Annotated in this window: 54 protein-coding genes (2 of these 54 running past the window's edge); 25 read left to right on the plus strand and 29 right to left on the minus strand. The window is 68.1% G+C overall.

The window, feature by feature from the left end:
- Both KZ810_RS06135 and KZ810_RS06140 read right to left on the minus strand, forming a co-directional pair.
- On the minus strand, window positions 1–976 hold the start of the coding sequence (locus KZ810_RS06135; protein ID WP_219768106.1) for a penicillin-binding protein 1A. The gene continues 1,541 nt to the left of window position 1, outside the view; the window shows 976 of its 2,517 coding nt (coding positions 1–976); it begins with the start codon at window positions 974–976; the stop codon falls past the left edge of the window.
- Between the two features lie 88 nt (window positions 977–1,064).
- On the minus strand, window positions 1,065–2,315 hold the full coding sequence (locus KZ810_RS06140; RefSeq protein ID WP_258044496.1) for an N-acetylmuramoyl-L-alanine amidase: 1,251 nt from the start codon (window positions 2,313–2,315) through the stop codon (window positions 1,065–1,067).
- Window positions 2,316–2,788: 473 nt separating this feature from the next.
- Here KZ810_RS06140 and KZ810_RS06145 point away from each other — a divergent pair, with 473 nt between their 5' ends.
- The 3 genes from KZ810_RS06145 (at window position 2,789) to KZ810_RS06155 (ending at window position 7,782) form a co-directional block, all read left to right on the plus strand.
- Window positions 2,789–5,563: an Rne/Rng family ribonuclease gene (locus tag KZ810_RS06145; RefSeq protein ID WP_308461512.1), complete on the plus strand. Its 2,775-nt coding sequence runs from the start codon at window positions 2,789–2,791 to the stop codon at window positions 5,561–5,563.
- A gap of 195 nt (window positions 5,564–5,758) precedes the next feature.
- Window positions 5,759–7,066, plus strand: a complete 1,308-nt coding sequence (locus KZ810_RS06150; protein WP_258044603.1) for a M48 family metalloprotease — start codon at window positions 5,759–5,761, stop codon at window positions 7,064–7,066.
- On the plus strand, window positions 7,063–7,782 hold the full coding sequence (locus tag KZ810_RS06155) for a DsbA family protein (protein WP_219768108.1): 720 nt from the start codon (window positions 7,063–7,065) through the stop codon (window positions 7,780–7,782). The genes KZ810_RS06150 and KZ810_RS06155 overlap by 4 nt, the downstream gene beginning before the upstream one ends.
- A 74-nt stretch (window positions 7,783–7,856) precedes the next feature.
- Here the strand turns inward: KZ810_RS06155 and KZ810_RS06160 are convergent, their stop codons facing one another.
- The 14 genes from KZ810_RS06160 to KZ810_RS06225 all read right to left on the minus strand — a co-directional run bounded on the left by KZ810_RS06160 (window position 7,857) and on the right by KZ810_RS06225 (window position 21,498).
- The gene (locus KZ810_RS06160) at window positions 7,857–8,156 is read right to left on the minus strand and encodes a GCN5-related N-acetyltransferase (RefSeq protein ID WP_219768109.1); all 300 of its coding nucleotides are present in this window, start codon (window positions 8,154–8,156) and stop codon (window positions 7,857–7,859) included.
- Window positions 8,153–8,359, minus strand: coding sequence for a TOBE domain-containing protein (locus KZ810_RS06165; protein ID WP_219768389.1), 207 nt, complete (start codon window positions 8,357–8,359; stop codon window positions 8,153–8,155). Before KZ810_RS06165 ends, KZ810_RS06160 begins: the two co-directional genes overlap by 4 nt.
- A gap of 102 nt (window positions 8,360–8,461) precedes the next feature.
- The gene (locus KZ810_RS06170) at window positions 8,462–8,692 is read right to left on the minus strand and encodes a hypothetical protein (protein ID WP_219768110.1); all 231 of its coding nucleotides are present in this window, start codon (window positions 8,690–8,692) and stop codon (window positions 8,462–8,464) included.
- 148 nt (window positions 8,693–8,840) lie between these two features.
- Complete coding sequence (lpdA, locus tag KZ810_RS06175; protein ID WP_219768111.1) at window positions 8,841–10,232, minus strand: dihydrolipoyl dehydrogenase; 1,392 nt, start codon at window positions 10,230–10,232, stop codon at window positions 8,841–8,843.
- Window positions 10,233–10,343: 111 nt separating this feature from the next.
- Window positions 10,344–11,636, minus strand: a complete 1,293-nt coding sequence (gene odhB, locus KZ810_RS06180; RefSeq protein ID WP_219768112.1) for a 2-oxoglutarate dehydrogenase complex dihydrolipoyllysine-residue succinyltransferase — start codon at window positions 11,634–11,636, stop codon at window positions 10,344–10,346.
- A gap of 26 nt (window positions 11,637–11,662) precedes the next feature.
- Entirely contained in the window at window positions 11,663–14,629 is a 2,967-nt protein-coding gene (locus KZ810_RS06185; RefSeq protein ID WP_219768113.1) for a 2-oxoglutarate dehydrogenase E1 component, read from the minus strand.
- A 137-nt stretch (window positions 14,630–14,766) separates the two neighbouring features.
- Entirely contained in the window at window positions 14,767–15,651 is an 885-nt protein-coding gene (gene sucD, locus KZ810_RS06190) for a succinate--CoA ligase subunit alpha (RefSeq protein ID WP_219768114.1), read from the minus strand.
- On the minus strand, window positions 15,648–16,178 hold the full coding sequence (locus KZ810_RS06195) for a hypothetical protein (protein ID WP_219768115.1): 531 nt from the start codon (window positions 16,176–16,178) through the stop codon (window positions 15,648–15,650). The genes sucD and KZ810_RS06195 overlap by 4 nt, the downstream gene beginning before the upstream one ends.
- Window positions 16,179–16,180: 2 nt before the next feature.
- Window positions 16,181–17,143 (minus strand): malate dehydrogenase, encoded by a 963-nt coding sequence (mdh, locus tag KZ810_RS06200; RefSeq protein ID WP_174191859.1) that lies wholly within the window; start codon window positions 17,141–17,143, stop codon window positions 16,181–16,183.
- Window positions 17,144–17,265: 122 nt separating this feature from the next.
- On the minus strand, window positions 17,266–18,360 hold the full coding sequence (gene zapE / locus KZ810_RS06205) for a cell division protein ZapE (RefSeq protein WP_219768116.1): 1,095 nt from the start codon (window positions 18,358–18,360) through the stop codon (window positions 17,266–17,268).
- Complete coding sequence (locus KZ810_RS06210) at window positions 18,360–18,833, minus strand: PaaI family thioesterase (RefSeq protein WP_219768117.1); 474 nt, start codon at window positions 18,831–18,833, stop codon at window positions 18,360–18,362. The genes zapE and KZ810_RS06210 overlap by 1 nt, the downstream gene beginning before the upstream one ends.
- A gap of 90 nt (window positions 18,834–18,923) precedes the next feature.
- The gene (locus tag KZ810_RS06215) at window positions 18,924–19,706 is read right to left on the minus strand and encodes a succinate dehydrogenase iron-sulfur subunit (protein WP_298812803.1); all 783 of its coding nucleotides are present in this window, start codon (window positions 19,704–19,706) and stop codon (window positions 18,924–18,926) included.
- Window positions 19,707–19,891: 185 nt separating this feature from the next.
- Window positions 19,892–20,485 (minus strand): ATP-dependent Clp protease proteolytic subunit, encoded by a 594-nt coding sequence (locus KZ810_RS06220; RefSeq protein ID WP_219768118.1) that lies wholly within the window; start codon window positions 20,483–20,485, stop codon window positions 19,892–19,894.
- 47 nt (window positions 20,486–20,532) lie between these two features.
- The gene (locus KZ810_RS06225; protein WP_219768119.1) at window positions 20,533–21,498 is read right to left on the minus strand and encodes a C13 family peptidase; all 966 of its coding nucleotides are present in this window, start codon (window positions 21,496–21,498) and stop codon (window positions 20,533–20,535) included.
- A 119-nt stretch (window positions 21,499–21,617) separates the two neighbouring features.
- Here KZ810_RS06225 and KZ810_RS06230 point away from each other — a divergent pair, with 119 nt between their 5' ends.
- Complete coding sequence (locus KZ810_RS06230) at window positions 21,618–22,628, plus strand: SDR family oxidoreductase (RefSeq protein WP_219768120.1); 1,011 nt, start codon at window positions 21,618–21,620, stop codon at window positions 22,626–22,628.
- A 192-nt stretch (window positions 22,629–22,820) separates the two neighbouring features.
- Here the strand turns inward: KZ810_RS06230 and sdhA are convergent, their stop codons facing one another.
- The 3 genes from sdhA to sdhC are packed head-to-tail and all read right to left on the minus strand — an operon-like array spanning window position 22,821 to window position 25,431.
- The gene (gene sdhA, locus KZ810_RS06235) at window positions 22,821–24,620 is read right to left on the minus strand and encodes a succinate dehydrogenase flavoprotein subunit (protein ID WP_219768121.1); all 1,800 of its coding nucleotides are present in this window, start codon (window positions 24,618–24,620) and stop codon (window positions 22,821–22,823) included.
- Window positions 24,620–24,997: a succinate dehydrogenase, hydrophobic membrane anchor protein gene (gene sdhD / locus KZ810_RS06240; protein WP_219768122.1), complete on the minus strand. Its 378-nt coding sequence runs from the start codon at window positions 24,995–24,997 to the stop codon at window positions 24,620–24,622. The genes sdhA and sdhD overlap by 1 nt, the downstream gene beginning before the upstream one ends.
- Window positions 24,997–25,431 (minus strand): succinate dehydrogenase, cytochrome b556 subunit, encoded by a 435-nt coding sequence (gene sdhC / locus KZ810_RS06245; RefSeq protein WP_219768123.1) that lies wholly within the window; start codon window positions 25,429–25,431, stop codon window positions 24,997–24,999. The genes sdhD and sdhC overlap by 1 nt, the downstream gene beginning before the upstream one ends.
- A gap of 832 nt (window positions 25,432–26,263) precedes the next feature.
- Here sdhC and KZ810_RS17465 point away from each other — a divergent pair.
- The 4 genes from KZ810_RS17465 to KZ810_RS06265 are packed head-to-tail and all read left to right on the plus strand — an operon-like array spanning window position 26,264 to window position 29,981.
- On the plus strand, window positions 26,264–26,926 hold the full coding sequence (locus KZ810_RS17465; RefSeq protein ID WP_444547601.1) for a methyl-accepting chemotaxis protein: 663 nt from the start codon (window positions 26,264–26,266) through the stop codon (window positions 26,924–26,926).
- A gap of 11 nt (window positions 26,927–26,937) precedes the next feature.
- Window positions 26,938–28,284, plus strand: coding sequence for a methyl-accepting chemotaxis protein (locus tag KZ810_RS06255; RefSeq protein WP_219768125.1), 1,347 nt, complete (start codon window positions 26,938–26,940; stop codon window positions 28,282–28,284).
- 52 nt (window positions 28,285–28,336) lie between these two features.
- Window positions 28,337–29,035, plus strand: coding sequence for an SDR family NAD(P)-dependent oxidoreductase (locus KZ810_RS06260; protein ID WP_219768126.1), 699 nt, complete (start codon window positions 28,337–28,339; stop codon window positions 29,033–29,035).
- Window positions 29,025–29,981, plus strand: a complete 957-nt coding sequence (locus KZ810_RS06265; protein WP_219768127.1) for a 50S ribosomal protein L11 methyltransferase — start codon at window positions 29,025–29,027, stop codon at window positions 29,979–29,981. The genes KZ810_RS06260 and KZ810_RS06265 overlap by 11 nt, the downstream gene beginning before the upstream one ends.
- A gap of 25 nt (window positions 29,982–30,006) precedes the next feature.
- Here the strand turns inward: KZ810_RS06265 and KZ810_RS06270 are convergent, their stop codons facing one another.
- The 3 genes from KZ810_RS06270 to KZ810_RS06280 all read right to left on the minus strand — a co-directional run bounded on the left by KZ810_RS06270 (window position 30,007) and on the right by KZ810_RS06280 (window position 32,193).
- Window positions 30,007–30,609, minus strand: a complete 603-nt coding sequence (locus tag KZ810_RS06270) for a DedA family protein (RefSeq protein ID WP_219768128.1) — start codon at window positions 30,607–30,609, stop codon at window positions 30,007–30,009.
- Window positions 30,610–30,655: 46 nt separating this feature from the next.
- Window positions 30,656–31,621: a glutathione synthase gene (gene gshB, locus KZ810_RS06275; RefSeq protein ID WP_219768129.1), complete on the minus strand. Its 966-nt coding sequence runs from the start codon at window positions 31,619–31,621 to the stop codon at window positions 30,656–30,658.
- Between the two features lie 191 nt (window positions 31,622–31,812).
- Window positions 31,813–32,193 (minus strand): YraN family protein, encoded by a 381-nt coding sequence (locus tag KZ810_RS06280; RefSeq protein WP_219768130.1) that lies wholly within the window; start codon window positions 32,191–32,193, stop codon window positions 31,813–31,815.
- A 130-nt stretch (window positions 32,194–32,323) separates the two neighbouring features.
- On the opposite strand from KZ810_RS06280, the gene KZ810_RS06285 reads away from it, so the two are divergent.
- On the plus strand, window positions 32,324–34,087 hold the full coding sequence (locus tag KZ810_RS06285; protein WP_219768131.1) for a methyl-accepting chemotaxis protein: 1,764 nt from the start codon (window positions 32,324–32,326) through the stop codon (window positions 34,085–34,087).
- Window positions 34,088–34,103: 16 nt separating this feature from the next.
- Here KZ810_RS06285 and rsmI read toward each other — a convergent pair whose 3' ends face one another.
- Window positions 34,104–34,958 (minus strand): 16S rRNA (cytidine(1402)-2'-O)-methyltransferase, encoded by an 855-nt coding sequence (gene rsmI, locus KZ810_RS06290; protein ID WP_219768132.1) that lies wholly within the window; start codon window positions 34,956–34,958, stop codon window positions 34,104–34,106.
- Between rsmI and KZ810_RS06295 the strand changes: the two genes are divergently transcribed.
- Window positions 34,957–36,162, plus strand: coding sequence for a penicillin-binding protein activator (locus KZ810_RS06295; RefSeq protein ID WP_219768133.1), 1,206 nt, complete (start codon window positions 34,957–34,959; stop codon window positions 36,160–36,162). The genes rsmI and KZ810_RS06295 overlap by 2 nt on opposite strands.
- Before the next feature lie 19 nt (window positions 36,163–36,181).
- Here the strand turns inward: KZ810_RS06295 and hemW are convergent, their stop codons facing one another.
- Window positions 36,182–37,372 carry a radical SAM family heme chaperone HemW gene (hemW, locus tag KZ810_RS06300; protein WP_219768134.1) on the minus strand — a complete coding sequence of 397 codons (1,191 nt, stop codon included), beginning with the start codon at window positions 37,370–37,372 and terminating at the stop codon, window positions 36,182–36,184.
- A gap of 20 nt (window positions 37,373–37,392) precedes the next feature.
- Between hemW and KZ810_RS06305 the strand changes: the two genes are divergently transcribed.
- From KZ810_RS06305 to KZ810_RS06315, 3 genes are all read left to right on the plus strand, one after another.
- A complete protein-coding gene (locus KZ810_RS06305; protein ID WP_308461502.1) occupies window positions 37,393–37,950 on the plus strand; it encodes a CAP domain-containing protein in 558 nt (185 codons plus the stop codon).
- A 69-nt stretch (window positions 37,951–38,019) separates the two neighbouring features.
- Window positions 38,020–39,507 carry an aminotransferase class I/II-fold pyridoxal phosphate-dependent enzyme gene (locus KZ810_RS06310; protein ID WP_219768136.1) on the plus strand — a complete coding sequence of 496 codons (1,488 nt, stop codon included), beginning with the start codon at window positions 38,020–38,022 and terminating at the stop codon, window positions 39,505–39,507.
- 512 nt (window positions 39,508–40,019) lie between these two features.
- A complete protein-coding gene (locus KZ810_RS06315; RefSeq protein ID WP_258044500.1) occupies window positions 40,020–40,799 on the plus strand; it encodes a CE1 family esterase in 780 nt (259 codons plus the stop codon).
- A 50-nt stretch (window positions 40,800–40,849) separates the two neighbouring features.
- On the opposite strand, the gene rdgB is transcribed toward KZ810_RS06315, so the two are convergent.
- Window positions 40,850–41,476, minus strand: coding sequence for an RdgB/HAM1 family non-canonical purine NTP pyrophosphatase (gene rdgB / locus KZ810_RS06320; protein WP_219768138.1), 627 nt, complete (start codon window positions 41,474–41,476; stop codon window positions 40,850–40,852).
- A complete protein-coding gene (gene rph / locus KZ810_RS06325) occupies window positions 41,473–42,186 on the minus strand; it encodes a ribonuclease PH (RefSeq protein WP_219768139.1) in 714 nt (237 codons plus the stop codon). Before rph ends, rdgB begins: the two co-directional genes overlap by 4 nt.
- Window positions 42,187–42,331: 145 nt before the next feature.
- Between rph and KZ810_RS06330 the strand changes: the two genes are divergently transcribed.
- The 8 genes from KZ810_RS06330 to KZ810_RS06365 all read left to right on the plus strand — a co-directional run bounded on the left by KZ810_RS06330 (window position 42,332) and on the right by KZ810_RS06365 (window position 50,053).
- Window positions 42,332–42,856 carry a DUF6438 domain-containing protein gene (locus KZ810_RS06330; RefSeq protein WP_219768140.1) on the plus strand — a complete coding sequence of 175 codons (525 nt, stop codon included), beginning with the start codon at window positions 42,332–42,334 and terminating at the stop codon, window positions 42,854–42,856.
- Window positions 42,857–42,927: 71 nt separating this feature from the next.
- Complete coding sequence (hrcA, locus tag KZ810_RS06335; protein ID WP_219768141.1) at window positions 42,928–43,971, plus strand: heat-inducible transcriptional repressor HrcA; 1,044 nt, start codon at window positions 42,928–42,930, stop codon at window positions 43,969–43,971.
- A gap of 48 nt (window positions 43,972–44,019) precedes the next feature.
- On the plus strand, window positions 44,020–44,565 hold the full coding sequence (gene grpE, locus KZ810_RS06340) for a nucleotide exchange factor GrpE (protein ID WP_219768142.1): 546 nt from the start codon (window positions 44,020–44,022) through the stop codon (window positions 44,563–44,565).
- A gap of 108 nt (window positions 44,566–44,673) precedes the next feature.
- Window positions 44,674–45,897 (plus strand): threonine synthase, encoded by a 1,224-nt coding sequence (locus KZ810_RS06345; RefSeq protein WP_219768143.1) that lies wholly within the window; start codon window positions 44,674–44,676, stop codon window positions 45,895–45,897.
- 82 nt (window positions 45,898–45,979) lie between these two features.
- Window positions 45,980–47,782 carry an aspartyl protease family protein gene (locus tag KZ810_RS06350; protein WP_308461503.1) on the plus strand — a complete coding sequence of 601 codons (1,803 nt, stop codon included), beginning with the start codon at window positions 45,980–45,982 and terminating at the stop codon, window positions 47,780–47,782.
- A 292-nt stretch (window positions 47,783–48,074) separates the two neighbouring features.
- The gene (locus tag KZ810_RS06355) at window positions 48,075–49,196 is read left to right on the plus strand and encodes a PAS domain-containing protein (protein ID WP_258044501.1); all 1,122 of its coding nucleotides are present in this window, start codon (window positions 48,075–48,077) and stop codon (window positions 49,194–49,196) included.
- The gene (locus KZ810_RS06360; protein ID WP_219768146.1) at window positions 49,193–49,645 is read left to right on the plus strand and encodes a response regulator; all 453 of its coding nucleotides are present in this window, start codon (window positions 49,193–49,195) and stop codon (window positions 49,643–49,645) included. Before KZ810_RS06355 ends, KZ810_RS06360 begins: the two co-directional genes overlap by 4 nt.
- Before the next feature lie 114 nt (window positions 49,646–49,759).
- Window positions 49,760–50,053 (plus strand): CsbD family protein, encoded by a 294-nt coding sequence (locus KZ810_RS06365; RefSeq protein WP_219768147.1) that lies wholly within the window; start codon window positions 49,760–49,762, stop codon window positions 50,051–50,053.
- A gap of 45 nt (window positions 50,054–50,098) precedes the next feature.
- Here KZ810_RS06365 and KZ810_RS06370 read toward each other — a convergent pair whose 3' ends face one another.
- Together KZ810_RS06370 and KZ810_RS06375 are read right to left on the minus strand one after the other, a co-directional pair.
- Window positions 50,099–50,650 carry a PRC-barrel domain containing protein gene (locus KZ810_RS06370; RefSeq protein WP_219768148.1) on the minus strand — a complete coding sequence of 184 codons (552 nt, stop codon included), beginning with the start codon at window positions 50,648–50,650 and terminating at the stop codon, window positions 50,099–50,101.
- A gap of 9 nt (window positions 50,651–50,659) precedes the next feature.
- Window positions 50,660–52,480, minus strand: coding sequence for a YhjD/YihY/BrkB family envelope integrity protein (locus tag KZ810_RS06375; RefSeq protein WP_219768149.1), 1,821 nt, complete (start codon window positions 52,478–52,480; stop codon window positions 50,660–50,662).
- A 196-nt stretch (window positions 52,481–52,676) separates the two neighbouring features.
- Here KZ810_RS06375 and KZ810_RS06380 point away from each other — a divergent pair, with 196 nt between their 5' ends.
- The 3 genes from KZ810_RS06380 (at window position 52,677) to KZ810_RS06390 (ending at window position 53,514) form a co-directional block, all read left to right on the plus strand.
- Window positions 52,677–52,970 (plus strand): hypothetical protein, encoded by a 294-nt coding sequence (locus KZ810_RS06380; protein WP_219768150.1) that lies wholly within the window; start codon window positions 52,677–52,679, stop codon window positions 52,968–52,970.
- Between the two features lie 63 nt (window positions 52,971–53,033).
- Window positions 53,034–53,306, plus strand: coding sequence for a DUF1488 family protein (locus tag KZ810_RS06385; protein WP_219768151.1), 273 nt, complete (start codon window positions 53,034–53,036; stop codon window positions 53,304–53,306).
- Window positions 53,307–53,349: 43 nt separating this feature from the next.
- Entirely contained in the window at window positions 53,350–53,514 is a 165-nt protein-coding gene (locus KZ810_RS06390) for a hypothetical protein (protein ID WP_219768152.1), read from the plus strand.
- Between the two features lie 54 nt (window positions 53,515–53,568).
- Here KZ810_RS06390 and KZ810_RS06395 read toward each other — a convergent pair whose 3' ends face one another.
- On the minus strand, window positions 53,569–53,757 hold the full coding sequence (locus KZ810_RS06395) for a hypothetical protein (RefSeq protein ID WP_219768153.1): 189 nt from the start codon (window positions 53,755–53,757) through the stop codon (window positions 53,569–53,571).
- 338 nt (window positions 53,758–54,095) lie between these two features.
- Between KZ810_RS06395 and KZ810_RS06400 the strand changes: the two genes are divergently transcribed.
- Window positions 54,096–56,231: the 5' portion of a DUF3772 domain-containing protein gene (locus KZ810_RS06400; protein ID WP_219768154.1), read on the plus strand. Its footprint extends 297 nt past the window's final position; only the first 2,136 of its 2,433 coding nucleotides appear in the window; the start codon lies at window positions 54,096–54,098; its stop codon lies off the right edge, out of view.

Raw genomic sequence — 56,231 nt, forward strand, 5'->3', positions numbered from 1 at the left:
CGAGCGAGGTGCGAACCCACAGCCCGCCCGAATAGACGCTGTACGGCCCCGCCTCGGCATTCTCGCCGAACTTGTCGATCAACTGGCGGCGTACTTCCTCGACGAAATAGCCCCCGACGCGCTCGAACTTGGGCGTGCGGCGGCGGATCGCGCCGATCGGCTCGGCGTTCGCAGCGCGCGCCTGCGCGGCCGTGATGAAGCCGTTGCGCGCCATCTCGCGCAGCACATAATTGCGCCGCTCGAGCGCGCGTTCGGTGTTGCGGAACGGATCGTAGTTCGCGGGCCCCTTGGGCAGGATCGCCAGATACGCCAGTTGCGCGAGCGAGAGCTCGGGCAATTCCTTATCGAAATACGCGTGGCTCGCCGCCTCGACGCCGTAGGCGTTCCGCCCGAGGAAAATCTGGTTGAGGTACAATTCCAGAATCTGCTGCTTGGTCAGCGTCTGCTCGATGCGATAGGCGAGGATCGCCTCGCGGACCTTGCGCGTCGGGGAATATTCGTTGCCGATCAGCAAGTTTTTCGCGACCTGCTGCGTGATCGTCGATCCGCCGCGCGCGCGTTGCCCGGTGCCGAACTTGCTCGCGTAATCGACCACCGCCCCCGCCAGGCCGGGGAAATCGACGCCGTGATGCTCGAAGAACGTCTTGTCCTCCGCGGCCAGGAACGCGCGGATGAGCAGCGGGGGATATTCGGCGAACGAGAGCTGGACGCGCCGTTCGCGCGCGTAGGAATAGATCGGCGCGCCATCGATCCCGCGTACGTTGGTCGGCAGCGGCGGCTCGTACGCCTTCAACTTTTCGACCGAGGGCAGATCCCGCGCGAAGATCAGCCAAAACGCGCCGATCGCGACGAGCATCAGCGCGACCAGCGCCGCGAACCAGCGCACCAGCCGTCGGCGCCACAATCCGCCGACCGCGCCGCCGACCCGGCCGGCGCCCTGATCGTCTGTCGTCTTTTCCGAAGGGGAAGAAGCCATATGGTCCGCGCGTTTAGCACGTTCCGCGCCGCGCGAAAGCGCCGCTGCCCAGCGGGTCGATCAGCGCGCGTGCTGCGACGGGTGTGCGTCAGCGCAGCGCGAGGCGGCGTGCGAAGTAGATTTCCACCGCGCGGCGGACGCTTTCGGCCACGTTCGCGCGCCCTTCGTTGCTCGCGAGAAAGGCCGAGTCGCTCGCGTTCGAAATATAGCCCGCCTCCAGCAGGATCGACGGCGTGTCGGGCGCCTTCAGCACCATCAGCGATGCCATGCGGTGGAAATTGGGCTTGATCGCCATCAACGGCTGCGCCTCGCGCCCCAGCAATCGTGCGAAACCCGCCGACGCGTTCATCGTCTCGCGCTGCGTCAGGTCGATCAGGATCGACGACACGTCGGGATTGCGGTCGAGATCGACGCCGTTGATGATGTCGACCTTGTTCTCGCGCGCGGCGAGACGCGCGGCTTCCTTGTCGCTCGCGACCTCGGACAAGGTGTAGGCGGTCGCGCCCGACGCCTCGGTCGACAGCGCGCTGTCGCAGTGGATCGAGATGAATAGGTCGGCCTTCAGCTTGCGCGCGACGCCATAGCGCTCGCGCAGCACGAGGAAGCGGTCGTCGTCGCGGGTCAGTGCGACGCGGACGCGGCCCGATTTCAACAGCGCGTCGCGGACCGCCAGCGCCATCTTAAGCGTCAGATCCTTCTCGCGCAATTCGCCGTCGGGGGAGATCGAGCCTGGGTCGTGCCCGCCGTGGCCCGCATCGATGACGACCAGCGGCCGGCTGGCGTCGCCGCGGATCCGCGGCATCGGCAGCGCGCCCCGCGCCGCGGGCACCGCCTGCGACACGGTATAGGCGGCGGTGCGCGCCATCGGCTCAGCGCGGCCGGTCCAGCTGAGCGGCGCGTGCGTGCTCGCGGCGGCGAATTGCTGCGCCGCGACCGGGCGCAGCCGCAGGCGCAGCTCGCGCCCGTTGTCGCCGAAGCCGCCGCGCTCCACGATCATCGGTTCGGCGAGGTCGAGCACGACGCGCGCGCCGTCCGCCCCGCGCACGCCCTGGCGGACCGAGGTGATCACCCCGTCACGGTCGCGGTCGCCATTGCCGGAGCCCGGCCGCGCGCCGTCGATATCGACCGCGATCCGCTGCGGCTCGGCGAGAAGGAAGCTGGACGCGGCGGCGACCGCGTCGTCGAAGCGGATGACGACCGTGTCGTCGGACACGTCGATCCGTTCGACGGTGGCAGCCCAGCCGGGTGTTCCGGCAAACACGCCCAACAATAACGCGAGCACGATCGACACGCGGCCGCCATGCCGCGAAAGTCGATCACCCGTCCAGCGAAAAGCCATGTTACGCAACCCTTTGACTAGGACTGCCGGTGTAGGCGGCGGGTCTCAAATACGGGTTGCGTTTCGGGGTTAACGGGCCGTTCGGGACGATTTGCCGGCAAGATGCTGCCGCCTGGCCTGCAAGAACCGGCAGTTGATGCCTCGCTTAACCAATGCTAGCAGTCGTCTGACCGGAGTAGTGCACGCGCACGTGAAGCTTCGGTGACACTGTCCGACCGGCCTTCTGCCGGTGCCGGGCCATCAGGTTGACGTCCGCATGTTGCATCCCGCCCGTTCGCTGTTCCGCCCGGCCTCTGCCGGCGGAGCGGGCGCGGCGTTTCCCGGCCATCAGGCGTCCGGGGCTGCACGGTGGACGAAGGCATTTTCTGCAACATCGTGCGCGCCCGGCAAGCTGCGGCGCGCGACCCCTTATCGCGCGGGCGCACCGCTAGCCGGACGGCCCAGCGCGCGGAGAACAATCAATGACCACGCGTATGCTGATCGACGCACGCCACCGGGAGGAGACCCGGGTCGCCGTCGTCAAGGGTAACCGGATCGAGGAATTCGATTTCGAAAGTGCCGAGCGCAAGCAGCTCAAGGGCAACATCTATCTCGCCAAGGTGACGCGCGTCGAGCCGTCGCTCCAGGCCGCGTTCGTCGATTATGGCGGCAACCGCCACGGCTTCCTCGCCTTTTCCGAAATCCACCCCGATTACTACCAGATCCCGAAGGAGGACCGCGACGCGCTGCTCCGCGAAGAAGCCGAGCACGCCGCCGAGGAAGCCAAGCTGCGCGCCGAACTCGACGCCGAGGACGCGGGCTTCGACGAGGACGACGACGCGCACGGCGACGACGATGCGCACGACGGCGACGACCGGCACGACGACGATCACGGCGACGACGACGACGCGCACGACGATCACGTCGACGAGGCGGGCGGCGACGACGCCGGCGAGGGTCCGGGGGGCCGCCGCCGCAAGGGCCGCCGCTCGAACGGCGATGATCAGGTCGAGGCGCTGCGCCAGCGCCGCATGAACCTGCGCCGCCGCTACAAGATCCAGGACGTGATCCGCCGCCGTCAGGTGCTGCTGATCCAGGTTGTCAAGGAAGAGCGCGGCAACAAGGGCGCGGCGCTGACGACCTATCTGAGCCTTGCCGGGCGTTACTGCGTGCTCATGCCCAACACGTCGCACGGCGGCGGGATCAGTCGCAAGATTTCGAACGCGGGCGATCGCAAGCGGTTGAAGGCGATCATGGCGGACCTCGAGCTGCCGTCGTCGATGGGCTGCATCGTGCGCACCGCGGGACTCCAGCGCACCAAGACCGAGATCAAGCGCGACTTCGACTATCTCGCACGGCTGTGGGACGAGATCCGCGACAAGACGCTGACCTCGTCGGCGCCCGCGCTCGTCTACGGCGACAGCGACCTGATGAAGCGCGCGATCCGCGACATCTACAACAAGGACATCGACGAGGTGATCGTCGAGGGTGACGAAGGTTATCGTCAGGCGAAGGACTTCATGCGCCTGTTGATGCCGACGCACGCGCGCAAGGTGAAGCATTACAGCGACCCGATCCCGCTGTACCAGCGCGCCGGCGTCGAGGATCAGCTCGCCGCGATGTACCATCCCGTGGTGCAGCTGAAGTCGGGCGGGTACCTCGTCATCAACCCGACCGAGGCGCTCGTCTCGATCGACATCAACTCGGGCCGCTCGACGCGCGAGCACAATATCGAGCAGACCGCGACCGCGACCAACCTCGAGGCGGCGCAGGAGATCGCGCGGCAGCTGCGTCTGCGCGACATGGCGGGTCTGGTCGTCATCGACTTCATCGACATGGATCACGGATCGAACGTCCGTAAGGTCGAGAAGGCGATGAAGGAGGCGCTCAAGAACGATCGCGCGCGCATCCAGGTCGGCCGCATCTCGTCGTTCGGTCTGATGGAAATGAGCCGCCAGCGTCTGCGGACCGGCGTGCTCGAGGCATCGACCCGCCAGTGCCCGCATTGCGAGGGCACGGGTCTGGTGCGCACCGCATCGTCGGCGGGTCTCTCTGCGCTGCGCCTGATCGAGGACGAGGCGGCGCGCGGGCGCGGCTCGCACCTCACCTTGCGTTGCAGCCAGGAAGCAGCGTTCTACGTCCTCAACCGCAAGCGCGGCGACATCGCTGAGATCGAGGATCGCTACGGCGTCCAGGTCGACATCCTCGCCGACGGTGAGGAGGAGGGCGCGCGCATGTCGGTCGAGGCCGCCGGTCCGCCGCCCGCCTACGCGCCCAAGTTCGACGCGCCGATGATCGAGGTCGAGGAAGACATCGAGGACGAGTACGAAGTCGAGGAAGAGGAAGCGGTCGAGGACGCGCCCGCCGAGCGCGAGGAGCGCGAGCGAGACGCGGGCGATCGTGACGGTGGCCGCCGCCGCCGCCGTCGTCGCGGTCGCCGCAATCGCGGCCGTGGCGAGGGCGATGAGGCGCACGGTGACGACGCCGAGACAGCCGACACCGACGAGCCGAGCGACGCGGTCGAGGGTGACGAGTCAGAGACCGTCGAAGCGGCGGTCGGTGGCGAGACGGGTGACGAGGCGCCTACCAGCAATGGTCGCCGCCGCCGTCGCAACCGCCGCGGTCGCCGCCGCGACGGTCAGGGCGCAATTGCCGCTGACGCCGTCGGCGAGACCTCGGTCGACGATGACACCGCGGTTGACACCGGGGCGGACGACGCACCCGAGGTCGAGCAGGACGCGGTCGTCGACGCCGAGCCCGCGGTCGCTGAACCCACGGCCGGGGAACCCGTCGCCGACGAGCTCGCACCCGAACCAGCCGCGAAGCCCAAGACCCGCCGTCGCCCGCGCGCGCGCGCCGCGGAAGCAGCCGAGGCTCCGGCCGTCGCCGACGCCGAACCGGTGGTCGAGGAAGCGCCCGCCGCGACCGAGGCACCCGCCAAGCCGAAGCGCACCCGGCGCAAGAAGTCGGATGCGCCCACCGTCGACGCGGGGGATGCCGCGCCGGTCACGAGCGGCCTACCGGCACCCGACACCGCCGAGGTGGAGGCTGCACCCGCCAAGCCCAAGCGGACGCGGCGCAAGAAGGCCGATGCAGCGCCTGCTGAACCAACCGACGCCGCGCCGGTAGCAGCCGAGCCGGTCGAGATCGCCGCGGAAGACGCACCGGCGACCGCCGATGCCGATGCCGCGAGCGACGCAGCCAGTGAGCCCGCCGAGGCCGAGAATGCGCCGCGCCGCGGCTGGTGGCAGCGTACCTTCGGCAACTGATCGCGACGCCGTCGCCCGGACGCTTCAGCGGTGGTTCACCGCCACCGCCGCAAGTGTCCGGGCGATGCGCTGCTATGATCCCGCGCCGTTCGGCGCTACGGTGACGCTTATGCGTCACCCCTCGTCCCCGGCATCGACCCGCGCGAGCGCTGCGCGGTGATCCGCCGCGTCATCGCGCTGGTCGCGGGTGCCGCGATGCTCGCCGCCGTCCCGGTCCAGGCGCAGTCGCTGCTGCGCGATGCCGAGACGGAAGCGCTGTTCCACGACATGTCCGCGCCGATCGTGACCGCGGCGGGCCTGCGTCCCAACGACGTCCAGTTTGCTTTGGTCAACGATGGGTCGATCAACGCCTTCGTCGTCGGCGGGCAGACGGTCTACATCCACTCGGGGCTGATCGAGGCCGCGGATAATGTGAACCAGGTTCAGGGCGTCATCGCGCACGAGCTCGGGCACATCGCAGACGGTCATGTCGCCAACGCTGACGCGGGGCAGAAGCCCGCGATGGCGATGTATCTGCTCTCGATGGTGCTCGGCCTCGCGACTGCGGCGGCGGGCGGCGGCGCGGCGGGTATGGGCGTGATGGCGGCGGGGCAGCAAGCCGCTATGGGCCATTATCTCGCCTTCACGCGGACGCAGGAGGCGACCGCGGACGCGAGCGCGGTCAAATATCTGAAGACCGCCGGCATCTCGGCAAAGGGTATGCTTACCTTCTTCAAGACGTTGCAGCAGCAGGAATATCGCTACGGGCTCGGCAACATCGACCCGTTCATGCAGTCGCACCCGCTGTCGGGCACGCGCATCGCGACGCTGGAAGGCGACGTGAAGGAATCGCCCTACTTCAACAAGCCGATCGACGCGCAATTGCAGGAGCGGTTCCGCCGCGTGAAGGCCAAGCTGCTCGGCTACGTCGCCGATCCCAAGCGGACGCTCAACGAATATCCCGACACCGATCAGTCGATCTACGCGCATTATGCGCGCGCCTACGCCTATCACAAGGCTGGCTATCCCGATCGCGCCGACGCGGAGGCCGCCGCGCTGATCAAGGCAAAACCCGACGACCCTTATTTCCAGGAGATCGTCGGGCAGATCATGCTCGAGGCAGGGCGGCCGAAGGACGCGCTGGTCCCCTTACGCGCCGCCTTCGAGGGGACGCGCAGCAACCCACTGATCGGCACCACCTACGGCCACGCGCTGATCGCGACCGAGAACCCGGCGAATTACGACGAGGCGAAGCGCGTGCTGCGCGTTGCGGTCCAGCGCGACGACGAGAATCTGTTCGCGTGGTTCCAGCTTGGCACCGTCTACGAACGCACTGGCGACGAGGCGCGCGCGGCACTCGCAGGGGCGGAGCAGGCGAGCCTGACCGGGGATACGCGAACCGCGGCGGTGCGTGCGCGCATGGCGATGGCGGGTCTGCCGAAAAATACGCCCGACTGGATCAGGGCACAGGACATTTCGATGACGTCGCAGGACGTGATCGACAAGGGCAAGAAGCGCAAATGAACCGGGCGACATTGTTGGGCATGGTGGCGCTCGGCGCGGCATTCGGCGCGGGTGGCATGTTCCTCGCCGACCGCGTCGCGCCGGGGGATCTGGGCAGCGCGGACAAGGCGCGCGTCGAGCGCGTTGTGCGCGATTACGTGCTCGCCAACCCCGACCTCATCCCGCAGGCGATGCAGAAACTGCAGGAACGCGACACCGCGCGCGCGGTGGCGGCGAGCCGCGGCACGATCCAGGAGCCGTATGCGGGGGCGTGGATCGGCAATCCCAAGGCCGACGTGACGCTGGTCGAATATTACGACTATAATTGCGGTTTCTGCCGCGCGACGCTCCCAGTGTTGCAGAAGCTGGTCGACCAGGACCCCAATCTGCGGATCGTGTTCAAGGAGCTTCCGGTGCTGTCGACGGAGAGCCGCGTCGCCGCGCGCGTCGCGCTGGCGGCTGCGCAGCAGAACCGGTTCAAGCCGTTCCACGACGCGCTCTACGCCGCCGGACCGGTCAGCGACGCGACGATCGCCGCGGCGGGGCGTGCCTCCGGCGTCAATGTCGCCGCGATTCCCGCCGACGCCGACGCGACGATCCGCGAGAATCTCGAAACCGCGGCCAAGCTCGGCATCACCGGGACGCCTAGCTGGGTCGTCGGCGATCAGGTGCTGACCGGCGCGCTGCCGATCGACCAGCTCCAGTCCGCAATCGCGCGCGCCCGCGCGACGGGGTGAGGGGCAACCCTCCCAAACGATTGGCGCGAGGCGTCGCGTCGGACGGTATCGCGACGCGTGACCGGTATCCGCGCTTAGCGCGCCAGCTTGCCCCGCCACGCCAGCGACTGACGGTTGAGCGCCCCCAGATCGGCGCTGCCCGCGATCACCGCCTCGCCCATCTGAATCGCGCGCGCGAGCACTGCCGCATCGGCGTGGCGATACGCCGGACGCTCAGGGATCGCATCGTACCAGACGCCGCCTACCGCGGTGTCGAGCAGGATGCGCTGGAAACAGTGATCGCTCCGCACTGGCCAGCCGCGCGCGGCGGCGAGCGCAGGCATCGTCTCGCGCTTCAGCGTCAGCCAGCGCTGTTCCAGCGCATCACACGTCACTTGCCGATCAGGACGTCGCTCGCCTTCACCAGCACCGTCACCCGGTCGCCGACCGACAGGCCGAGTTCGCCGATCGCTTCCTCGGTGATCGAGGAGGTGACGATGTTGCCACCGCCGATATCGATCTTGATCGTGCCGTTGACCGCGCCCGGGTTGATCGCGGTGATCGTGCCCGGGAATTGATTGCGCGCGCTGATCTTCATGTCCGAATGTCTCCGACGCGCGGCCGGGGCGGTCGCGTCGGAGATCGTCATGCTACGCGCCCGAGGGGCGGGCAAGGCCGCACCGCCCCGTCACCTGCCGCGTCAGCCGCGATGCGGCTGCGCCTGCGTCGCCTGCTTGCGCGCGGCGACCTTGGCGCGGTGATGGCCGACCGCGCAGCCGATCGCGGCGCCCGCGACCGCGTGCCCCTTGCCGACGAAATGCCCGCCGACCCCGCCGACCGCTGCGCCCTTCAGACACCCCTTCGCCTCGGCGGGCGCGGTGGCGAGCGTGGCGGAGGTGGCGAGGGCCAGGATGATCGCTGCGTGCTTCACGGTTACTCTCCTTTTCGAAGGTGACCGTTCTGCGCCCGCCGCGCTGTCGCGGCGGTGGCGGCGGCGTTAAACTTCGGTCACCCGGACAAGCGAACGGCGGCGGCGCATCGCTGCACCACCGCCGTCATCAGGATCGCGCGGAGGTCGATCAGATGTGGATCGGCTTGCCCGTCACCGCCATCGCGGCTTCCTTGATCGCTTCCGAATGCGTCGGGTGCGCGTGGCAGGTGTAGGCGATGTCCTCGCTCGTCGCGCCGAACTCCATCGCCTGCGCGGCCTGCGCGATCATCGTCCCCGCGACCGATGCGATCGCCCAGACTCCGACGACGCGGTCGGTCTTCGCGTTCGCGATGATCTTCACGAAGCCGTCGGGCTCATGGTTGGTCTTCGCGCGGCTGTTCGCCATCATCGGGAACTTGCCGACCTTCACCTCGCCCTGTTCTTTGGCGAGCTCTTCGGTCAGCCCGACGCCCGCGATCTCGGGCCAGGTGTAGACGACCGATGGGATGATCGCGTGATTCACGATGCCGTGCTGGCCCGCGATGTTCTCCGCCACCGCGATCCCCTCGTCCTCGGCCTTGTGCGCGAGCATCGGGCCCGGGATCACGTCGCCGATCGCCCATACGCCGTCGACCGACGTGCGGAAATCATGATCGGTCTCGACCTGGCCGCGGTTGTTGGGCGACAGCCCGATCTTGTCGAGCGCGAGGCCATCGGTGTTGGCGCGGCGGCCGATTGAGACGAGCACGCAGTCGGCGGTGAGCGTCGTCGCCTCGCCACCCGCGGCGGGCTCGAGCGTCAACGTCGCGGTCGTCCCGTCAGAGGTGATGCCGGTCACCTTGGTACCGAGCTTGAACTCGATCCCCTGCTTCTTGAAGATCTTGTTCGATTCCTTGCGGACGTCGCCGTCGAAGCCGGGCAGGATCTGATCGAGGAATTCGACGCAGGTGACCTTGGCGCCCAACCGCCGCCACACGCTGCCGAGCTCGAGCCCGATCACGCCGCCGCCGATCACCACCATATGCTCGGGCACCTTGGGCAGCTCGAGCGCGCCGGTCGAATCGACGATCACCTTCTGGTCGATCTCGACGCCCGGCAGCGGCGTGACGGTCGAACCGGTCGCGATGACGATGTTCTTCGCGGTCACGCGCTCGCCCGCGACGGTGACGGTGTGCGCATCCTCGAACGCGGCGCGGCCCTTCAGCCACGTCACCTTGTTCTTCTTGAACAGGAATTCGATGCCGCCGGTCAGCTGCTTGACCGCGTCGCGGCGCTGCCCGTGCATCGCCTCGAGGTCGAGCTCGGGCGTCACCTTGATGCCCATCTTCGCCATCGCGCCGTTCGCCGCGGCGTCGAAATATTCGGATGCGTGGAGCAGCGCCTTCGACGGGATGCAACCGACGTTGAGGCAGGTGCCGCCCAGCGTCTCACGGCTCTCCGCGCACGCGGTCTTGAGCCCGAGCTGCGCGGCGCGGATCGCGGCGACGTAGCCGCCGGGGCCGGCGCCGATCACCAGCACGTCATAATCGTATTCAGCCATCGTACTTCTCCCGGGCATCAGACCGGCGCGAAGGCCGGCGTCTCGCGCGGCAGGAGCGATGCGCCCCGGGGCACGAGACCCCGGCCGCAGCCGGGGTGACGCTTGATATGATTACAGGTCGATCAGGATTCGAGTGGGGTCCTCGATCGCGTTCTTCAAGGCGACGAGGAAAGTCACCGCCTCGCGACCGTCGATCAGGCGGTGGTCGTAGCTGAGCGCCAGATACATCATCGGGCGCACCACGACCTGGCCGTTCACCACCACCGGGCGATCCTCGATCCGGTGGAGGCCCAGTACCGCCGACTGCGGCGGGTTGATGATCGGGGTCGACATCAGCGAGCCGAACACGCCGCCGTTCGAGATCGTGAACGTGCCGCCACGCATCTCGTCCATCTTGAGCGTGCCGTCCTTCGCGCGGCGGCCGAAGTCGCCGATCGTCTTCTCGATCCCGGCGACCGACAGGTCCTGCGCGTCACGGATGACGGGAACGACCAGACCGCCCGGCGACGACACCGCGACCGAGATGTCGGCGTAATCGTGGTAGACGATCTCGTCCCCCTCGATCGAGGCGTTGACGGATGGGATGTCCTTCAGCGCCATCGTCGCGGCCTTCACGAAGAAGCCCATGAAGCCCAGGCGGACGCCGTGCTTCTTCTCGAAGAGGTCCTTGTACTTGGCGCGCGCCTCGATCACCGCGGTCATGTCGACGTCGTTGAACGTCGTCAGCATCGCGGCGGTGTTCTGCGCTTCCTTCAGGCGCTTGGCGATCGTCTGGCGCAGGCGCGTCATTTTGACGCGCTCTTCGCGGCGCGCGGGCGCGGAGCCCGCGTCCGCGCGGCCGGCGGTGGCGGCGCCACCGTCCGACGTGCCCGCGGCAGGCGCAGCCGCCGGCTTGGACGACGCGGCCGCGGCAACGTCTTCCTTGGTCAGGCGGCCGTCCTTGCCGGTGCCCTTGATCGTCGCGGGATCGACGCCGTGCTCCAGCACCGCGCGGCGGACCGAGGGGGAGAGCGCGGCGGGGCCTTCGCCCGCGACCGGGGTCGCGCCGTGGTTGCCATAGCCGCCGGCGGTCGGCGTCGCGCCGCCCTGACCGCTACCGCCCGTCGATGCGGCGGGGGCCTGCGTCACCGCGGGCTGCGGTGCGCTCGCCTGCGCCGGTGCCGCGCCGCCCGCGTCGACCGTCGCGAGCAATGCGCCCACCTCGACCGTGTCGCCGACCTTGACCGCGTGCTCGCCCATCACGCCCGCGACCGGCGAGGGGACCTCGACCGAGACCTTGTCGGTCTCGAGGCTCGCGATCGGCTCGTCGGCGGCGACCTTGTCGCCCGGCTGCTTCAGCCACTCGCCGACGGTGGCTTCGGTGATCGATTCGCCCAGCGTGGGCACCAGAACTTCGGTTGCCATAATCTATTCCTGTCTTGAGCGAAGGGTCAGGCGCCGGCGGTGCCGGCCTTCTTGGTCGTGTCGGCCTCGCGGGTCCGGCGGATTTCCTCGCGCACATTGTGGCCGAGCGCGTCGGCGATCAGCGCACCCTGCTCGGCCTGGTGGCGCTTCATCAGCCCCGTCGCGGGCGATGCGGCGGCGGCGCGGCCGGCGTAGCGCGGACGCTTGACCGGGGAGTTCGCTTCTCCCAGCACTTCCTCGATGAAAGGCTCGACGAAGAACCAGTAACCGTTGTTGCGCGGCTCTTCTTGCGCCCAGATCACCTCTTCGAGGTTCGGCATCCGCGCGATCCGCTCGACCAGCGACTGCGTGGGGAAGGGGTAGAGCTGCTCGACGCGCACGATCTGCGTGTGCTCGTCGCCCGCCGCATCGCGCGCTTCCATCAGGTCGTACGACACCTTGCCGGTGCACAGCACCAGCCGCTTGGTCGCGGCGTCCGCGGGTGCCGACGGGTCGGACAGCACGCGGCGGAAATGCGTGTCGCGCTGGAAGTCCGCCGCACTCGACACCGCCAGCTTGTGACGCAGCAGCGACTTGGGCGTGAACACGACCAGCGGCTTGCGGAAATTGCGGTGCATCTGCCGGCGAAGCAGGTGGAAATAGTTCGCCGGGGTGGTGCAGTTCGCGACCTGGATGTTGTCGCCCGCACATGCCTGCAGGAACCGCTCGGGGCGTGCCGAGCTATGCTCGGGGCCCTGGCCCTCGTATCCGTGCGGCAGCAGCATCACCAGACCGTTGGCGCGCAGCCACTTGGCCTCGCCCGAGGTGATGAACTGGTCGATCATGATCTGCGCGCCGTTGACGAAGTCGCCGAACTGCGCCTCCCACAGCACCAGCGTCTTCGGATCGGCGAGCGCGTAGCCGTATTCGAACCCGAGCACGCCATATTCGGACAAGGGGCTGTCCAGCACCTCGAAGCTGCCGTGCTCGACGTTCCACAGCGGCACGTACTTGTGCTCGTCGTTCTGGTCGACCCAGACGGCGTGACGTTGCGAGAAGGTGCCGCGGCCCGAATCCTGTCCCGACAGGCGGACGCCATATCCTTCGGACAACAACGACCCGAACGCCAGCGCCTCGCCCGTCGCCCAGTCGAAGTTCGCGCCCGACCGGAACATCTCGCGCTTGGCATCCAGCACGCGCGACAGCGTCTTGTGGACCGCGATCGTCTCGGGGATCGTCGTCAGCAGCCGGCCGATCGCGTCGAACAGCTTGGGCTCGATCCCGGTGTCGACGCTGCGGCGCTGGCTGTCGGCATCGGCGGGGGCGTGGAGCCCCGACCAGCGCCCCGCGAACCAGTCCGCCTTGTTGGGCTTGTACGCCGCGCCAGCCTCGAACTCGCCTTCGAGCAGCGTGGTGAACTGCTTGACGTTGTCATCGACCCACGCCTGGTCGACCACGCCTTCCTGCACCAGCCGACGGGAATAGATGTCGCTCACGCCCGGGTGGCTGCGGATCGCCTTGTACATGATCGGCTGGGTGAAGCCCGGCTCGTCGCCCTCGTTGTGGCCGAAGCGGCGATAGCACCACATGTCGATCACGACGTCGCGGTGGAACTTCTGGCGATACTCGATCGCCATCTTGGTCGCGAAGGTGACCGCCTCGGGATCGTCGCCGTTGACGTGGAAGATCGGCGCCTGCACGCCCTTGGCGACGTCCGACGGATAGGGCGACGACCGCGCGAATTGCGGGCTGGTCGTGAAGCCGATCTGGTTGTTGATGACGAAGTGGACGCAGCCGCCGGTGTTGTAGCCGCGGATGCCCGAGAAACCGAAACATTCCCACACGATGCCTTGCCCGGCAAAGGCGGCGTCACCGTGGATCAGCACGGGCAGCGACTTGCAATGGTCGGTCAGGTCGCCCGCGATCGTCTGGATCGCGCGAACCTTGCCGAGCACGACCGGGTCGGCGGCCTCCAGGTGCGACGGGTTGGCAACCAGGCTCATGTGCACCTTGTGACCGTCGAATTCGCGGTCGGTAGAAGTGCCGAGGTGATATTTGACGTCGCCCGAACCACCGATGTCATCGGGGTTGGCGCTACCGCCCGCGAACTCGTGGAAGATGACGCGCAGCGGCTTGCCCATGACGTTGGCGAGCACGTTCAGCCGCCCGCGATGCGCCATGCCGAACACGATCTCGTTGACCCCGGCAGCACCACCGTACTTGATCAGGCTCTCCAGCGCGGGGATCATGCTCTCGCCGCCGTCGAGCCCGAACCGCTTCGTCCCGACATATTTGCGGCCGAGGAACTTCTCCCACTGCTCGGCCTCGATCACCTTGTTCAGGATCGCCTTCTTGCCCTCGGGCGTGAACTCGATCGCCTTGTCCTTGCCCTCCATGCGATCCTGAAGGAACCGGCGCTCCTCCACGTCCGCAATGTGCATGTACTCGAGACCGACGTTGGCGCAGTAGTTGCTGCGCAACGTGTCGACCACCTCGCGCACCGTTGCCCATTCGAGTCCGAGCGTGCCACCGAGGTAGACGGGGCGATCGATGTCGTTGTCGGTGAAGCCGTAATATTCGGTCTTCAGATCTTCGGGCAATTCACGCAGGCCTGACAGGCCGAGCGGATCGAGGTTGGCGGCAAGATGACCGCGCACGCGGTAGGTGCGCACCAACATCTGCACGCGGATCGCGTCGCCGGCGGCGCGGATAATGTCGTCCTTCGACGGGGCAGGGGCCGCAGGGGCAGGCTTCGCGCCGCCCTTCGCGGGCTTCGGCGCGGGCTCCATCTGTGTCGGGTCGAGCGCGGCGGTCAGATCGTCGGTGGTGGTGAGCGGCCAGCGTTCGTTGGTCCACGACGGCGTGCTGCCAGCACCCTCCAGCCCTTCGAAGAAGGTGCGCCAGCCCGGCTCGACGCTGTCGGGCGCGGATTTGTAGCGGGCATAGAGCGTGTCGATGAACGCGGGGCTCACGCCGCCGGCGATGTCGCTGAAATCCTGACCTTCGAAGCCCATCACACACCTCATGTCCGTCCCCGCGACACGCCGGGAAGGGTGGGGCCGCCCACCTCGAAGGCGGTTAGCGGACGAGCGCGGGTGGCCCCGGTTACAAGCGCCCGTCCGTTATCGTGTCGCCCGCAGGCGACCCTGCATCAGCCCTTGAGCACTTCCAGCAATGTCGAGCCGAGTTCGCTGGGTGAGGCGGCAACCTTGATGCCGGCTGCTTCCATCGCCGCGATCTTGTCCTCGGCGCCGCCCTGGCCACCCGACACGATCGCGCCGGCGTGGCCCATGCGACGTCCCGGGGGGGCGGTACGGCCCGCGATGAAGCCCGCCATCGGCTTCGTGCGGCCGCGCTTCGCCTCGTCACGCAGGAACTGCGCGGCTTCTTCTTCGGCCGATCCGCCGATCTCGCCGATCATGATGATCGACTCGGTTGCGTCGTCGGCGAGGAACAGTTCGAGCACGTCGATGAAGTTGGTACCGTTGACCGGATCGCCGCCGATGCCGACCGCGGTCGTCTGTCCGAGGCCAGCGTTCGAGGTCTGGAACACCGCTTCGTAGGTGAGCGTGCCCGACCGGCTGACGACGCCGACCGACCCCTTGCGGAAGATGTTGCCCGGCATGATGCCGATCTTGCACTCGCCAGGCGTCAGCACGCCGGGGCAGTTCGGACCAATGAGGCGCGACTTCGAGCCCGACAGTGCGCGCTTGACGCGGACCATGTCGAGCACCGGGATGCCTTCGGTAATGCAGACGATCAGCGGCACTTCCGCGTCGATCGCCTCGAGGATCGAGTCGGCGGCGAAGGGCGGCGGTACGTACACCGCGCTCGCGGTCGCGCCGGTCGCGGCCACCGCCTCGTGCACGGTGTTGTAGATCGGCAGGCCGAGATGCTCGGTCCCGCCCTTGCCGGGCGTGACGCCGCCGACCATCTGCGTGCCGTAATCGAGCGCCGCCTGCGTGTGGAAGCTGCCGGTATTACCGGTCATCCCCTGCGTGATGACCTTGGTGTTCTTGTCGACGAGGATGCTCATTTCGACTCCTGACAAAGATATCCGACTGCGACCCTGACCGACGGGCGGTCGTTGCTGCCGGTGGATGCGAGATTGATGAAACGGTGATCGGGCGCCTGAAAGAACTGGTCGCCCTTGCCATCGTCCTTGAACGGCGCGCCGTACGTCGACGCGAAGGCGGTCTGTATCCCGGCAAAGGCGCGAACGGATTCGATCCGGGCGAGCAGCGTGCACAATTGCGGTTTGCCGGGCTGCGGCTGCATCGACATGAGCATGAGATGGCCCTTGCCGTACAGGATGATGCTGGTGTCGATCGGCTTTCCGTCTTTCGACGCGATCGATCCCTTCGACCAGCCGTCGGCGACGAGACGGGTCTGATCGAGCCCGGCGGGACCGACGCTGGCGACGCATGAGCGCGCGCCCGCGACGATCTCGTCCTGAGAAGCCGTCTCCAACCCCTTCGCATTCGCCGGCAGCACCGTGACGGCCGCGACGCAGAACGCCACGACCGCGCGATGCGGCAACGCGGAGGCGAAGGTGCCGCGCACGATTATGCCAGCGTGTTGTCGATGCCGCGGCACGCGGTGAGCAGTTCCTTGACCGCGTCGACCGAAACCTGGAGGTTCTGCTTCGCCTCGTCGGACAACTTGACCTCGACGATCTTCTCGACGCCGCCGGCACCGATCACGACGGGGACGCCGACGTAGAGGTTGTCGATGCCGTACTCACCCGACAGGTTGGCGGCCGCGGGCAGGATGCGCTTCTGATCGTACAGATAGGCTTCCGCCATCGCGATGCCGCTGGTCGCGGGCGCGTAATAGGCCGAGCCGGTCTTGAGCAGCGCGACAATCTCGCCGCCGCCGCCGCGCGTGCGCTTGATGATCTCGTCGACCTTTTCCTTGGTCGAGAAACCCATCTCAATCAGGTCGCTGACCGGGATGCCCGAGACGGTCGAATATTCGAGCACGGGCACCATCGTGTCGCCGTGGCCGCCGAGAACGAAGGTGTTCACATCCTTCACGCTCACGCCGAATTCGGTCGCAAGGAAGTGGCTGAAACGCGCCGAATCGAGCACGCCCGCCATGCCGACGACCTTGTTGTGCGGCAGTCCCGAGAATTCGCGCAGCGCCCAGACCATCGCGTCGAGCGGGTTGGTGATGCAGATGACGAACGCGTCGGGGGCGTTGTTCTTGATGCCCTCGCCGACCGCCTTCATCACCTTCAGGTTGATGCCGAGCAGATCGTCGCGGCTCATGCCGGGCTTGCGCGCCACGCCCGCGGTGACGATGATGACGTCCGCGCCCGCGATGTCGGCGTAGTCGTTGGTGCCGGTGATCTTGGCATCGAAGCCCTCGACCGGGCCGCACTGCGACAGGTCGAGCGCCTTGCCCTGCGGCACGCCTTCGACGACGTCGAACAGGACGATGTCACCCAAATTCTTGAGCGCAGCCAAGTGCGCGAGCGTGCCGCCGATGTTGCCGGCGCCGATCAGCGCGATCTTCTTGCGGGCCATTCCATCCCCTCTCGTCGTTACGGTGGATGGGTAGGTCGCCTACGCCCTTTGCACGCGCGCGACAACCCGCAAAAGCCTGCCGGGTACGATAGCAAAGATAACGGTTCGCAATAGCGATAGCCCTAATTCTGGCCGTGGCCCTGTACCAGATAATCTTCGGATCGCATCTCCTCCAACCGGCTGATGGTGCGCTCGAACTCGAAGCGGCCATCGCCGGCGGGGTAGAGTTGATCCGGCTCGGCATCGGCGGCGGCGAGCAGCTTGACCTTATATTCGTACAAGGCGTCGATCAGGCTGACGAAGCGCGCCGCCTCGTTGCGCATTGCGGGCCCGAGCTGCGGAATGCCGACGATGATGACGGTGTGATAGCGTCGCGCGATGCAAAGGTAGTCGGCAGGGCCGCGTGCCTCGCCGCACAGCCGCTTGAAGCTGAACACGGCAACGCCCTTCAATGCCTTTGGCACGTGCAGCGTGCGGCCTTGTACCGACAGCTCCTCGCTGGGCACGTGTTCGCGGTCTTCGGGCGGATAATCGGTCAGGCGAAAGAAGGCGGCGGACAATTCCGCGGTCGCTGCGGCGCCATTGGGCACGAGCCACGTGTCCTGCTGCCCGAGCCGGTCGCGGCGGTAATCGACCGGGCCGTTGAGCACGAGCACGTCGAGCCGCTCGCCGATCAACGCGATGAAGGGCAGGAAATGCTCGCGGTTTAGACCATTCTTGTATAGGTCGGACGGCGCGCGATTGCTGGTAGTGACGATCGTCACTCCCGCCTCGATCATGGCGGTGAACAGTCGCGACAGGATCATCGCGTCGGGCGAATTCGTCACCATCATCTCGTCGAACGCGAGCAGCCGGGCGTCGTCGGCCAGCTGGCGCGCGACGGGCAGGATCGGGTCGCCCGCTTCCTTGCGCCGCTCGACCGCGATCCGGCCATGCACCTCGATCATGAACTCCGCGAAGTGGATCCGGCGTTTGGGCGTGACATCGACGTGATCGAAAAACAGGTCCATCAGCATCGACTTGCCGCGACCGACATCACCCCAAAGATAGACGCCGCGCGGCTGCACCAGTCGTTTGCGAAACAAGCCGGTAGTGCGCGGATGCTCGAGTTCGTGGGCAAGGGCGTCGAGCCGGTCGGCGGCGGCCGACTGTTCCGCGTCGGCGCGCAACTCGCCGCCTGCGATCAGCGCGTCGTAGGCGGCGCGGACCTTGCCCATCAGCCCGCACTCGGCTTGCGGATCGTGCCGGAGAATTCGGCCACCGTCATCGCCATCTGCACCAGCAGGCCGCGGACGAAGATCAAGCGGCGGGTTTCGCGCAGGATCTCGACCTGCGCCTCGAGGGGTTCGCCGACGCGGCCCGCCCCGATGAAATGGGTGTTGAGGTCGAGCGTGACCGCCGGCCCCGCCGACAGCGATCCGAAACTGCGCAGCGCGGCGAACAGCGCGACGTCGATGAAGCCGAGGAGCGCACCGCCGTGGACATTATTGCCAAAATTCGAATGACGATGCTCGGGCATCATCCGGACCCGAGCGAGGTCACCTTCTTGCCGGACGATCACGTCGCCCAGGAACGAATTGAACCGCGTCTCGTCGCGAAAGCGCCAGTGCATCCAGCCGGGGTGGTTGGGATGCTCGTCGAAGAGGAAGGCGCGCGAGGGTTCGGCCTCGCTATGATCGCTACGGTCCATGGTGATCCATTCATGCGGGCTGCGGCGGGAACGTGTTCAGCCACGCGCCGCGGCAGGACCGGCATGAACGGACGAGGGGGTGTCGGCGGATCAGACGATCCGCTCGACCTCCATCTTCTTGATCTCGGCGATCGCCTTCGCGGGTGACAAACCCTTGGGGCAGACGTTCGCGCAATTCATGATCGTGTGGCAGCGATACAGACGGAACGGATCCTCCAGCGCATCGAGCCGCTCGCCGGTCATCTCGTCGCGGCTGTCGGCGAGCCAGCGGTATGCCTGAAGCAGGATCGCCGGACCGAGGAACTTGTCCGAATTCCACCAATAGCTGGGGCACGAGGTCGAACAGCACGCGCACAGGATGCACTCGTACAAACCGTCGAGCTTGGCACGCTCCTCGGGGCTCTGCAGCCGCTCCTTGCCAGAGGGCGGCGGAGTCACGGTCTGCAGCCACGGCGTGATCGACGCATATTGCGCGTAGAAGCGCGTGAAATCGGGAACCAGATCCTTGACCACGTCCATCGCGGGGAGCGGCGTGATCTTTACCTCGCCCTTCACGTCCTCAATCGCGGTGGTACAGGCAAGACCGTTGCGCCCGTCGATGTTCATCGAGCACGACCCGCAAATGCCTTCGCGGCACGAGCGGCGGAAGGTAAGCGACGAATCCTGCTCGCCTTTGATCTTGATCAGCGCGTCGAGCACCATCGGGCCGCATTCGTCGAGGTTGACCTCGAAGGTGTCGAACCGCGGGTTCTCACCCGAATCCGGATCGTAGCGGTAGATCTTGAAGCTGCGCATCTTGCCGCCGGGTTGCGGCGAGGGATGCTTGGTGCCGCCCTTGATTCGGCTGTTCTTGGGAAGGGTGAACTCGGCCATGCGTCTCGTTCTCGTGTTCGGGCAGGATCGCGGGCGCGAAACACGTCACGATCGCTGTCGGCTCAGATACTCCATCGCGGCGTGCGCCGCAAACGGACCCGTCTCGCCTCTAGCGCACGGGCGCCTGCGCTCAAGATATAATGCGCGCAGCCCGCTCCACCAACACCCCGGGGGGGGCGCAGGCGTCAAATGATGTCCAGCACCAGTCCGAGGTCGCGCGCGTGGCTCGCTTCGATATACCAATTGTGGGGCGCGCGCTCCTTTAGCTCATCCAGCGTCACCCGAGTGCCGCGGACGAGGTCGGCGAAGCCTTCGTCCTGAATCCGGATCGAATCCTCAATCTCGTTGAGCTTCGCGTTCAGCACCGGCGACAGCGTGTTGAGCGGCCCTGACAATTCGATCGTCGAGTTCATCAATCGCTCGTGGATCATTAGCCGCGAGTTCTTCGTCAGGAAACGCTTGTCCGCGGGGAAGGCCGACATGAACGTCGCGCCCGCGGAATAGACCGCGACCTTGCCGAGGAACAGCGCCTCGCGCCCGGTATATTCGCGCAGCAGCCTGATCGAATCGCCCATCGCGCGCGCCATTTCAGGATCACCGCCGAGCGTCGTGATCGAGACGACCAGGGGACCGTCGGTCGGTGCGGCGGCGAGCCCGTCGAGGAATTTCGCATACATCTGATCGTCGACGGTGCCGTACAATTGGATGTGCGGGCGTGCGAGCAGCGGATAGCTGTTGGCGTTGCTGGGCGTGGTGGCGGCGGTGCTGGGAGCGTTCATGGCGCGCTTAGCGCCAGGGGTCGGCCAAGGTTCCGGTCTGCCCTCTGCTATTTGACCTGGAGCAATGGGATCGCGGGGCGGCCGACCGGCGCGTTCGCCACGGGCAGGTCATGCTCGAGCGCGTCGAGCCAGCGCTGCGCGCCGGCACCAATCGCGACCTGCGGGCGTGACGGGTCGAGCGCCGCGGCTTTCTCCCACCCCGCGATCATCCCCTGCGCCTGGTTCGCCGCGGCCGCGAGTGGTTGTGGTTTTCGCAGCGCGTTGTTGATCAGTGCGTCGCCGAAAAAGGTCCAGTCATTGTCCGCCTGACACCCGAACGACGGTCGGTCGGCCGCGGCAGCAGTGACGATCGCGGTCGTATCCGACGACAGCATCGGCACGAAGACGCCCGCATAGCAGGCGCTGAGCAGGATCAGCCGGTTGCGGATGCCTAGCGTCGAAAACTGGTTCCACAACCGGCTCGGCGACACCGCGCCGTATCCCTGATCGCCGTCGTTGTAGTAAAGCCCGAACGGCGCGCCGTGGCTGGTGGTGTAAAGGACGAGCACGTCTTCCGCCGGGTCCATCACCTCCGCGACACGTGCGAGCGCTAGGTCGAGATTGCCGGGGCTGCCCATCGGCAGGTCGCTGTCGCGCGTACCGTCGCTGCCCGCGAGCAGAATGACGTGCCCGTCGGCGTGGTAGCGCCGCGCGAGCACCCGCGCCGCCTCGCGCGCTTCGCGGCCGAACACGGGATCGCTGTCGAGCGCGGCGACGATCACGAAAGCCTCGACATTGCCCGCGCGCTGCGGACGCACCGCGGCCAGTGTGCGCTCGAGCCGGCGGTGTTCCGCCAATTGCCAGCGCGCGGGGCGGTCGCGCTCGACGTCGATCCCCATGTCGGCCTGGGCCTGCGTCTCGTCGTCGCCGCCGGCGAAGACCGGCGCGGGCAGGGTGTGGTGCACGGGTTGATAGCCCTGCGCCGCGGCGACGCTCGCGACCAATGCGATGACGAGCGGCAGAAGCGTGCGCATGGCCAAGATACCCCCGGCGCCGAATTAATCGGAACGTTCCAGACGAAGTCAAGCGCAGCAGACCGCGGAACGCGCGTACGTCACGTTCGCTGTGATGCAAACCGCATGGAAGCAACGCGATGTCATTGAAACTAAAGCCGCTCGACCAGCAGGTGGTCGTCATCACGGGTGCCTCGTCGGGGATCGGGTTGGTGACTGCGCGGCTGCTGGCCACCCGCGGCGCGAAGCTCGTCGTCGTCGCGCGGGACGAATTGACGCTCACGGACCTCGTCCGGGACGTCGAGGCGGGTGGTGGCGAGGCTTATGCCGTCGCGGCGGATGTCGGCGATCCGGCGGCGGCGGCGCGTGTCGCGCGCCACGCGGTGGCGCGGTTCGGACGGATCGATACGTGGATCAACAACGCGGGCGTCGCGATCTACGCCAAGTTACTCGACACCCCATTCGACGAGCATGAACGGCTGTTCCGCACCAATTACTTCGGGGTCGTCAACGGATGCGCGGCGGCAGTGCCGCATCTGCGCGAGCACGGCGGCGCGCTGATCACCGTCGCCTCGATCGCGGCGGGGATGCCGAGCCCGCTGATGGGCGCCTATGCGGCGAGCAAGCACGCGGTGAAAGGCTATGTCGACACGCTGCGGGCCGAGTTGCTGCGGGAGCGGGCGCCGATCTCGGTCACGCTGATTCAGCCGTCGGGGATCGACACGCCCGTCGCCGAGCACGCCAGCAATCACGTCGGCGGGAAGGCGCGCATCCCGCCGGTCGTCTACGACCCGACGCTAGTCGCCGAAGCGATTGTCGACGCAGCAACGCGGCCGACACATGGCGTCACGGTGGGAGGCGCGGGGAAGGCGCAGGTGCTGTTTGCCCAACACGCACCGGCATTGTTCGACCGCGTGGCGGCGATCGGGTCGGCGCTGTTCGTTGACCCGACCAAGAATCAGCCCGGCCCCGACAATCTGTTCGCGCCCGCGCGCAACGGCGTGGAGCGATCGCGGGATCAGCGTGGCAAGGGGTTCAGTCTCTACACCTCGGCGATGCGGCATCCGGCCGCGATGCTGGCGCTGGGCCTGGGACTGGCAGGGGCGGCGATCTGGTCGAGGCGCCATAGCGGCGTCGCCGAGGCCGCTTAGTTGAGCGCGTAGGAGAGGGCCCCCGCTAGGACCTCGTGGATGCCGACGACGGAACGGGTGGACGGTTCGCCGACCTCCGCTCACCGCCCTTGTCACCCTGGAGACTATCCGGGATCCCGCTTTTGCTCGGTCGCGAAGCGCAGCAGGATCCCGGGGCCAACGCCGTGGCAACGGCGGTGGTATTCAACTCAATCAGTACACGCGCTTCTTCGGCTTGATGTACTCGATGTCGTCGGTCAGCGAGTAATCATGCACCGGGCGGTAGTCGATCGCGACCTGTCCGCCCTTGCCGCCCCAGCCCTCGAACGTCGCAATGGTGTGCTTCATCCAGTTCGCGTCGTCGCGATCGGGGAAATCCTCGTGCATGTGTGCGCCGCGCGACTCTTTGCGGTTGTCGGCCGAGCGCATCGTCACCACCGCCTGCGACAGCAGGTTGTCGAGCTCGAGCGTTTCCACCAGATCGGTGTTCCAGATCAACGAACGATCCTTGACCGACACGTCGCCGATCGAGGCATAGACCTGATCGATCTTCTCGACACCCTCTGCGAGCAGGGCGGTGTCGCGGAACACCGCGCAATGCTTCTGCATCGTCTGCTGCATCTCGCGACGGATCAGAGCGGTCGGCGTGCTGCCGGCGGCGTTGCGGAACGTGTCGAGACGGGTCAGCGCCATCTCTTCCGAACCCTTGGGCAGCGGATTGTGCGAGGTGTTGGGCTTCAGGATATCGCGGACGCGAAGACCGGTCGCACGGCCGAACACGACGAGGTCGATCAGGCTGTTCGAGCCCAACCGGTTCGCCCCGTGCACCGACACGCACGCCGCCTCGCCGACCGCGAAGAGGCCTGGCACCACCGCGTCGGGATTGCCGTCACGCAAGGTTACGACCTCGCCGTGATAGTTGGTCGGAATGCCACCCATGTTGTAGTGAACGGTCGGCGTGACCGGCAGCGGCTGCCGCGTCAGGTCGACGCCGGCAAAGATCTTGCCCGTCTCGGTGATCCCGGGCAGCCGCTCGTGCAGCACCTTGGGATCGATGTGGTCGAGGTGGAGATAGATGTGGTCGCCGTTCGGGCCGACGCCGCGGCCTTCGCGCATCTCCGCCGCCATCGAGCGCGCGACGACGTCGCGGCTGGCGAGGTCTTTGGCCGACGGTGCGTAGCGCTCCATGAAGCGTTCACCCTCGGAGTTGGTGAGGTAGCCGCCTTCGCCGCGCGCGCCCTCGGTGATGAGCACGCCCGCGCCGTAGATGCCGGTCGGGTGGAACTGCACGAACTCCATGTCCTGAAGCGGCAGGCCGGCGCGCAGCACCATCGCGTTGCCGTCGCCGGTGCAAGTGTGTGCCGACGTCGCGGAGAAGTAGCAGCGACCGTAGCCGCCGGTCGCGAGCACGACGTTATGCGCGCGGAACCGGTGAATCGAGCCATCTTCCATGCACAATGCGATCACGCCGCGGCAGACGCCGTTTTCCATGATCAGGTCGAGCGCGAAATATTCGACGTAGAAATCGGCGTCGTATTTGAGCGACTGCTGGTACAGCGCGTGCAGCATCGCGTGGCCGGTGCGGTCGGCCGCGGCGCAGGTGCGCTGCACCGGCGGGCCTTCGCCCATGTTCTGCATGTGGCCGCCGAACGGACGCTGGTAGATCGTGCCGTTGTCGTTGCGGCTGAACGGCACGCCGGCGTGCTCGAGCTCGTACACCGCCTGCGGTGCCTCGCGGACCATATATTCGATCGCGTCCTGGTCGCCGAGCCAGTCGGAGCCCTTCACCGTGTCGAACATGTGCCACGACCAGTGATCGGGCGAGTTGTTGCCGAGGCTCGCCGCGATGCCCCCTTGGGCTGCGACCGTGTGGCTGCGCGTCGGAAACACCTTGGTGATGCACGCGGTCTTCAGCCCGCTCTCCGCGATGCCCATCGTCGCGCGCAGGCCCGAGCCGCCCGCGCCGACGACGACGGCGTCATAGGTGTGGTCGATGATCTGATAGGCAGCCATTACTGCACGGCTCCGAAAGCGATCTTGAGGATGGAGAAAATGGCGACGCCCGCGATCGCCGCGGCGTAGACGTTGAGCAGCACGATCGCGATGAAGCGGCTCTGCATCCGCGCGTAATCCTCGATCGCGACCTGCAGGCCGAGGCGGAAGTGATACACGACCGATACGATCAGCAGCAGCATCGGGATCGCCGCCCACGCCGAGCCGAGCCAGAGCCGAACGGTCGCGAAGTCATAGGATGGCAGCATCGCCAGTGATGCGAACAGCCATACCATGAGCAGCAGGTTGGTCCCCGCGGTCAGCTTCTGGTGCCACCAGTGATGCACGCCCTCGTGCGCGCTTCCGTAGCCGCGGACGCGGCCCAGTTCGGTGCTCATTACTTCAACCCCAGCCAGAGCCAGAACAGGATCGTCATCGCGATCGAGAAGACGAACGTCAGCCGCGCGGCGAGCTGATTGACCTTCAGCTCGAACGCCGCGCCCGTATCCATGACGAGGTGGCGGATGCCGCTCGCCATATGCTGGAACACGGCCCAGCTGAGCCCGATGCCGATGACGTAGCCGACGATGTTGAGGTGACCCGACGCGGTGGTGAAGACCCCGCGGAACGTCGCATAGGCGCTTTCGCCCGCGGCGATCGCGGCGAGCCACCATACCAGCAGGATCGCCCCCACCGTCGCCATCACCGCGCCCGTCGCGCGGTGCGTGATCGATGTCAGCATCGCTGCGCTGAAGCGGTAGTGGAATTGCATCGGGCCCGTGAAGAGGTGCGGGCTCCTCGGGCGGGATCGGGGTGCGGGTCGGCTGGCCAACGTCGGTTCCTTTCAGCCTACGCCCTTAGCCGCGGCGCAGCGCGATGCAAGCACAGCGCAACAATCACGGTTCGTTCAACGTGGCATTAATCCTCCGGACGTAAGCGTTGGCGACATCACCTTCAACATGGAGCATGCCTTGCCCACCGACCTGCCCGTTCTCGGATCGATCGCATCGAGACTCGATCTCGATGCGCGCCTGCGCGTGTTCGACACCGACGGGCAGCTTGCCGAGCGCGGTCGCGCAGCCTGGGCCGTGATCGTGCCCGATGTGCGGCTGATTTCCAAGGCGTACTGGGAGCAGTGGCTACGGTGCTATAATGATCGCCACGACTGGGCACCGTACGAGACCGAGCGGGTCATCGACGTCGGCTGCAAGTTCCTCGAAAACCGTTTCCTCCGTACGCGCGGTCGTGAATGGATCGAATCGATCGAGCGATCGGTCGCGTCTGCTTATGCCTCGAACATTTCACCGATGGCGCTCCTGTCGATGATCAGCGCGAGCGACCGTGCGGCACTCGACAGCCTCGTCCAGCGCCGCGGCGAGGATGATGCACCGCTCGCCGATCTGGTCGACACGCTGATGCGGCTGTCGGCGTTGGAGGGTGAGGTCACCGTCGAGATCTACAACGCCTACCGCGAACACAGCGCGCAAACCGAGCGCGACCGGTTGGCGCTCGCGTTCCGAGACGGAATCACTGTGACCGTTCAGGCCGCGACGCAGGATGGCGACGATCTGCGCGTCCAGGCGGCGGGGGCGTCGGCATCAGCGCGCGGGATGCTGGGCAAGACGAGCGAGGTTGCGGCGGCGGCGGAGCAGTCGGCGGTCGCGATGCGCGATGCGGCATCGACCGCGGCAGGGCTGATTCGCGCGATAGAAGATGCGCGCGTCGAGGTCGAGGCCGCGGCGGAGATCGCGACCAAAGCGGGGCGGCAGGCAGGCGACGCGGTCGGCGTGTCCGAGACGCTGAGCGAGCACGCGAAGTCGATCGAATCGATCCTGGGGCTGATCCGCGACATTGCCGGGCAGACCAATCTCCTCGCGCTCAACGCGACGATCGAGGCGGCGCGTGCGGGCGATGCCGGCCGCGGCTTCGCGGTGGTCGCGCAAGAGGTGAAGAGCCTCGCCAACCAGACCGCGCGCGCGACCGACGATATTGCGGGGAAGATCGCGGCGATCCAGGCGGCGACGCGAGTCACGGTCGACACCTCCGCCTCGATCCGCACCACCGTGCTCGAGGTGCAGGACTCGGCAACGCGCATCCGCCGCGCGATGGAAGCGCAGGCGCATACGGTGACCGCGATCACCGCCGCGGTCGACGAAACCGCGCTCGCCGCCGATTCGATGTCGCACACCGTGGCCGCGATCCGCGCCGACACCGAGGGCGTCGCGTCCGAGATCGATGCGCTCGAAGGCGGCTTCGACGCACTCGCAGTCCGGCTCGGATCACTCGAGGGAAGCGCCAGCGACTTCGCGACCAAGGTCGCGGCGTAAGGACGGACATCATGAATGCTGCGATCTGGAGCGCGGGCGAGCGGACGTTCGCCGAGGAAGTCCGCGATTACGACTGGGACGGTGCGATCGCGACGACGTGCGCGGAGATTACCCGCGTCCTCGACGAGGGCGACACGTGGCAGCAGGTTTCCGCCGCCTTCTGGGAGCATTATCTGGCGCTCCCGGTCGCGGCCGGCTTTCGCGATACGCTCGGCGAGATCGGTCTGACCAAGCAGATCCGGCGTAGTGCCGCCTATACGCGCACGCGTTACGCACGGCCGTTCGACGCGGAATGGCAGCGGCTGGCGCGCGGGCACGTCGAGCTCGCTCGTGCGACGGGCGTACCGCTGCCCGCGCTGCTCGCTGCCTTGTCATTCGCGCACGCGCGCGCGCTTCAATTGCTGGAGGGCAGCACGCAGCTGCCGTTCGCCCAGATCGCTGACGTGGTCCAGCGGCTCGCATTGGTCGAGGCGAACGTGATGGCGACGTACCTGGGCGAGAGCGAAGCGGCGCGCGCGCGGGATGAGCGGAATGCCGCAGGCATCTTGTTCCGCGAGCGCATCTTCGGTGGCATCGGCGAGGCGGCGACTTCGGGGCAGCGCGCGCGCAATCAGGCGGCGGGGGCGTCGGCATCAGCGCGCGGGATGCTGGGCAAGACGAGCGAAGTCGCGGCGGCGGCGGAGCAGTCGGCGGTGGCGATGCGCGATGCGGCATCGACCGCGGCAGGACTGATCCGTGCGATCGAGGATGCGCGCGTAGAGGTCGAGGCCGCGGCGGAGATCGCAACCAAAGCGGGGCGGCAGGCAGGCGACGCGGTCGGCGTGTCCGAGACGCTGAGCGAGCACGCGAAGTCGATTGAATCGATCCTGGGGCTGATCCGCGACATCGCCGGGCAGACCAATCTCCTAGCGCTCAACGCGACGATCGAGGCGGCGCGTGCGGGTGACGCCGGGCGCGGTTTCGCGGTGGTCGCGCAAGAGGTGAAGAGCCTCGCCAACCAGACCGCGCGCGCAACCGACGACATTGCGGGGAAGATCGCCGCGATCCAGGCAGCGACGCGAGTCACGGTCGATACCTCGGCCTCGATCCGCACCACCGTGCTCGAGGTACAGGATTCGGCGACGCGCATCCGCCACGCGATGGAAGCGCAGGCGCACACGGTGACCGCGATCACCGCCGCGGTCGACGAAACCGCGCTCGCCGCCGATTCAATGTCGCACACTGTGGCGGCGATCCGTGCAGATACCGAGGGCGTCGCGTCCGAAATCGATGCGCTCGAAGATGAGTTCGCCAACGTCGGGTCGCGGTTGGAGGCGTTGCGCGGATCGGCCGAGGAGTTCGCGCAGAGCGTCGCCTGACCACGCTTGCACGGGCGTTGCTGCCCGCGCTGACGCGGCTTACAGCGACGTCATGAGCAACATCCTCCTCACCGGATCGAGCCGCGGCATCGGCGCCGCGATCGCCGAGACGCTGCGCGCCGGCGGCCACCACGTCGTCGGTCACGGCACCGCCAGCGGCATCGCGGCCGATTTCGCCGATCCTGCCGCGCTCGACCGTTTGTGGGACGCGGCGCTCGACCAGCTGGGCGGGCAGGTCGACGTGCTGATCAACAATGCCGGCGTGTTCGAGGCCAACCCCCTCGACGAGGCCGACGACGCATGGCTCGCCAATTGGGATCGCACGATGCAGGTCAACCTGACCGCCGCGGCGATCCTGTGCCGCCGCGCCGTCCGCCATTGGCAACAGCGCGGGTGCGGTGGTCGGATCGTCAACGTCGCAAGCCGCGCCGCCTACCGCGGCGACAGCCCCGCGCACTGGCATTATGCGGCATCCAAGGCCGGCATGGTCGCCATGACCAAGACCATCGCCCGCGGTTATGCGGCCGAGGGCATCCTGGCGTTCGCGATCTGCCCGGGCTTCACGATGACCGGGATGGCGGAGGATTATCTCGCCAGCCGCGGCGGCGACAAGCTGCTCGCCGACATCCCGCTCGGCCGTGTCGCGGCGCCTGACGAAGTGGCGGAGACCGCGCGCTGGCTGGCGCTCGACGCGCCGGCGTCGATGACGGGTGCGGTACTGGACGTGAACGGGGCGAGCTATGTCCGCTGAGCGCGATGCCGCGATCGACAGCTGGCGCGTCACGCTGCCGTGCACCCGTGCCGAGGCTGAAGCCATCGATGCGGCGGACGATCTGACGATCGACGCGGTGTTGATGACGACCGAGGAGGTCGAGGACGATCGCGAGCGCTGGCGGCTCGACGCTTATTGCGAGCATCGACCCGACGACGCGATGATCGCGGCGCTGCGGGGGCTGGTGCCGAGCGCTGCGGGGGTCGAACCGGTGGTGGAGCCGCTAACCGCGCAGGATTGGGTCACGATGAGCCAGGCCGGGCTCGAGCCGATCCGCGAAGGGCGGTTCGTGGTCCACACCAGTGCGCATCCGCTCGAGGCGCCGGAGGGCGGCCGCGCCTTCCTGATCGATGCGGGGCAGGCGTTCGGCACCGGGCATCATGCGACCACCGCGGGGTGCCTGGCGATGCTCGACGGTCTGGCGGCGCGTGAGTTCGGCAACGTCATCGATCTGGGGACGGGGACAGGTCTGCTCGCCTTCGCCGCGCAGCACCTCTGGCCCGCCGCATCGATCACCGCGACCGACATCGATCCCGCCGCGATTACGGTTACGGCGGAGAATGCCGCGGCGAACGACGTGACCGGGCTACGGCTGGTCGTCGCCGACGGTGCGCTGAGCGACGAGATTGCGGTGGCGGCGCCGTACGATCTGGTAATCGCCAACATCCTCGCCGGACCGCTGATCTCGATGGCGCCCGAGGTGGCGGCGATCGCGGCTCCGGGGGCGGCGATCGTGTTGGCGGGGTTGCTGGAAACGCAACGCGCCGAGGTGGTGGCGGCGTTCGAGGCGTGTGATTGCGTGCTGGAGGCGGTCGATCGGCGCGGCGACTGGACGATCCTGCGGCTGCGCGGCGGCGAGGTGCGCTACGTGCCGACGAGGCCGATCGATCCCAAGGGCCGCGACGGCTGGGCGCTCGACCTCTGACCGGGGCACCGCCGCCGTGCGGCGGTCAACTGCCACGCGGATGCCAGGTGATGACGCGGTAGACGTAGACGACGACCGCGAGCGCCATCAGCACAAGACCGACGGGTCCGACATATTGGTCGAGTTCGGCGTAGCGGGTGCCGAGATAATAGCCCGCGCCGCCGAGGATGATGTTCCAGATCGCGGAGCCGAGGAACGTCCACAGCATGAACCGCCACAACGGCATCGCGGTCATGCCGGCGGGCAGCGAGATGAGCGTGCGGAACGTCGGCATGAAGCGGAACACGAACACGACCCAGCCGCCCTGACGTTGAAAGAAGGTGTGGATCCGCTCCACATCGTCCCATTCGAGCGTCAGCCAGCGACCGTGACGCGTGACGAAGGGGCGGAAGCGCGCGTAGCCCAAACGTCGGCCGACCTCGTACCAGAACAGATTGCCGATCGTGGTGCCGGCAGTACCCCATAGCACCAACGGCACCATCGCCATCTGCCCGCGCGCGACCGCGATCCCGCCGAGCCCCATGATGACCTCCGACGGGATCGGCGGGAAGATATTTTCCAGCGCCATCAGCAGGAAGATGCCGAGGTAACCGCCCCAGGCGATCCAGTCGATGATGAGATTGGTCACGGGCGGATACGATCGGTCATGCGGTCGGGCAACGGCCGCGAGCGCGTCAGCGTTCCGCCACGCGGCGTTCGATCGCGTCCCAGATCAGCCCGGCGACGTCGGTGCCGTCGAAGCGCTCGATCACGACGATGCCGGTCGGCGAAGTCACGTTGATCTCGGTCAGCCATTCGCCGCCGATGACGTCGATACCAACGAAGATTAGCCCGCGACGCTTGAGTTCCGGCCCGAGCGCGTCGCAGATCTCGCGCTCGCGATCCGTCAGCGCGGTCTTCTCGGCCGAACCGCCGACCGCGAGGTTGGAGCGGATCTCGCCTTCGCCGGGCAGACGGTTGATCGCGCCCGCGACCTCGCCGTCGACCAGCACGATGCGCTTGTCGCCCTTCGCCACGTCGGGGAGGAACGCCTGCACCATGTGCGGCTCGCGCCAGGTCTGGTTGAACACTTCGAACAGGGCGGACAGGTTGAGCCCGCCTTCCTCGACCTTGAAGATCGCCTTGCCGCCGTTGCCGTGGAGCGGTTTGACGACGATCGCGCCGTGTTCGGCGAGGAAGGCGCGCGCCTCGTCGGTGCTGCGGGTGACGAGCGTCGGCGGCATGAACCGCGCGTAATCGAGTACGAACACCTTTTCGGGCGCGTTGCGGACCTGTGCCGGGTCGTTCACCACCAGCGTCTTGTCGGCGATGCGTTCGAGCAGGTGCGTCGCGGTGATGTAGCCGAGGTCGAACGGCGGATCCTGCCGCATCAGCACCACGTCAGCCTCGTCGCCGAGATCAAGCTTGACCGGCGCATCGAAGCGGAAATGGTCGCCCGCGTTCGGCGCCGAGGGCTGCCGGACCGTGACCGGATGCGCCTTGGTCCACAGCCGCCCGTCGGACCAGTTCAGGTCTTCCGCCTGGTAATGGAACAGCCGGTGCCCGCGCGCCTGCGCGGCGAGCATCAGCGCGAAGGTCGAATCGCCCGCGACGTTGATCTGGTCGAGCGGGTCCATCTGGACGGCGACGGTGAGCGACATGGTTCCTCCGGGCAGCGTGGTCGCGCCGACCTAGGCGCAGGGTGGGCGGTTGTCACCCGCGGGCGCCGTGGCACCCCCGGAAGGTCACAAAAGTCACACCCCTACGCATGTGCGCGCGCGAGGGACACGTGACCATCGCGGCCCGCCCCCGACATAGCGGCGGATGCGACATGTAGGACAGCCGCGCCCGCTCAGCCGATCCACGCATTCTCGATGTGGCGCGGGCGGGTGCCGGGTGCGAGGAGGATGACGTCGACGCGGATGTCGTCGCCGGGCCCCGCGTAGCGCGGCATCAGCACCTCGGCCGCAGCCGCGACGCGCGCGAGCCGGCGCTGATCGATCGCGTGGTCGAGTTCGGCGGCGGTGCGGCGCATCTTCACCTCGACGAACGCGATCAGCGTGCCGCGGCATGCGACGAGGTCGACCTCGCCCGCCGGCGTGCGGACGCGGCGATCGAGAATGCGCCAGCCCTTCAGCCTGAGCCACCACGCCGCCAGCCGCTCCCCGCGCCGCCCGCTCGTCTCGGCCGCGCGGCGCAGATCGGGGGAGCGGGCAGGCGTGGGGCGAGGCATGACGCGAGGGTGCGCGAGCCGGCACGTCGGCGCAAGCCACGGAGGCGCAATACGATCGCGTTGACCGAATGTCACTTTCGACAGGCTCGCTGTCACACGCAGTTAAGAAGCCGCTCCTAGGGCGCGCGACATGATCGATAGCGACCATCTTCCGTGGCACCGTACGCTGACTGCGCGGCTGCTCGCACCGATTGCGATCATGTTGTGTCTCGCGCTGCTGCTGGGCGTGATGGGCTCGACCGCGCGGCAGCGGATCGTCGCCGCGCATCACGAGGTGGAAGCGCGGCAGAAGGTACGCGTCGCGTTGATCGAGATACGATCGCTCAGCCGGTCGTTGCAGCGCGACGCGCTCAACCTGATCATCGAACCGATGCCGGCCGAGCGGGCGACGATCAGTGTCAAGGTCGCGAGCCGATTGCGCGAGATGGGGGCAGCGCTCCACCAACTGCGTAGCGACCGGACGATCATCAGGGGTGATCGTGCCACCTTCGTCGCCGAGCAACGCGACGTCATGGCCCTGTTGCGCCAATCGGCCGAATTGGCGCAACAGGGCCGGCGGGCGGATGCGCTGTCACGTTTCCGCGCGCGTGTACGGCCCGCCGAGCGGCGTGCGTCGGCACTGGCGGATCGTCTGGTCGCCGATCAGGCACGCGCGGTGGACGAACAACTGGCGATCGCGCGCGCGATCGAACGGCGCGAAACCCTGCTGTGGCTCGCGGTCAGTGTCGCCTTGTCGCTCGCCGCGGCGGTGGCGACGCTTTCGCTGGTGCGCTGGCTTGTCGCGCGGCCGTTGCGCGAGATCGAGCGCGCGATGACCCGGCTCGCAGAGGGCGAGGCCGACGGGGCGACGCCCCATATCGATCGACGCGACGAGATCGGACGCATGGCGCGCGCGATCGAGGTGTTCCGCGCGGCTGCCCGCCATCAGGACGCGCTGCGCGCGGCGCAGGCGGAGCAACTGGAACGGACGCTCGCGGCCGAACGGCGTCAACGCGCGCTCGACGAAACGCATGCCGAGCGCAGCAGGACGCTGGCCAATGCGGCTGCGGTGCTGGAGCGGGAAACGGCGCTGACGCTGGCGGACAGCCGCGCCGCCGCCGGCTCGCTGCACGATGCCGCGGCGTCTCTCGCCGACCTGTCCGCCTCGACGCGGACCGAACTGGATCAGGTCAAGGCGGCGACCAGTCGGGTGACCGCGGGCGCAGCCGACATCGCGGCCGCGACCGACCAGTTCATGACCGACCTCGATCGATCGCGCGCGGCAACGCACGGTGCGGCGCAGGACGGCCGTGCCGCGGCGGGACAGGTCGACGCGCTGCTCGTTCGGATGCGACGCGTGACCGACGACGCCGAGCGGGTCGCCACCGCGATCGGCCTGGTCGGCGACATCGCGCGGCAGACCGATCTGCTCGCGCTCAACGCGTCGATCGAGGCGGCGCGCGCCGGTCCGGCGGGGCGCGGCTTCGCGGTCGTCGCGAACGAGGTGAAATTGCTGGCGGTGGAGGCCGCGCGCGCGACAGCCGAGATCGGCCAGCGCGTCGACGGCATGCGCGCGGCGGCCGGTGAGGCGGGGGAAAGCCTGCGGCTCGTGGGCGACACGGTGGTGCGACTGGCGGACCAGGCGGCCACGCTTGCCGAAGACATCGGCGCGCAGGCGGATCAGGGCAGCATCATCAGCCACAATGTCGCAGGGACCGCGGCCGACCTCGACCTGATTGCCTCACGCGTGTCGGACGCGGTGACCGGAGCGGAACGCGTCGACGATCTGTCGGGCCAGCTTCGCCGCGACGCCGGGGGGATCGCCGGGCGTACCGAGCGACTGGGCGGCGCACTCGAACGGTTCTTCGCCGACCTGAACGACCTCTCCGGCGCGCCGCAGTCGCGCGCCGCGTGAGCGGGGGTGGCCGTGCTCAGTCGGTGCGTTCGCCCTTCAGCTCCATCGCGCGCGCGTAGAGCGTGCGGCGGTCGAGGCCGAGGGCGCGCGCGACCTCGCCGGCGGCTTTCGCGGCGGGCAGGCGGGTGAGCGCTTCGGCAAGCGCGGTGTCGGCATCGGCTTCGCTTGCCGGGGCGGGCGGCTCGGGCGGGGCGACGACGACGACGATCTCGCCCTTGGGCGGGGCCTCTGCGTAGCGCGTGGCGAGGGTAGACAGCCGACCGGTCACGGCCTCCTCGAATTTCTTCGTGATCTCGCGCGCCACCGCGGCCTCGCGATCGCCCAGACCATCGGCGAGCGCGGCGAGGCAGGCGGAGAGGCGCGGGCCGCTTTCGTAGAGGACCAAAGTCGCGCGGACGGCCGCGACCTCGGCGATCGCCTCGGCGCGGGCGTGTTGCTTGGAGGGTAGGAAGCCGAGAAAGAAGAAGCGGTCGGTCGGCAGCGCGGCGAGCGTCAGCGCGGCGATCGCGGCGCAGGGGCCGGGGATCGTCACCACGGCGTGGCCGGCGGCGCGTGCGCCGCGGACCAGTTTGTAGCCCGGATCGGAGATGAGCGGGGTGCCCGCGTCGGAGACGAGCGCGATCGCCTCGGTCGCCATCCGCGCGATCAGTTGCGGGCGCATCCCCTCCGCATTGTGGTCGTGATAGGGGAGCATCGGTCGCTTGACGCCGATATGGCGCAAAAGCCCGGCAGTGACGCGCGTGTCCTCGACCGCGACCGCGTCGGCGCGCGACAGGATGTCGGCGGCGCGGGGGGAAAGGTCAGCGAGATTGCCGATCGGCGTCGCGACGATGTACAGACCGGGGGATAGAGGTTCCACGAGGGGTGTCATGGCAGAATCGAAGCGGGGGCCGCAACTCGCACGCGCGGTGTCGAAGGCTTTAGCGCTCGCGGGGGCAGTGCTGCTGTCCGCCTGCGCGACGGTGGTGCCGCGCGGGCCCGCGCCCGCGCCCGACCGGCCGACGACGCAGGCACCGCGCCCGACGCGCGGCGACGCGGGCGGCGTGATCGCGGGCGTGCCGCAGGATGCCGAGCGCAACCGCGTCGCGCTGCTGGTGCCGTTGTCGGGGACGAATGCGGGGGTCGGGCGGAGCATCGCCAATGCGACGCAGCTCGCCCTGCTCGACGCGCGCAGCCAGCAGGTGCGGATCACCAATTACGACACCGCGACCGGCGCGGCGGCGGCGGCGAACCGTGCGATCGCGGAGGGCGCGCAGTTGATCCTCGGGCCGCTGCTGGCGGACGACGTGCGCCAGGTGACGCCGATCGCGCGCCGCGCGGGCGTGCCGGTCATCTCCTTTTCCAACGACGTCGGCGTGGCGGGGAACGGCACCTACGTGCTCGGCTATGCGCCCAGCCAGTCGATCGAGCGCGTGGTCGCCTTCGCGCGCAGCCAGGGGGTGACCAATTTCGGCGGCTTGGTGCCGAACGCGCTATACGGATCGCGCGCGTCGACCGTGTTTCTGCGCGCGGTCGAGCAGGCGGGTGGGCGTGTCGTGTCGCTCCAGACCTATGATCGCGCGCCCGCCGCCGTGACGTCGGCGGTCACGCGGATGAACAAGGATGCGCCGTTCGACGCGGTGCTGATCGCGGATGGCGGCAGCACGGCGGCGGCGGCGGCACCGCTGCTGCGGCGCGCGAGCCCGTCGACGCGCGTGCTCGGGACCGAATTGTGGAATTCCGATCGCGCGGTCGCGACGCAGGCGGCGTTGAACGGCGCGTGGTTCGCGAGCGTGCCGGACAATCTGTACCGCCAATATGCGCAGAACTACCGTGCGCGCTTCAACGCCGCGCCGTACCGGCTGTCGAGCCTGGGCTATGACGCGGTGCTGCTGGTGGTGCGTATCTCGCGCGACTGGCGCGTGGGCAGCGCGTTCCCGCAGAGCCGCCTGCGCGACGCGGACGGTTTTGCGGGAATCGACGGCGCGTTCCGGTTCGGGCGCGACGGCGTCGCCGAGCGTGCGCTGGCGGTGCAGGAGGTGCGCGGCGGCACGACGGTGACGGTATCGCCCGCGCCGACGCGGTTCGACGATTGATCGGGGCGCGGCGGCCGGATCAGGCCGCCGCAGCCTCGTCGGCGCGGACGACGCGCGGCAGGATCGCGTTGAGCAGCAGCATCCCCGCCTCGGTCACGGTCAGGTGATCACCATCGAGCCGGATCAGCTCGGGTAATTGCGCAACGGCGCGGCGGTCGATCAGCGCGTCGAGTGGCAGGCCGGTGCGGCGGGTGACGCGCGCGAGGTCGACCCCTTCGCGCAGCCGCAATCCCATCAGCAGTGCCTCAGACGCCTGGAGCGCGGGGGGCAAGCGTTCCTCCACCTCGATGCCGTGGCGGTTGCGATCGACCGCGGCGAGCCAGTTCTCTGGCTTGCGTCGGCGCTGGGTGGCGTGGCCGTAGCGGCGGCCGTGCGCGCCCGGCCCGACACCTGCGTAATCGCGGTAGCGCCAGTAAGCGAGATTGTGGCGGCTCTCCGCACCGGCGCGTGCGTGGTTGGACACTTCGTAGGCGAGAATCCCCGCGGCGGCGGTGATCGCGCGGGTAAGCTCGAACAGATCGGCCGCAGTGTCGGCGTCGGGAATGACGAGCCGCCCGGCCGCCGCCTCGGTCGCGAAGCGCGTGCCGGGCTCGATCGTAAGCTGGTACAAGGACAGATGCTCGGTCCCGAACGATAGCGCGCGGCGCAATTCCGCTTCCCATGCGGCGAGCGGCTGACCGGGACGGGCGTAGATCAGGTCGAAGCTGACGCGCGCGAACGAACGCTGCGCGGTGGCGAGCGCGCCGAGCCCCTCGGCGACGTCGTGCGCGCGGCCGAGGAAATGAAGCGCTTCGTCGTCAAGCGCCTGCAAGCCCAGCGAGACGCGGTTGACACCGGCGGCGGCGAGATCGGCGAAGCGCGCGGCCTCGACCGACGACGGGTTCGCCTCCAGCGTGATCTCGAGGTCGGCGGTGGGTGCCCACGCGGCCGTCGCCGCGTCGATGATCGCGGCGACGGTCGCGGTCGGCATCAGCGAGGGTGTGCCGCCGCCGAAGAAGATCGAGCCGAGCCGGCGTCCGGGAAGCGCGGCGACTTCGTGCGCGAGATCGAGCAGCAGCGCGTCGCGCCAGCGTGCCTGATCGACGCCGTCGCGCACGTGGCTGTTGAAGTCGCAATAAGGACATTTGGAGACGCAGAACGGCCAGTGGACGTAGAGTGCGAGCGGCTCGTCCTCGGTCGGGGGCAGCGTGGCAGGATTGTCGGGCGTCATGCCGCGCCCATATGGCGAGAATGACGCCGAAACGCCACGCCGCGCTGCTCGCCCTTTCGCTCGGGGCGTGTTCCGCGGGTAGCGGCGCCCCGGCGGCCGAGCGGGTGGTGGAGCCGATGACGCGCAGTGCGCCGGCCGCACGCGGCGCGGGGTTGCTACGCCAGGTGATGATCTCGCGGCACAATGCGGCACGCGCGGCACTGGGGGTCGCGCCGCTACAATGGGACGACGCGCTGGTGGCGGACGCGCGCCGCTACGCCGAACAGATGGCGCTGAGCGGTCGCTTCGCGCATGCCGAACAGCACGGTGAGGGCGAGAACCTCTTCACCGGCACGCGCGGCGCCTATTCCTACGCCGAGATGGTCGATCTGTGGCTGGCCGAGCGGCGCGATTTCGTCAACGCGGCGACGCCCGGGTTCAGCCGCACCGGGCGCGCCGGTGACGTAGCGCATTATACGCAGATCGTGTGGCGGCGCACGCGCGGGGTCGGCTGTGCAATCGCCAGCAACGCCCGCGACGACTTCCTCGTGTGTCGGTATTCGCCGCCGGGCAATGTCGTTGGAGAGCGAAGCTACTGATTATCAATTTATTTTCATGACATAGGTGTAATGGTTGGACACGCGCCGTCAGGGTAGCGTTCCTGCCACATGGATCAGACCCAGGCTCCCATTCTCGACGCGCTTCAGCAGATCGAGCGCAACAAGGTGCACGGTTTCGGCGCGCCGGGACATCACCAGGGCGCGGCTTTGCCCCGCGATCTCGCCCGGGTGCTGGGCAAAAGGGTGTTCGAGGCCGATGTCATCACGCCCAAGGGACTCGACGATCGGACTGAAGGTGCGCACGTCCTGCAACGCGCGCACGAGATCGCGGCCGAGGCGTGGCAGGCGGATTTCTGCCGCTTCGTGACCGGTGGTTCGACGCAGAGCCTGCACACGGCGCTCGCCGCGGTCGCCGCGCCGGGCGACACGGTATTGCTCGCCGCCAACGTCCACAAGGCCGAGCGCGCGCATGCGCTGGCGGTGGGGTTGAAGGCCGGGATCGTACCGGTGATCATCGACGAGGCGCTCGACATCGAGCACGGTGTCGCGCCCGAGGCGTTGACCGCGGCGCTCGACCAGCACCCCGATGCCAAGGCGTTCGTGGTCGTCTCGCCGACCTATTACGGCGTCACCAGCGATATCGCGGCGCTCGCCGCCATTTGCCACGTGCGCGGCGTCGCGCTGATCTGCGACGCGGCATGGGGCGGGGCATTCGCGTTCTGCGAGGACCTGCCCGACGACCCGCTGACCAAGGATGCCGATATCGCGGTCTACAGCGTCCACAAGACAATGGGTGCCCTGACGCAAGGGTCGGCCCTGCTGGCGCGGGGCGAGCTGGTCGACCGGCAGCGGCTGTGGATGGCGTACGAGTTGTTCGAGACGACGAGCCCGTCGGTGCCCATTCTAGCCAGCCTCGATGTCGCGCGGCGCGAGCATGCGCTCCACGGTGAGGCGATGTGGAGTGCGGCACTGGCGCGCGCCGTGGAGCTTCGTCGCAAGCTCAGCAAGATCAAGGGCATCCGTGTGCTCGGGCGCGATGACCTGCCCGCGGGAGCGGACCTCGACGAGACCAAGGTGCTGATCGACGTCGCGGCGCTGGGCGTGTCGGGTTACGCGATCGACGATTGGCTGAACGAGCATTACCGCGTCAGCGTCGGGCTGTCGGATGCGCGGCATCTGCTGGCGATCATCGCGCCGGGGACGACCGCCAGCGACGTGCGTGCGCTGGCACGTGGCCTGGCGGCGTGCGCGAAGGGCGTGCGCAAGGGCACGCTATCGCTCGCACCCGCGGGCGACGCACCGCCGATCGGCGCGCTGACCGTCGAGATGGCGATCGACCCGGGCGAGGCGCTGTTTGGTGCGGCCGAACAGGTGCCGCTCGCTCAAGCCGCGGGGCGGATCGCGGCGGAGATGATCGCGCCCGCGCCGCCGGGAGTGCCGCGGCTGGTGCCGGGTCAGCGCATCAGTGCGACGCACGTCGCGTGGTTGACGGCCAATCGCGATGCGGGGGCGTTCTTCCTCGATCCGATCGACCCGAGCGAGCGGACCGTGCGGGTGGTGGCGCAGCCGATCGCCCAGGCGATCGCAGCGGAGTAATCGATCGAGAGGCAAGATGCCCTGGTCGCCAGAAATCCGTCGCGACTGGACGGTGGCGACGCGCCGTGCGGTCCTACCCGTGGCGTCGCGCCCGATGGGCTGACCATGCGGTCCACAGCAGTGACGCCAAGACCACGAACGGCATGCCCGCACCCGGGACCAGTTGCGCGATGCCGAACGCGATGCTCGCGATAACGGTGGCGACGAGAAGATACAGGCGGACGGGCATCGATCGTCTCCCGGTGGCTCCAAGCATTATTGCGCGATCCGCGCGGCGGGCAAGTGCAATCGGATGTCTGACAGAGCGGCCGGCCGACGCGATCGGCTGGGCTTCGTCATTACAGGGCGGCGAACAATGTGGCGGACAACGGTTCAAGGCGGCTTCGCACTGAGCTAGGCTGACCGCCATGAATGTTCGCTCCTGCTTCGCTCTTGTCCTCGGTCTGTCCGGTCTGCTGGCGGCGGTGCCCGCAACGGCCGCGCCTTTGTGTCGGCCAGGATCGATCGCCGCCATGCCCGAGGGCGCACAGGTTCGTTTGCCGGCGACGCAGACGACCGGGCCGATGCCGCTCGTCCTGCTGCTCCACGGCAGCACCGGGACGGGCGCGGATATCCTTCGCGAGAGCGGGCTTGCGGCGACCGCCGATCGCCACGGCTTCGTTATTGCCGCACCCAATGGCGGGATCGCGGCGGGGAACGGTTACGTCTGGAACATCCCCGGGGTGCCGACCGTCAGCGGCACCATGCCGGCAGCGGACGCGCGCGACGATGTCGCGTATCTGACGCAGCTGATCGACCGGTTGGTCGCGACGGGTTGCGTCGATCCGGCGCGCGTCTACGCGACGGGGCTGTCGGGCGGCGGGCGAATGACCTCTTGGCTGGGCTGCGTCGCTGCGCGGCGCTTCGCTGCGATCGCACCGGTCGTGGGATTGCGCGCCGGACGCCCCGCCGGCGATGATCCGACGCAGCCCGATCCGGCGACGTGTCGTGCCGCGGTCCCGGTGCCGCTGCTTGCTTTCTCTGGCGACGCGGACACGACCAATCCGATCGCGGGCGGCGGCGCGCCTTATTGGCGTTATTCGCAGGCCGCCGCGCTGCAGCGCTGGGCAGCGATCGATGGGTGCCGCGCGCCGTACGTGCGCGTGATCGACGCGCGCACCTATGAGCAGGGCTATACCGGCTGTCCGGCGGGCGTGAGCGTCGCTGCACGCGTGCGCCGCGGCGGCGCGCATAGCTGGTCGGTGGTCGACAACGAGGCGATGTGGGCGTTCCTGTCGCACCATCGCCGCTGACCCGCCCCCGATGACGGAAGCGCGGCGATGGCCGCGCCTCCGTGCGATCGTCAGAAGACGGCGGCGACCATCTGGCGGAACGCGTCGCCGCGGTGGCTGATCTCGTTCTTGGCGGGCTCGTCCATCTCGCCGAAGGTGATGTCGTGACCGGCGGGCATGAAGACGGGGTCGTAGCCATGGCCCTTGTCCCCGCGCGGTGGCCAGACGAGCGTGCCGTCGACCCGGCCCTCGAACCATTCGACGTGGCCGTCGGGCCAGGCGAGCGCGAGCGCGCAGACGAAATGCGCGTCGCGGGGCGGAGCGTCCTGCGCGGCGAGCTTGTCCTCGACCAGCCGCATCGCGTGCGCGAAATCCTTGTTCTCGCCACCCCAGCGCGCAGAGAAGATGCCGGGGTCGCCGCCCAATGCATCGACGCACAGCCCACTGTCATCGGCGAGCGCGGGAAGCCCCGACAGATCGGCGGCGGCACGCGCCTTGAGCTCCGCGTTCATGACGAAGGTGGTGCCGGTCTCCTCGGGCTCGGGCAGGTCGAGGGCACCCGCCGAGATAACCTCGAGCCCGCGGCCTTCGAGCAGCGCGGCAATCTCGCGCACCTTGCCGGCGTTGTGGCTGGCGATCACCAGCTTGCCGGGCTGGAGCTTGCGGATCGCCTGCGGTTCGTTGCCTTCGCCGCTCATTGCGTGGCGCGGTCCTGCGCCGCGAAGATCTCGGTGCAGCCGATGCGCGCAAGGCGCAGCAGGCGGAGCAAAGCCTCCTCGTCGTAGGTCGCGTGCTCGGCCGTCGCCTGCGCCTCGGCGATGTGGCCGTTGCCGAGCAGGACGAAATTGCCGTCGGCGTCGGCGTTCGAATCCTCGTCGTAATCGAGGTCGAGGACCGGCTGGCCCTGATAGATGCCGCACGAGACCGCCGCGACCTTCTGCACGATCGGGTCGGCGGTGAGTTTCCCCTGCGCCATCAGCGTGTTGACCGCGAGGCGGAGTGCGACCCACGCACCCGAGATCGCGGCGGTGCGCGTGCCACCGTCGGCCTGGATCACGTCGCAGTCGAGCGTGATCTGCCGCTCGCCGAGCAGCTTCATGTCGGTGACGGCGCGCAAGGATCGTCCGATCAGCCGCTGGATCTCCTGCGTGCGGCCCGACTGCTTGCCCTTCGCGGCCTCGCGGCTGCCGCGGGTGTGGGTCGCGCGCGGCAGCATGCCGTATTCGGCGGTGACCCAGCCCTGACCCTTGCCGCGCAGGAACGGCGGGACGCGCTCCTCGACGCTGGCGGTGACGAGCACGCGCGTGTCGCCGAAGCCGATCAGCACCGAGCCCTCGGCGTGGCGGGTGAAATGGGGCTCGATCGTGATGGCGCGCATCTGGTCGGGCGCACGGCCGCTGGGACGCATGGAAACTCCTGAATGGCTGGTCGTGAAAAGCGTTGGCGTGGCCGTAGCGGGTGGCGGCGCGGCGCGCCAGAGCGTGCGGCGTCGCGCGGCGCGAGCGAGGCCGCGTTCAGCGGCGTGACACGATCGCGGCGGTATCGCCGGGGATATGAGAACGATCATCCTGCTCGCCGCCGCCGCAACTTCGCTGTCGGCCTGTGCCACGCTGCCGACATCGGGGCGCGACGCGGGGCAGTCCGCCGGGTCGGGCAATCCAGCCGCCGTGGTGGAGCGGATCACGTATGAAACGAGCGCGTGCCACGGCACGTGTCCGGTTTACGCGGTGACGGTGGATACCGACACGGGGGCGGGCGAGTTCATCGGCACGCAGCATGTCGCGGTGACGGGGGCGAGCCGGTTCTGGGCGACGCCGGCGCAGGTCCGGTCGTTCGTGCACGCTGTCGCGGCACTGCGGGCGACGCCGATCGGCGCGCTCGAGCAAGGTGGGACGGCATGCGCAACCTACGCCGCCGACCTGCCGGGCGCGACGGTGACGTGGCAGTCACCCGCGGGCAAGCGCGACGTGCGCCGGGTCGATTTCGGTTGCGCGGGTCAAACCAATCGCGCGCTGTTCGACGACCTGCGGTCGGTCCCGCGGGTGTTGCCGATCGCGGAGCTGATCGGGCGGCGGTGAGCGGAGGTGCGGGGGATTCTGCGCGCGCGGATGGGTTGCCGCGGGCGGAGCGTCGTGCCTACATCCCGCGCATGAGCGCGACCCCGCCGATCGCCGAATTGTCCGACCGCGCGCGCGACATCTTTCGTCGTGTCGTCGACGGTTATCTGCAGGACGGGCAGCCGGTGGGATCGAAGACGCTGGCACAGGCGGGGTTGAACCTGTCACCCGCGTCGATCCGCGGCGTGCTGGCGCAACTGGAGGCGATGGGCTTGCTCGCCGCGCCGCATACCAGTGCAGGGCGGATGCCGACCGAGCGCGGGCTGCGCCTGTTCGTCGACGGCATGATGCAGGCGCTGGAGCCGAGTGCCGAGGAGCGCGCGCAGATCGAGGCGCGCGCCGCCAATCGCGGGCCGGTCGAGGAAGCGCTGGCGGCGACGACCGCGGCGCTGTCTGGACTGTCGGCGTGCGCAGGGCTGGTGATGGTGCCCAAGCGCGAGGCGGTTCTGCGCTCAATCGGGTTCGTGCCGTTGGGGCAAGCTCAAGCACTCGCGGTGCTGGTGGCGGAGGACGGCGGGGTCGAGAATCGCGTGGTCGATCTGCCGCCGGGAATCGGCGCGTCGGCGTTGGTCGAGGCGGGCAATTACATGACCGCGACGCTCGGTGGACTGACGCTCGCCGAGGCACGTGCGCGGATCGAGCGCGAGCTGGGCGAGGGGCAGAGCGCGCTCGATGCCGCGGCGCGGACGCTGGTCGAGCGTGGGCTGGCGGTGTGGAGCGAGGATGGCGCCAGGCGGTCGGTGCTGATCGTGCGCGGGCAGGGGCGGTTGCTCGATGATGCGGCGGCGGCGGATCTCGAGCGGGTGCGCGAATTGCTCGACGACCTGGAGGGCAAGCAGGAGGTGGCGGCGCTGCTGGGCGCGGCGAGTGCGGGCGATGCGACGCGCATCTTCATCGGTGCGGAGAACAAGCTGTTCGCGCTGTCAGGTTCGTCGGTGATCGCGAAACCGTTTCGCGGGCTCGACGGACGCGTCGTCGGCGTGGTCGGCGTGATCGGGCCTACGCGGTTGAACTACGCGCGGATCGTGCCGATAGTGGATTTCACCGCGGCGACGCTCGCCCGCCTGATGGGTTGAGCGGCGCCGATCGCAATCAGATACGTATCACGTGAAACAGGGGCAATGATGGCCGACGAGACGACCGAAGACCTGCGCGAACAGACCGCCGAGGCAGCACCCGAGCTTGCCGAACACGACGGACAGGCCGCGCGGATCGCCGAGCTGGAGGAACAGCTCGCCGCCGCGCAGCAGGAAACGCTGTACGCGCGTGCGGACATCCAGAACGTGCGCCGCCGCGCGGAAAAGGACGCCGCCGACGCGCGCGCCTATGCCGCGACCAATTTCGCGCGCGACGTGCTGTCGGTCGCCGACAATCTGGAGCGCGGGCTCGCCGCGATCCCCGCCGAATTGCGCGGTGACGACAAGTTCAAGGGGCTGGTGACCGGGCTGGAGGCGACCGGGCGCGAGCTGGAAAAGGTGTTCGAGCGCAACGGCATCACGCGCATCGCCGCGATGGGCGAGCCGCTCGACCCCAACAAGCATCAGGCGATGATGGAAATGCCGAGCGATGCCGAGCCCGGCACGATCGTGCAGGAGATGCAGTCGGGCTGGATGATCAAGGGTCGCCTGCTGCGCCCCGCGCTGGTCGCGGTAGCGAAGAAGCCGGACTGAGCGGCGACGTTTCGATCAGGTGACGAGGGGCGGGGACAATGTCTCCGCCCTTTCTCGTTTCGGCGTCGGGCATTGTTTCGCGCGGGCGGCGCGATAGAACCCAGCGGCATGAACGAGAACCTCTCCGCCGATCGCCCGACCTTCGTCACGCATCTCGAATGTTCGATGACGGGGGAGCGGTACGCGGCCGACCAACTCCACAACCTGTCGCGGGTCGGGCGGCCGCTCCTCGTGCGCTACGATTTGGACGCGGTGGGCGCGGCGCTGTCGCGCGATCAGCTCGCCGCGCGCGAAACCGATCTGTGGCGGTGGCGCGAGCTGCTGCCCGTGCGTCATACCCGCGACATCGTCAGCCTGGGCGAGATCGAGACGCCACTGATCCCGGTTCCCAAGAGCGGCGGCGCGAACGTGCTGGTGAAGGACGAGGGGCGCTTGCCGACCGGCAGCTTCAAGGCGCGCGGGCTCGTCATGGCGGTAGCAATGGCGAAGGAGCTGGGGGTCAAGCGGATCGCAATGCCGACCAACGGCAATGCCGGCGCGGCGCTGGCGGCCTATGCGACGCGCTGCGGGATCGAGACGATCGTGTTCTGCCCGGAGGATACGCCCGAGATCAACGTGCGTGAGATCCAGGCCCAGGGCGCGCGGGTGTGGCGCGTCAACGGCTTGATCGACGATTGCGGCGCGATCGTCGGGAAGGGCGCGGCGGAAGGGCGCTGGTTCGATTTCTCGACGCTCAAGGAGCCGTACCGGATCGAGGGCAAGAAGACGATGGGGCTGGAGCTTGCCGCGCAGCTGGGGTGGCGACTGCCAAAGGCGATCTTCTATCCGACGGGCGGCGGCACCGGGTTGATCGGGATGTGGAAGGCGTTCGATGAGCTCGAACGGCTGGGCTGGATCGGTTCGGAGCGCCCGCGGATGTACGCGGTGCAGGCGTCGGGCTGCGCGCCGATCGTGCGCGCGTTCGAGGCGGGCGAGGAACATGCCGAACGCTGGGAGGACGCACATACCGTGGCGGCGGGCATCCGCGTCCCGCGCGCGGTCGGCGACTTCCTGATCCTGCGCGCGGTTCGCGAGAGTGGCGGCAAGGCGCTGGGCGTCGGCGATCCCGCGATCCTCGCCGCGGTCGACGAGTGCGCGCGGCGCGACGGCTTGCTGCTGTGCCCGGAAGGCGGCGCGACGCTGGCGGCGTACAAGCAGGCGCTCAAGAACGGCGAGGTCGACGAGGACGAGGAGGTGGTGCTGTTCAACTGCGCCACCGGGCTCAAATACCCGATGCCCGAGGCGCCCAACTGGCTCGACCGTCACGGTGCGATCGACTTCGATCAACTGTAAATTCCGGTCGCTTGCGCGCGCCGCCGCGCGGGCTAGGTTCTCTCGTGTGCGATGGGGACGCACGGGGGGGTGACGAATGCGCGTGGGTGTTGTTGCGGCGTTGCTGGGTGGCGTGATCGCGGCGACGTTGCCCGCGACGGCGAATGCGGCGGAGAAATGCCAGGTGTCCGAGGTCGCCGCGCTGCCGGTGACGATGGCCGGGCGGCAGCCGATGATCTCGACCAAGTTCGGTGACAAGACCGCGCGCTTCATCCTCGACAGTGGCGCGTTCTACAGCACGCTGTCGCGCGCGTCGGCGCAGGAATTCGGGCTGCAGATCCGCGCGCTCGACGGTTTCCGCGTCTCGGGCATCGGCGGCGATACGAGCGCGGGCGTCGCGATGGCGAGGAACTTCTCGCTCGCGGGCATTCCGATCCCCAAGGTCGATTTCGTCGTCGCCGGAAGCGACACCGGCACCGCGGGGCTGATCGGGCAGAACATTCTGGGGCTGATGGACGTCGAATACGACCTGGCGCACGGCGTCGTCCGGTTGATGAAGGTCAAGGGCTGCAAGGACGTCAACCTCGCTTACTGGGCGAACCAGCGCCCCGTCAGCATGTTGAAGCTGATCCGGCCCGCCGACAGCGTATTCCGGCCGCACACCGTCGCCGCGATCACGATCGACGGGCAGAAGGTCAATGCGATGTTCGACACCGGCGCGGACGAATCGCTGATCGCCGCGAGCGTCGCGAAGCGGCTGGGCGTGACGGCCGCGAGCGACGGCGTGACCGACGAGGGCGTGAGCGGCGGGCTAGGCACCCATCACGTCCGCACCTATCGCGCGACGTTCAAGCAGATCGAGGTCGGCGGCGAGCTGTTGAAGGGGCCGAAGATCCAGTTCGCCGACATGGGCATGACCGACACCGAGATGCTGGTCGGGGTCGACTTCTTCCTGACGCACCGCGTCTTCGTCGCCAATTCGCTGAACGCGATGTTCTTCACCTACGAGGGTGGGCCGTTGTTCGGCCTGTCGCCGCGGCGCGCGGTGACGGGAACGGGCGCGGTGATCGACCTGGCCGACAAGTCACCGCAGCCGACCGACGCGACCGCATTCAGCCGACGCGGCGCGGCCGCTGCCTCGAACAAGCGGTACCGCGAGGCGATCGCCGATTTCGATCAGGCGATCAAGCTCGCGCCCGGCGAGGGGCATTACCATTTCCAGCGCGCCTCCGCGAACTTCGCGCTCGCCTATGACCAGCGCGGCAAGGAGCCGACCGCGGCGGAAGTGCTGGCCGAGAAGGCGGGCACGGCCGACCTCGACCGCGCGATCGACCTGTCACCGGGCGACATCGACGCGCGGATGCTGCGCGCGAGCCGGCGACTGCGCGACGAGGATCGCATGGGCGCGCGCGTCGATTTGCGTACCGTCGACGCGACGCTGGCCCCGCAATCGGACCAGCGCCTGCGCGTCGGGGGCATGCTCACCGAGCTCGGTGAGTATGATCGCGCGGTCGCCAATTACGATTCGTGGTTCAAAGCGCATCCAGAGGATAGCAGCCGCGCATCGGCGTTCAATGGGCGATGCTGGACGCGCGCGCTCGCCGGAACGGGGCTCGATCAGGCATTGAGTGACTGCAACGCCGCGCTGCGGCTGCGCAAGGGCGATAGCAGCACGCTCGACAGCCGCGCGCTCGTGCGGCTGCGGCGGGGCGAGTGGAAGCTCGCGGTGGACGACTACGATGCCGCGCTGAAGGGCGATCCCGACAATGCCTGGACGCGTTACGCGCGCGGCGTCGCGCTGACCCGGAGTGGGGACGCGAAGCGCGGCAGCGAGGACCGCGCCGCCGCGATCAAGCTCGACGCGAAGATCGAGGACCGCGCCAAACGATATAATCTAACCTATTGATCGAACCTCCGACGCGCGCGGCGAACGTGTTGGTACGCGCGTCATAGCATGGCACGCTCAGGCGCGCGGCCGCGCTCGGCTCATAAACTCGCGGAGCCGATGGGCCCCTCCTTTCAGGCCGGTTGTATGTTTTCGCGAGATCATTTCGCTGATCTGGCAGGACCGTTCCGACCTGTTGCGGCGTTACGCGACACAACTTGGCTTGCGGTCACATCTGCCGCATAGACGTTCCTAATGTAGGTTGGTGTTTGTGCTCGGCGTGCGTTCGTCCGCGGCAGGAAGCGGGATAATGATGGATCAACGCGACAACTGGCATCTGACCGATCTGGTCGAGCACGAAAGCGGGCGCGGCGATCCCTTCGCCGCCGCCGTGCGCGCGACGCGGATGCCGATGATCATCACCGATCCGCGGCAGGACGACAACCCGATCGTGTTTTGCAACGAGGCGTTTCAGAACCTGTCCGGCTACGATCGCGACGAGATCATCGGCACCAACTGTCGTTTCCTCCAAGGCCCCGAAACCGATCGCGCGAAGGTCGCCGAGGTGCGTACCGCGATCGAGGCGGGCACCGACGTGGCGGTCGATCTGCTCAACTATCGCAAGGACGGCTCGACATTCTGGAACGCGCTGTACGTCAGCCCGGTGCGCAACAGCGACGGCGAGATCCAATTCTTCTTCGCCAGCCAGATGGACGTGAGTGACCGGATCGAGGCGCAGGAGCGGATCGCGCGCCAGAAGGCCGAGGTTGAGCGGCAGGTCGAGGAACGGACGGCCGATCTGAAAACCGCGCTCGACGACAAGACGTTGTTGCTGCACGAGGTCGACCACCGCGTGAAGAACAACCTGACGATGATTGGCTCGCTGCTGCGGCTGCAGGCGCGGGGGATCGCCGACCCGGACATCCTCGCGCGGCTGAATGCGATGCTGGAGCGGGTCGATGCGCTCGCGAGCGTCCATCGCCGCCTGTACCAGTCGGACGATGTGACGCGGTTCGACGCGGGGGCGTTCGCGGTTAACCTTGCCAACGACGTGGTCGCGTCGAGCGGGCGCACCGAGATCGACGTGAAGACCGACGTCGCGCTGATCGACATTCCGTCCACCAATGCGTCCGCGCTCGGCCTCGTGCTGAACGAGATCGTGACCAATGCGGTCAAGCACGGATTTGCCGACGGCCGCGCGGGAACGTTGACCGTCACCGCGCGACGCGACGCGGACCAGGGCATCATCAGCATCGCCGACGATGGTCCGGGGTTCGACGCGTCGAGCACGCCCGAGGATGGCCTGGGTCGAATGCTGATCCGCCGGTTGTCGCGGCAGATCGGCGCGAGCGTCGACTGGTCGTCGGCGACGCCCGGCGCGCGCGTGACGATCCGGTTCGCGATGGAGCCCGATGCGGTGAGGGCGGCGGCTTGATCCGACTTACCAGTCCGTTCCGCGTCCTGATCGTCGAGGACGAAGCGCTGCTCGCGATGGATATCGAGGCGCTGGTCGAGGATGCTGGCCATCTGGTGGTGGGGGAGGCGGCCTCGGTCGACGAGGTGCACGCCTTGCCCCTGTCGGCGGCACCCGATCTCGCGTTCGTCGACCTGCAACTGGCGTTCGGCAGCAACGGCCTGGATGCGGCGAGGTTGATCCACGAGCGCTGGGCGCGCGCTGCGGTGATCTTCGTCACCGCCAACCCGAAGAAGATACCCGAGGATTTCGCGGGCGCACACGGCGTGATTCCCAAGCCGTTCTCGCGCGCGGGGCTGACATCGGCGCTGCGCTATATCGAGGAAGGCCTGATCGCGCCGCCACCGACCAGCCCGATGCCGGCGAGCTTCATCGCGTCGCCCGCCTTCGCGGCGAGTTGGGAGGATTGACGCGCTGCGTTGCGGCAAAAGCGCCGCGCGCAATGAACCGAACCGCCGCTTCGTCGTTACCGGCATCCTGAGGCGCTTGCGCGCCCCGCGTCTTCAACGACAAGGAGGTTTCCAATGAACATCGACGAGCTGAAGGGCACCGGCAACGACGTCAAGGGTCAGGTCAAGGAAGCGTTCGGCAACGCCACCGGCGATCACGAGACCAAGGCGGCCGGCGTCGCCGACCAAGTAACGGGCTCGGTGCAGAAGACCGTCGGTGCGGCCAAGGAAGCGGTTGCCGACAACGTTGCGCCGTTCGCCGACCAGGCACGTGGCTTTGCCAAGAAGCGCCCGTTCGCGACCGCCGCGCTGGTCGGCGTGGTGGGCCTCGCGCTGATCAACACGCTGCGCGGCAAGTCGGCAGCCTGATCGATCGGGACGCGCGGGTCGATGCCCGCGCGTCCTCCACATTCTTTAACGTGTTTCTGCCAACGTCAGCAGCGCGAGTGCTGCGGTATCGAGGTTGGTTTCCAGTGCGGCGTCCCGTACGCGTGCCATGTTGCGCGGTAGTCGTCTGAGCGTCTCGCCGACACCTGCCACGCCGCCTTCGCGTACGATGAAATAGTCGATCGTACCGCCCGCGCAGGTCGCCAAGGCATCGACGCTGTGCGCGATCACCTGTCCGCCTACGCCCGTCACCGGTAAGCCGTCGATCCGAGAGATCGAGAACAGCGGTTCGCACTTGCCATGCTCGCTGCGGGCCTGTTCCGCGTCGGCGGCGTCGCTGAACTTCGCGCGGCGCCCCAGCCAGCGCCAGATACCGAAGACGTCGACGACGCCGAGGAAGACGTTCGACCACAGCAATTGCGTTTGCCCGGTTTTCAGCCCGACGACGATCCAGGCGACCGCACCGATCGTGAAGACCACGAACCCCCAGCCGGTCACGCGCGCGCCCAGATTGGACGCGGTCATCAGCGCGGCGACGCAGGTGGCGGCGAGCGCGACCCATCCGGCGATATTTTCCATCAACCCCTCCTAACGTGCCAGCGGCGAGTGGCGGTGATCGGCGAGGATCGCGGCGACGTCGTCGTAGAGCGCGCAAGCACCCGCCCGCGCCAACGTGCCATCGGAAAACCCGCCCGATCGAACCGCGACGGTCGCGATGCCGCATTTCGCCGCCGCCGCGACGTCGTAGGGGGTATCGCCGACGACGCGGACCGCGGCGGGGGAAACGCCCAGCTTCGTGACCGCTGCCGCGAAGATGTCGGGGGCGGGCTTGGTCGTCTCCGCGTCGTCTTTGCTGGTTGCAGCAGTGAGGATATCGGCGACGCCGAGCAGATCGACGTAATGATCCAGCTCATCCTTGCTCGCCGACGAAGCGAGCGCGACCTTCTGTCCCTGCGCGGCGACGTGGCGCAGCAGGTCGGCGGCGCGTGGGAAGGGGCGGACGCGGTCGAGATAGCGGGTCTTGAAAATTTCCCCGTGTCGCGCCGACAGTCTGTCTCGCTCCGCATCGCCGACGTCGGGGATGAGTGCCGGGATCAGCAGGTCGCCGCCCTTGCCGATCTGATCGTGGATGCGCGCGGGCGCGATGTCATAGCCGCATTCGTGAAACGCATGCTGCCACGCCCAGACGTGATAGTCGTTGCTGTCGACCAACGTGCCGTCGATGTCGAACACGACCGCTTCGACCGCGTGCTGCCGTGCCGGTCGCCGCGATGCCCAGGCAAGCAGTCCCGCCCCCGCCAATAATGCCGCGCCGGGCAGCGCGCGTCCGTCGCGACGCAGCAGTGCGAGGCCGACGGTCGCGCCGATCGTCGGTAGAGCGCCGATTTTCCCGACGCCGGCGAAGCGCGTCGCGCGCGCGGCGATTTTTGCGGCGGCATCTCCGTTCAGACCGGCATGGGGCCGGGCCAGTCCAACATCCTGCGATGGCAATACGGTGTCGGTAACCGCTTCGTCGGCGACGTGATCGGCGACCCAGGCGCCGCGCTCACCCATCGGACGGGAGCCGCGCGTGGTGTCGTGCGCGGTCTGATGCTCCAGCTCCGAATTGAGCTCGGCGCCGAACAGCAGGATGTAGCTCGACAGATACAGCCAGGTCAGCAGCACGATGACCGTGCCAATCGAGCCATAGGTGGCGTCGTAATTACCGAAATTGGCGACGTAGATCCCGAACCCGATCGTCAACAGCAGCCACAGGAGCGCGGCGAGCAGCGAGCCGGGCGTCAACCACGTCCAGCGCGCGTGACGGCGCGACGGGCCGTAGCGATAGAGCGTCGCCGCCCCCGCCGATCCGGCCGCGGCGAGCAGCAGGTAGGTGACGATCTTGCCCAGCACCGCGACCGGTCCCGGCAGCGCCGGCAGCAACGTCTGCAGATAGCCGAGCACCGTCACCGAGATCATCGCAAGGATCGCGACGACGACGGCACAGGCGGTGATGCCAAGCGCCAGCAACGTCACGTGGACGAATCCACGCGTTTCCTCTTCTTCGTACGCGATGTTGAGCGCGGTGATGACCGCCCCCGCCGCGTTGCGCGCGCCGAACAGCGCGATGCCGAGCGCCACGAGCAGGCCGAACCCCTTCTTCCCGTCGGAGGTCTGTACGACGTTCAGCAACTGCTCGCCGATCAGGCGCGCTGCCTGTTCGGGCAGGACCGAGGTCAGCGACGCCATGTTCTGCGTCACGGTGTGCGAATCGGCGACGAGGCCGTAGGTGAGCACGATCGCACCGAGCAGCGGAACCAACGCCAGAAATCCGTAGAAAGCGACGCCGGCGGCAATCAACCCGACATTGTCGTTGCTCGTTTCGCGCCAGGTGCGCAGCGCGACTTGTTTCCATGCCGGCCACGGCATCTGCCACGGTGATTGCGCGTCCGTTCCATTCGCTTGCACGCCGGTATTGCCCCCTGACCGTCATTGCCGTCGCTCGGGAAAACCGCCGCTCCACCCGGTCGTTCCGGTATTGATACGGGTTAAGCCGTTCGTCTGCCTGCGGAACCTGCCGGTTCACCGGCGCGCTTGTCGGCAGGATGATCGAGAGGATTGACGGATGACCGAGGCGAGCTGGGGCGGTGGTGCGATCGAGTGGACGATGAGTGCGTCGCTGGAGGACGTGACCCGCGGCGGCGAGCAGGTGCCCGAAGTTACCAGTCTGGAACGCGCGGTGCGCGCGTGGCTCGATCTGCCCGCGGAGCGGCGTGGCGCCGCCGTGCTGACGGCAGAACGACCCGTGACGCTGCCAGGTGAATTGCCGGCGGATCGCTACGTCGGGGACGCGATCGGGCGGATCGCGGAGCATCTGTCCGGCGACGGCGGCGGGGACGAGAGTGGTGACGCCGCCTGAGTGGCGGAACACGCGCGCGCGACGAGGCTTGTAGCACCTGCTGAGCAGTTCAAGAGGTAGAAAATGGCAGCGAGCCAGTTGGAGATCGATCATTCCAGCATTCTCGACAACATCGACGGCGAACAGGTCGAGTTCACCGGCGAGGTCGACGCGGAAGAATATGAGTTCGCGGTGCAATATGACGTGCTGGAGGCGCTAAGTGGCGATCGTCCCGACGGCGATGCCGCCGACACATTCCAGCGCTTCATCGACCAGATCAGCGACGCGGCGCTGGCGGCGCTCGCGCGCAATTCGGATCAGGCGATCATCATCGTGAGCGAGAACGATCTGGAATAACCGTGCGTTCGGTTGAGGATTTATAGAAAGAGGAGAGACGGTGATGAGCGAGCAAGAGAAGCCTGCGGACGCCCTGGGCGATTACAAGGATGCGGCCAAGAAGAGCCAAGATGCGGGGATCGCGGACGAGAGCGCCGCTTATGACGAAGCGATGGTCCCGACCGAGGGCGGCAAGCCCGCGCAGGACAGCGAAGCGCACCCGAGCTGAAAACATGATGCGGTGGTCACACAGCCACCGCATCGGCCAATATCGAAGCTCAGACTATCGGCCGTTCGATTGTGCCGACATCTTTTCGCGCATGCCGCTCGCCAGATCGGCCTGATCGATCCGGCGCAAGAGATCACTGAACGTGTCGTCGCGCGGCACCGGGAAATGGCGCGTGAAACTGGTACCCAGCACGTCGAGGTCGCGCTGCGTCAGCAATCCAACCGAGACGATCTTGTCAGCCACCGCATATCTCCTGACGCAATGAACGGACTGCGGGGAATTTGGTGCCGTCAGGCCGACGAGTGGCGGCGAAAGTTGCAAGAAAACTACACTTTCTCTGAACCTTAACATACATCAGTGGCTGCACGGGTAACAAGGATGGGGATCGGTTTGTGCCCGGGCGCGGCGCGGGCTTTGATCAAAGCGGTGGCAGTGCGGGCAACGCGTCCGAGCGACGGTCGTAATCCTATGCCGGCGGGGGCAATCAACCTGCGAATCTTGTCGCCGACGTCATGCCGCCGCGACCGCGAAGGTCGGACCGAGGCTTTCCAAGCCGGGTCTTGCTTCGATAAGCGGGGCGGATGGATATCATCATCCGATTGCTGCGCGCGGGCTGGATCGCGGGGATGCTTGCCGCGGCACTGTTCGCATCGACGCCCGCGGCGGCGCAGGCGACCCCGATCGCGACGCTGACCGCGCAACTCGCGCAGGCCGAGCGCGACGTGGCGAGCGTCGACGCCGCGCTCGACCGCCGCGTCGACCCCGACGACCGGCTCGCGCTGCGCACCAAGGCGCTGGCGGCGAAGGATGCCGCGACCGATGCGGCCGGGCGGTTGCAGGATCAATTGTCGCTGGTCGATGCCAAGGTCGCGCAGCTTGGCGCCCCCGCAGCGGGTGTCAGCGAGGCGGCGGACATCCGTGCGCAGCGGGCCGACCTGGCGCGCCAACATGCCGCGCTCGATTCAGCGGTGAAGCGCGGGCGGTTGCTGGGCGTCACCGCGCAGCAATTGGTCGACGAAATCGCGCAGGGTCAGGCGGCGCAGTTCAGCGAGCGCCTGTCGGCGCACAGCCCGTCGCCGCTCAGCCCGGCGTTCTGGCGCGCGGTGCTGCTGTCGGCGCCGCGCGACCTGCGCCGCGTTTCCGCGTTCGTGACGAGCGGTACCACGCAGGTGCGCGCGCAATTGCGCAGCCGCGCGCGCGGGCAGCTGCCGTGGCAGGCGTTGCTGGGTGCGGTCATGTTCGTCGCGCTGCTGGGGCCGGGGCGGCTCGCGTTGCGGCGCGTCGGCAAGCGTTTCCTGATCGATGGTGCGCCGGGGCACCGCGTGCGGCGATCGGGCTTCGCGATCTGGCGGATTGCGGTCGGGACGCTCGCTCCGCTGCTCGCGAGTTTCATGCTGGTGCAGGGTTTGCGCTGGGCACGGCTGGAGCCGACGAGCTGGAGCCCGTTGCTCGACGGGTTGGTGGCCGCGATCACCTTTGCCGGACTGACCGCGTCGGTGACGGGCGCGCTGCTGATGCGGACGCAGCCGTCGTGGCGGGTCGCCGCGATCGGCGACGCTGCGGCGACGCGGCTGCGGCCGTTCTCGCTGCTGCTCGCCGGCCTGTCGTTCGTGACGATCATGGTCGAGGTGTTCAACCGCGCGGTGAACGCGAGCGGCGCGGCACGCGTCGCGTCGCAGGCGGCCGAGGCATCGCTCCACCTGCTGCTGCTCGCCGCGACGTTGCTGGCGCTGGGTCGGTTGCGCGCCGAACAGGCACGCGACGAACAGGGCGAGACGACGCGCGCGGGGCTGGCGGCGGTCACGCTGCTCGCCTGGGCGGTGGTGCTGGTCGCGGGCGGCGCGCTGTTGATCGGCTATATCGGGTTCAGCCTGTTCCTGGTGCAGTTGCTCGCCTGGGGCGTCGTGCTCGGGTCGGGCGCATACCTGCTGATGGCGGCGATCGACGACATCGCGACCAGCCTGTTCAAGCGCAGCAGCGCGACCGGACGGACGCTGGTGCGTGCGCTGGGACTGCGCGGCAGCAGCGTCGACCAGTTCGGCGTGCTGTTGTCGGGGTGCCTGCGCGTCGTGGTCGCGCTGACATCGATCGGGCTGCTGCTGTCGCCGTTCGGTGCGGGGAACGGCGTGTCGACGCTGTTCGGGCGCGTCGGCACGCTGGCGCAGGGGGTCGAGGTGGGCGGCGTCGCGATCTCGCCCGGTACGATCGTGCGCGGGCTTGTCGTGCTGTTCGTCGGCTTGGCGCTGGTGCGCGCGTTCATGGGGTGGCTGGAGGGGCGCTACCTGCCCGCGACCGACCTGGATGGGTCGGGGCGCAATTCGGTGAGCCTCGTCGCGCGCTACGTCGGGGTCGCGCTCGCGGTGATCTGGGCACTCGCCTCGCTCGGCATCGGGGTGGAGCGGATCGCGCTGCTGCTGTCTGCCTTGTCGGTCGGCATCGGGTTCGGTTTGCAGGCGATCACGTCCAATTTCGTGTCGGGGCTGATCCTGCTCGCCGAGCGGCCGATCAAGATCGGCGACCTGGTGCGCGTCGGCACCGACGAGGGCGACGTGAAGCGGATCAGCGTACGCTCGACCGAGATCGAGTTGGCCGACCATTCGACGCTGATCGTGCCCAATTCGGAGCTGATCACCAAATCGGTGCTCAACAAGACGCTGGCGAGCCCGCTCGGGCGGATCCAGATCCAGTTCTCGGTCCCGCTCGGCACCGATGCGGCG

Origin of the sequence: Sphingomonas citricola, assembly GCF_019429535.1 — a bacterium.
GTDB classification, from domain to species: domain Bacteria; phylum Pseudomonadota; class Alphaproteobacteria; order Sphingomonadales; family Sphingomonadaceae; genus Sphingomonas; species Sphingomonas citricola.

Coding starts and splice junctions, on each gene's coding strand:
- KZ810_RS06345 (WP_219768143.1), top strand. CDS start 44,674: ATGAACGAGAACCTCTCCGCCGATCGCCCGACCTTCGTCACGCATCTC.
- KZ810_RS06165 (WP_219768389.1), bottom strand. CDS start 8,359: ATGAAGATCAGCGCGCGCAATCAATTCCCGGGCACGATCACCGCGATC.
- KZ810_RS06145 (WP_308461512.1), top strand. CDS start 2,789: ATGCTGATCGACGCACGCCACCGGGAGGAGACCCGGGTCGCCGTCGTC.
- KZ810_RS06370 (WP_219768148.1), bottom strand. CDS start 50,650: ATGGAAAATATCGCCGGATGGGTCGCGCTCGCCGCCACCTGCGTCGCC.
- KZ810_RS06225 (WP_219768119.1), bottom strand. CDS start 21,498: ATGCGCACGCTTCTGCCGCTCGTCATCGCATTGGTCGCGAGCGTCGCC.
- sdhD (WP_219768122.1), bottom strand. CDS start 24,997: ATGAGCACCGAACTGGGCCGCGTCCGCGGCTACGGAAGCGCGCACGAG.
- sdhA (WP_219768121.1), bottom strand. CDS start 24,620: ATGGCTGCCTATCAGATCATCGACCACACCTATGACGCCGTCGTCGTC.
- odhB (WP_219768112.1), bottom strand. CDS start 11,636: ATGGCAACCGAAGTTCTGGTGCCCACGCTGGGCGAATCGATCACCGAA.
- grpE (WP_219768142.1), top strand. CDS start 44,020: ATGGCCGACGAGACGACCGAAGACCTGCGCGAACAGACCGCCGAGGCA.
- KZ810_RS06230 (WP_219768120.1), top strand. CDS start 21,618: ATGTCATTGAAACTAAAGCCGCTCGACCAGCAGGTGGTCGTCATCACG.
- KZ810_RS06390 (WP_219768152.1), top strand. CDS start 53,350: ATGAGCGAGCAAGAGAAGCCTGCGGACGCCCTGGGCGATTACAAGGAT.
- KZ810_RS06310 (WP_219768136.1), top strand. CDS start 38,020: ATGGATCAGACCCAGGCTCCCATTCTCGACGCGCTTCAGCAGATCGAG.
- KZ810_RS06295 (WP_219768133.1), top strand. CDS start 34,957: ATGGCAGAATCGAAGCGGGGGCCGCAACTCGCACGCGCGGTGTCGAAG.
- KZ810_RS06305 (WP_308461502.1), top strand. CDS start 37,393: ATGACGCCGAAACGCCACGCCGCGCTGCTCGCCCTTTCGCTCGGGGCG.
- KZ810_RS06185 (WP_219768113.1), bottom strand. CDS start 14,629: ATGGGCTTCGAAGGTCAGGATTTCAGCGACATCGCCGGCGGCGTGAGC.
- hemW (WP_219768134.1), bottom strand. CDS start 37,372: ATGACGCCCGACAATCCTGCCACGCTGCCCCCGACCGAGGACGAGCCG.
- gshB (WP_219768129.1), bottom strand. CDS start 31,621: ATGTCGCTCACCGTCGCCGTCCAGATGGACCCGCTCGACCAGATCAAC.
- KZ810_RS06385 (WP_219768151.1), top strand. CDS start 53,034: ATGGCAGCGAGCCAGTTGGAGATCGATCATTCCAGCATTCTCGACAAC.
- KZ810_RS06265 (WP_219768127.1), top strand. CDS start 29,025: ATGTCCGCTGAGCGCGATGCCGCGATCGACAGCTGGCGCGTCACGCTG.
- rph (WP_219768139.1), bottom strand. CDS start 42,186: ATGCGTCCCAGCGGCCGTGCGCCCGACCAGATGCGCGCCATCACGATC.
- KZ810_RS06280 (WP_219768130.1), bottom strand. CDS start 32,193: ATGCCTCGCCCCACGCCTGCCCGCTCCCCCGATCTGCGCCGCGCGGCC.
- zapE (WP_219768116.1), bottom strand. CDS start 18,360: ATGGGCAAGGTCCGCGCCGCCTACGACGCGCTGATCGCAGGCGGCGAG.
- KZ810_RS06355 (WP_258044501.1), top strand. CDS start 48,075: ATGGATCAACGCGACAACTGGCATCTGACCGATCTGGTCGAGCACGAA.
- KZ810_RS06330 (WP_219768140.1), top strand. CDS start 42,332: ATGAGAACGATCATCCTGCTCGCCGCCGCCGCAACTTCGCTGTCGGCC.
- KZ810_RS06210 (WP_219768117.1), bottom strand. CDS start 18,833: ATGGACCGTAGCGATCATAGCGAGGCCGAACCCTCGCGCGCCTTCCTC.
- KZ810_RS06215 (WP_298812803.1), bottom strand. CDS start 19,706: ATGGCCGAGTTCACCCTTCCCAAGAACAGCCGAATCAAGGGCGGCACC.
- KZ810_RS06285 (WP_219768131.1), top strand. CDS start 32,324: ATGATCGATAGCGACCATCTTCCGTGGCACCGTACGCTGACTGCGCGG.
- KZ810_RS06155 (WP_219768108.1), top strand. CDS start 7,063: ATGAACCGGGCGACATTGTTGGGCATGGTGGCGCTCGGCGCGGCATTC.
- hrcA (WP_219768141.1), top strand. CDS start 42,928: ATGAGCGCGACCCCGCCGATCGCCGAATTGTCCGACCGCGCGCGCGAC.
- sucD (WP_219768114.1), bottom strand. CDS start 15,651: ATGAGCATCCTCGTCGACAAGAACACCAAGGTCATCACGCAGGGGATG.
- KZ810_RS06380 (WP_219768150.1), top strand. CDS start 52,677: ATGACCGAGGCGAGCTGGGGCGGTGGTGCGATCGAGTGGACGATGAGT.
- KZ810_RS06150 (WP_258044603.1), top strand. CDS start 5,759: ATGCTCGCCGCCGTCCCGGTCCAGGCGCAGTCGCTGCTGCGCGATGCC.
- KZ810_RS06220 (WP_219768118.1), bottom strand. CDS start 20,485: ATGAACGCTCCCAGCACCGCCGCCACCACGCCCAGCAACGCCAACAGC.
- KZ810_RS06260 (WP_219768126.1), top strand. CDS start 28,337: ATGAGCAACATCCTCCTCACCGGATCGAGCCGCGGCATCGGCGCCGCG.
- KZ810_RS06365 (WP_219768147.1), top strand. CDS start 49,760: ATGAACATCGACGAGCTGAAGGGCACCGGCAACGACGTCAAGGGTCAG.
- KZ810_RS06315 (WP_258044500.1), top strand. CDS start 40,020: ATGCCCGAGGGCGCACAGGTTCGTTTGCCGGCGACGCAGACGACCGGG.
- KZ810_RS06375 (WP_219768149.1), bottom strand. CDS start 52,480: ATGCCGTGGCCGGCATGGAAACAAGTCGCGCTGCGCACCTGGCGCGAA.
- rdgB (WP_219768138.1), bottom strand. CDS start 41,476: ATGAGCGGCGAAGGCAACGAACCGCAGGCGATCCGCAAGCTCCAGCCC.
- mdh (WP_174191859.1), bottom strand. CDS start 17,143: ATGGCCCGCAAGAAGATCGCGCTGATCGGCGCCGGCAACATCGGCGGC.
- KZ810_RS06255 (WP_219768125.1), top strand. CDS start 26,938: ATGAATGCTGCGATCTGGAGCGCGGGCGAGCGGACGTTCGCCGAGGAA.
- KZ810_RS17465 (WP_444547601.1), top strand. CDS start 26,264: ATGCGCGATGCGGCATCGACCGCGGCAGGGCTGATTCGCGCGATAGAA.
- rsmI (WP_219768132.1), bottom strand. CDS start 34,958: ATGACACCCCTCGTGGAACCTCTATCCCCCGGTCTGTACATCGTCGCG.
- lpdA (WP_219768111.1), bottom strand. CDS start 10,232: ATGGCTGAATACGATTATGACGTGCTGGTGATCGGCGCCGGCCCCGGC.
- KZ810_RS06140 (WP_258044496.1), bottom strand. CDS start 2,315: ATGGCTTTTCGCTGGACGGGTGATCGACTTTCGCGGCATGGCGGCCGC.